The following is a 57,671-nucleotide window of genomic DNA, read 5'->3' as shown; positions in this document are numbered from 1 at the left end:
TTTTATGATCCATTTGTCAATTTCCTCTTGGTTGTTAATGAAATATCCGGGGAATTCCATCTCATCTAGCGCCATGTTACTCTAGGCTTATTCCTGGTTGGAATCCGATGATATGTGTTCGATGGATAACCGATCATTAAAGCGCCAAACGTCTGATGACCCGCAGGCAGCGCAAGGGCCTGCTTCATGGGGTCAAAGAAATTGGCGGCAGCGTTGAAATATCCGGCCCAGCATGTCCCAAGTCCTTTTGAAGCGGCATAGAGTTCCATGTATGTAAGCGCTATCACGCAGGCTGTCTGCGTAGGCGGTAAGCTGGAAAGACCGTGGGCGACTATCATGTGAGGAGCGTCCCTCAAGACCCTGTCTTTACCAAGTCCCCAGGCTGAGATTACGTGATCAAAGCTCATCATCTTCGCAAACTCCGGTTGAGCTTTTACAACGAATTTCATCCAATCTATTACGATAGCGGCCAACGACCTCATATCTTCCTTGTTTTCAATGACAAGCCAATGAACCGGCTGGGAGTTGTGACCAGACGGCGCATGATTGGCGACTTGTATCAAATCCGTTAAAGTCGATCTATCAACCGGTTTCTGCTTATATCTCCGGATAGAACGTCTTGATTTCATCAGGTATGCGGTTTCTTCGGGGGATGGGACAAAATCTTTTGATACGGGCTCGCATTGGTCCGGTTTTAAAAAGTTGAGCGAGATAGCGGCGTGGGGGCACACGGCCACGCAATGCCCGCATTTTATGCAAAACTCGTCCGCCCCATCGATTGGCGCTGGGAAAGATTCCTTGGTTTTCATCTCAATGATCTGAGCAGGGCAGTCAGAAACACAAAAACCATCACGTTGGCATTTTGTTTGATCAATTTCAAAAAGGTTCATAAAGGTTCTCCACAATTTCTTAAAATCTGGGATGTTCTGATGACAAATATCTTGTGGCTTCATTCTATATCAAGAAAATGCGTCAATGCAATTTTCTAAAGGGTCTTGGACCAAAATCCCTTATATTCCTGAAAAATCAGGCTCGTTAAAGCGCAAACAGTTCGGGCCGAATTTCTTGCAGTCTCCCAGGAGTTTGGTATAGTATGGGCCAATTCTGACAGAAATCATTGGTCAACCTAATAGCTGGATTACTTAAGTAGCTCAATACTGGTTGAAACTCGGTTTATGTTAAGTCCTTGAAGAGGAGTCCTAGGTTTCAACAAAGTAACAAATGGATAGTCAGGAGGCCGAGATGATGAACAGGTTCAAGCTGATTGCGCTTTGTGGACTGTTGGCATTGTTTGCGGGTTTCGCTCTGTTTGGCGCAACTCCCACCTACGCCAAAACCGTGGAACTTAATTATTCCATTTTCTTCCCCGCTACTCATGGGCACACGCTTTTGGCCACTGAGTGGGCGAAAGAAGTCGAAAAAAGAACCAACGGCGCAGTTAAAATCAACATATTTCCCGGAGCTACTCTCACACCGGCCGATCAGACTTATGACGGAGTCGTTAAAGGCATATCCGACATAGGCATGTCAGTTTTGAGCTACACAAAAGGAAGATTTCCTCTGTCGGAAGTCATAGACTTACCGCTTGGTTATACGAGCGGCCTTCAGGCTACCAGACTGGCCAACGCTTATTACAAAAAGTTTAATCCCAAAGAACTATCTGATGTGAAGGTTCTTTATCTGCACGCTCACGGACCAGGGATTTTTCATACGGAAACCCCTGTTAAGGTGATGGAAGAATTAAAAGGGATGAAGATTCGATGCTCGGGAACCAGCGCAAAAGTAGTCGCCGCCTTAGGGGCTACTCCCGTCGCGATGCCTCAAAATGAAACTTATGACGCTCTTCAAAAAGGTGTGGTTGATGGTGTCGTGTCCCCGATAGAAACTCTAAAGGGATGGAAATTCGCGGAAGTCATCAAATCAACCACCGAGAACTTTGGCTCCGCTTACACCCTCGGATTCTTTGTAGTCATGAACAAGAAGAAATGGGAGTCATTGCCAAAGGAAACTCAGGAAATAATTGAGAAAGTAAGCCAGGAATGGATTGATAAGACCGGGAAGGCCTGGGATGAATTCGACAAAATTGGAAAGGAATACACCCTATCCAAGGGAAATAAGGTCATTCCCCTGTCAAAGGAAGAAGACGCCCGATGGGCTAAGGCGGTTCGCCCAGTTATGAACGGATATGTCGAGGAGATGAAAGCCAAGGGATTACCCGGCGACGAAGCTCTCAAGTTTTCTCTCGATTGGCTCAGCAAAAATCCATGAAATATAAATAGACGAAACGACCCAAATTCTTCTTAAGAGGATTTGGGTCGTCGTCCTTTGGAGGGACTCTGTGAAGACAATTTTTTTCTTGTCTCGGGGTTTATCCCAAATCATGTTTGCAATCGCGGGAGTTGCGTTGACGGCCACAATGTTGCTTACGGTAGCGGATGTTCTCTTGCGCGCATTTCGAAAACCAATAGTTGGAACCTATGAGTTGGTAGGGTTAATGGGGGCGATAGTTGTCGGATTTGCGATACCTGAGACATCAAGAGCAAACGGCCACGTTATAATGGACATATTGCCAGGGATGCTGTCAGGAGGATGGCGTCGGCTACTGACCGTGACTACACGACTTATAGGGATTGCGCTATTCATTATTATTGCGGTTAATCTTTGGTCAATGGGCCACGATTTTCGCGTAAACGGCGAAGTGACTCCTACTCTGCATCTGCCTTTGTATCCAGTGGCTTGGGGACTTGCAATCTGTAGCCTGGTGGAGTGTTTGACTCTTTTTGTAGAGATCTTACAAACAAAGGAGCCTGAAATATGAGTGTCGCGATGATAGGTGTGTTGGTGATATTGCTGCTTTTCGGGCTTTTCTTCATAGGGCTGGAAATTGGATTTGCCATGGCAATTGCCGGTTTTATAGGATTTGCTTCAATAATTAACGTTGACGCCGCTTTTAGCCTTGTAGCCAAGGATATTTTCAGTGTCTTTTCATCTTATGGTTTTACCGTAATTCCGATGTTTGTTTTGATGGGACAAGTCGGCGCCAGTGGAGGAGTCGCCAGAAGCCTCTATGATTCGGCCTACAAGTTTATAGGGCACATTCCCGGCGGTCTTGCCATAGGCACAGTCGTGGCGGCTACGGCTTTCAAAGCCATTTGCGGGTCCTCTCCAGCCACCGCAGCGACATTCGCCACAATAGCGGTCCCGGAAATGGATCGGTATGGATATGACAAGAGATTGTCGTGCGGCACCGTGGCCACGGTAGGCACGTTAGGTATACTGATCCCTCCAAGTGTTGTGCTCATAGTGTATGGCATCCTGACTGAGACATCCATAGGCAAGCTGTTCCTTGCGGGAATAATTCCAGGGCTCATGTTAGCTTTTTCTTTTATTCTGACGCTCGTAGGATGGAGCATGATCAACCCCAAACTGGGTCCCAAAGGAGAGAAATCGACATGGGCCGAAAGAATAGCTTCTCTGCCCGCCGTACTTGTCGTTGGCGCCATTTTCTTCATCGTTGTGGGTGGGCTTATGGAGGGTTTTTTCACCCCCACTGAGGCTGGAAGTGTGGGAACACTGGCGGTGCTGATACTGACTCTCGCCAAGAAAGATATGGATTTTAAAAAGTTCATCAAAAGCTTGAAAGAGACTCTGCGAATCGCCTGCATGGTATTGATGCTAATAGCGGGCGCCACAATCCTGGGGCATTTTTTCGCCGTGACAAGGACCCCATTTATGGTAGCCTCGTGGTTGGAAGGTCTCCAACTTGATCGAAACATCATCATGCTGATAATTATTGCGGTATATCTAATAGGAGGATCCTTCATAGAGGACCTAGCCTTCCTGATCCTGGCGACGCCAATTTTTCTGCCTGTTGTGCTCAAAATGGGGTACGACCCCATCTGGTTCGGCGTTATTGTTTGTGTAATCACCATGATAGGTATTATTTTGCCTCCTGTAGCCATAAACGCGTTTGTGGTTTCCGGGGTCACCAAGGTGCCTGTAGGAACTGTTTATAAAGGTATTTACCCTTATTTGATAGGTATGGTCATATGCCTTTTTATTCTACTGTTTTTCCCGGAGATCTCTCTGTGGGCGCCCAGGACATTCATGAAATGACGTCCACTTGAAACTGGTCCGGAATTTAAGCACGTTGTTGAATATGAGAAAATTTCAATGAACAAATCAGCGCCATACTGGAATCCATATCTTGAAACATTACCTCGAGAAAATCTCGAAAAGCTTCAGTTGAAGAAATTCCGGAGAATCCTCAACTGGGCGTATGAAAACTCAAAATTCCATCGATCTCTATACAATGAAATAGGACTCAATCCGCAGGACATAAGAACTCTTGACGACGTGAAACTGGTTCCAAAGGTTGAGAAATCCATGATGCGTGACGTCCAGCGTAAGGACCCATTCCCGTATGGCGACGCATTGTGCGTTCCGCTGGACGAAGTTACCGCATTCAGGCAAACAAGCGGTACGACAGGTCAACCGGTTTACCAGGCTGACTCCTGGCGAGACTGGGATTGGTGGTCGGAGTGTTGGGCGACGCTGCTCTGGGCTCAGGGTTACCGGCCGCATGACAGGGTTTTTCTTCCGTTTGGATACAACATCTTTGTAGCGTTTTGGGCAGCCCATTACGCTAGTGAAAAAATCGGATGTGAAACAGTTCCCGGAGGAGTCCTGGATACTCAATCGAGGATTCTGAAGATGGCTGAAATCAGGGCGACGGCCATGATGGCAACACCAACATACGTGCTTGGCATGGCGGATGTGGCTCGGACAAAGATGGGGATTGATCCTGCGAAAGAACTTGGAATCCGAAAGATTACCTGCGCAGGTGAACCGGGGGCTCTTGTTCCCGGTACAAAGAAGAAGATAGAAGAGGCCTGGGGGGCAAAGGTCTTCGATCACGCCGGCGCGACAGAGATAGGCGCATGGGGTTTTGAGTGCGCCTGTCAGCCAGGGGCGCTGCATATTAATGAGGCCATGTTCCTTGTCCAGGTCGAGGATTTGGAATCAGGAGAGATTTTAACTCATCCCGGAAGTTCCGGGAAGCTTGTAATAACAGCTCTGGACAGGTTGGCTCAACCATGTGTGCGCTTTGATTCCAAGGATGTAGTGGAACTCAGCGACCAAGTTTGTGAATGTGGCCGAACCTACCGTCTACTTCCAGGTGGAGTTATTGGTAGGGCGGATGATATTACCAAAGTCAAAGGCGTGCTTTTAGCCCCTTCGTCAATTGAGGATGTCGTCAGATCTTTTCCTGGCTTGGGTAGTGAGTATGAAGTTGTCGTTCAAAAGCGCGGAGACATGGATTACATTACTCTCAAGGTGGAAGTTGAAGAACCGTCGATGTCTGATTCAAAAGCGCTTCTGAATGGACTCAAGACTGAACTTCGGGTTAAGACAAACCTTGGATATAATATTGAATTATTCGAGCCCGGCGCTCTGCCGCGTTATGAGGTCAAGGCAAAACGATTCAAGGATTTGAGAAAGGAGCAAACATGAGTTTGGTCGAATCTTCGGACAACATCATTCTCTTCAGAAACACGGCCAAGACCATTCATGAATTGGCTCAATGGCTTTACGACGAGTCCAACGACTTCCCTGCCGTCAACAGAAACGCCAAACGTGTCCTGGCGTCCATCGAATTGATTCAAATAAATCTGGAAGAATTTGACCAATAGGTCATGTCTCATCTGTCCAAGAGAAATGTTGTAGTTATTTTTGTGGCCGTCTTCGGCGTCTCAATTATGATCTGGTCTGGTCTTGTCTACTGGGAAGGACCAGACTTTAGAGCGTCTTTCGAAAACGAAAAGAATAAACCGGCCAGATTTGTGACTGACAGGAATGGAGAAATCCTACGATTTCTTCCGGACCATAACGGATGTTTCAACATTTGGAGAAGCGTTGATAATGTTCCGGAAGTCATGGTTGAATCCATCGTCAGCGCTGAAGACAAGCGATTTTTTCATCACCCTGGATTTGATCCTATTGCAATTGGTCGAGCAGCGTACACTAATCTGAAATATGGGCGGACGATTTCGGGGGCTTCAACAATTTCCCAGCAGACGGTTCGATTACTCAATCCAAGACCCAGAACCTTTTATTCAAAAATAATAGAGTTTCTTGAGAGTGTTAAGCTGGAGCGATCTCTTTCAAAAAGAGAAATTCTGGAATTGTACCTAAACCTTGTACCCATGGGTGGGAGGCTCAAAGGAATAGCAATAGCAAGCCTGATTTATTTCCACAAAGATTTGAGTCTAATAAACGCCAATGAGTCGGTGTGCCTAGCCGTCATTCCACGCGCTCCAACACGTCTTGATCCTAACAACATGACTGGACGGGAGTCTTTAATCGCGAGGGCCGAGACTTTGACGCGTAACATGCCTCATACGGGGATGATTGCGCCGGAATCCGGGCCAAAAACACACTCGCCGTTCAAAGTGCAATTTTACCACCGATATTTTCCAAATGACGCTCCTCATTTTGTTGACCTGATATTGGCCGGAGCCCCTTTCAGGGATCCGGAGATAAGAACAACACTGGATTTAAATATCCAGAAGGCTGTTGAAAAAATTCTTGAATCTCACTCTGATAGGTTGCGAAGATTGGGCATAAGTCAGGCGGCGATAATGATAGCGGGGACCGAGGACCGTGAAGTCTTGGCCATGATTGGCTCCAGGAAATACTCAGAAGATCAACTGGGCTACAACAATGGCTCAATTTGTTTTCGGTCCGCTGGTTCGACCCTGAAGCCTTTTTTGTATGCCTTGGCTTTATCAAAGGGATACGCTGATGGATCAGAAATTCCCGACACTTTCCGGTCGTACAAAACTGAACAAGGTGATTACATGCCGTTTAACGCCAACAAGGTTTCTTACGGACCTGTCAGTTTGCGTTCGGCTTTAGGGAATTCCCTCAATGTTCCGGCGATAAAGATGGCTGAAGCTGTAAGTTTGGAGGAGTTTTCCTCTATTCTGAAACGCTTGGGACTGATTTCAGGAAGTCGAGGCGCATTGGAAAACTATGGCTTGGGTTTGTCTGTTGGAGCTTTTGAAATTAGACTTTACGACTTGGTTCAAGCCTATGCGTGCTTGGCTTCGGGCGGGCTGTTTCAGTCTCTGCGAACAATACCTAATGAAAAGGGACAAAGTGAGCAAATTTTCTCGGACGCCGTGTCGGATCAAATAACCGATATTTTAAGTGACCCGCTTGCAAGAATTCTTACGTTTGGAAACCCGACATATTTTGAATACGGATTCCCGGTGGCCCTTAAAACCGGAACAAGCTCCAAATATCGTGATAACTGGGCTGTAGCTTACACGACGAAAAGCGTTATAGGTATTTGGGCGGGAAACTTTGACGGTTCTCCAACTAAGGACTCCCTGGGAGCTTCATCCTGTGGCCCGCTACTTAAAGACATAGTTGACGCGATGGGCTCTATTGCTCCTGCATATTTGCGGAACAAGCGTTCAGCGCAGGCCATGAGATCTCTAGACTCAGGAGGCGTTGAAAACAAAGTCGGCGACTTGGGACTAGACAAGAAGAGAGCATATCAGGAAACGGACGAGGATCATGTTTATCTGGGTCCCGCATACGCCAGGTGGGTCTACAAGAGAGAAAAGGAAATCGGATTAAGCAGATTCAAACTTCAAAAACCGGCCACGAAATTTGATTCTAATATCCTTGCCGGAAAAACCCCTGGAACGGGAATGAACGCTGCAGCAGGCTGGGACAGGGAAACTGCTATTGAGATTATAAGTCCCCATGAAGGGGATCGACTCGTTTGCTCTGGAAATTCTGCCTCAACGATCCCTTTTCGGGCTTTACCTCGCGTGGTAGTGGAATATGTAGTATGGCTTGTTGACGGGAAGGAAGTAGGTCGAACTCCGCCTCCGTATGAGTTTTTTTGGACCCCGTCACGCGGGCGGCACGCGATACATGCTGTAATCCCGTCACAAGACGCCGCGTCGATCTCCATTGAGGTAGAATAAATATCGACCCGGAATTTTCAGGAAAAGACCATGAGGAAAGTTGCTAATGGATTACGCTGAATATGTTAAGAAGTTCTCATTTCGATTCATAAAACCAGAAATGAGGTTGCCTTTTTCGAACTCTTATTTTGAAGGCCGTTTATCTGACATATTGACCCGAGGAGGCATGGGGTTTCCTGAGAAATTTGGGGCCATGTTTGACTTGCTCAACACAGAGTACCCTGAAGACAACATGGAAACGAGGACGAAAATGAAACAGTTGGGCTCTGTACCTCGCATGTCTACTACAGCGCTTGGGGCAATTATCAATAAAGGTGTAGCGGAGATGAAGCCGGACGAAGCGTTCGTAAACATCGGTGTCTGGTTTGGTTTTACTTTTTTTTCAGGTCTTCTGGGAAATGGATCGAAACGTTGTGTGGGGATTGATAACTTTTCCCAATTTGGTGGCCCCAAACAGCGGTTCATGGAAAAATTCGAAGCGTTTGGAACTGGAAATCATCATTTCTACGATGTTGATTATGCTGAGTATATTCAACAAATCCATTCAGGTCCTATTGGCTATTACATCTATGACGGGCCTCATGATTATGAAAATCAGTTGAAGGGGCTCCGCCTTGCTGAACCTTTTTTCTCGCCGAAATGTGTCATCATGGTTGATGACACTAACTGGCGTGAACCCCGAGAGGCCACATACGATTTCATATCATCAAGCAAGATAAAATATGAAGTGTTGCTCGATGCTGTAACTGTCCAGAACTGCCATCCAACTTACTGGAATGGCGTCATACTATTTAGAGTCAATGGGTCTGACTGACCAGATCAATCCTGAAGAAACAAGACAAAAGCACCCCAGGTAACCAAAAACCAGGGAATAATTCCCGGACGTGTAATCAAGCGCATAGCCGCTCAGCGCAGCGCCAAGCGGACCGGCCAAAAATCCGTATCCCGTGAAAATGAGCCCAAAAATGGCGCCAAAGTTGTTTATTCCAAAACAGTCGGTAACCAGTGGAGCCGAAACTGCGAAAAGAGTCCCGAAAGCGAAGCCTATGATGATGGCCAAAAGGCAAAGTATTGGCAATGAGTCAACCAGATTGAGCATGAAATAGGCCATTGCGGATGAGAAGAAAAAGAAGCTCATTGTAAAATTTCTTCCTATCCTGTCAGACAGGTAACCACTGATCAGGCGGCTTAATCCGCTAGCCAGATTGAACGAGGTAAGGATGATCACTGCCGATTCCAGCGTATAGCCTTTTGATATCCCGAGGCTTGTAGACAACGTGATCATAGATATCCCCGCAGCCCCCTGAAGGGCCCATACCAACCAGAGAAACCGGAAACTACGAATCCGGACTGCTTGACCCACTGTAATTGGTTTGAATTGATGGGCGTCGATAGTCGTCTTAGGCGCTGTTGGAATGTTTCCGGATGACGGTCCAAGTGGAGCTTCCGTGAATTGAGCGGCTACCAACCCTGTCAGCAGACAGATCGGTCCCAATATTTCCACGATGCCGATGTAGCCAAACGATTGAAAGATCATTCCAAACAAGGGAGCCATGATGGCTGCCGATAACCCGAACATCAGATTAACTATCCCGGAAACCAACCCGCGTTGTTCGGGAAACCATCTTTGAACCGTAGTCAAACCAGGAATATAGACGAAACAGGAAGCCATTCCATTGATAAAAGCCCAAAGATAAATCCAGAATATGTTATTGGCCAGGAGCAGCGTAAAAACATTGGCTCCACATAACAAGACGCCTACGGTCATAAGTTTTCTGATACCCAGTTTCTCTTGCCATTTCCCAACAAAAAACATGAAAATCCCGATCGCAGCGAGAACAAAAAACATGATCGCTCCAATTGCGCCCTTTCCCACGCCGAAGGACTGGCTCCAATAACTCGCCATCACACCGGGGAACCCAAAAATAAAGGCGCCCGGCCAAAAAATCGCCACTGAAGCGCCTAAGAGAGCCCCAAGACCCTTGCGACCAGTAGACATTTGTTGATACTCCCAAGGCCAATAAAACGTAGAAAAGCCGGATCTCCCCTGTGCTCGATGACTGATTGCGATGAAGCGACCGCTGAAACGAATATGGACAATTATTTGTTTAGCCAATATACTACGAGAAATCAAAGGAATTGGAGAAGCGGGACTTGAATAAATTGATCGAACAGATCGCTCTGGATGAGGGTGTTTCCCCTGACAGGCTCAAGCGTCATTTGGATAACGGCAAGGTAGTCATATTCAAGGCGGCTGGTTCCGGTAGAGCAGTCGCTGTGGGAGAAGATTTAAAGGTAAAGGTCAACGCTAATATAGGAACATCTCCTGATTTGGTGGATGAAGATCTTGAATTACAGAAGCTTGAAGCTGCGGTGAGAGCCGGCGCAGACGCTGTAATGGATTTGTCCACCGGAGGCGATCTAAGGTCAATACGCAAGAAAATAGTTAATGAATCAAGTATTCCTGTTGGATCAGTTCCAATTTATGAAGCAATAGTAAAATCTGTTAGAACTCTCGGCGCCTCGGAAAAAATGACCGGCGACGAGATGTTGGAAGCTATCAGGTTGCATGGCGAAGACGGCATAAGTTTTGTTACAGTCCACTGCGGAGTAACCAGAAGCGCCCTGGATCATTTGGCAAAGAAGCCTAGAGTTTGCGGCATTGTGAGTCGAGGAGGAAGTTTTCTTGCAAGATGGATGAGGGCCAACAAGAAAGAAAACCCTCTGTATGAGCGCTATGATGAGGTATTAGATATATGTAAGCGTTACAACATGGCGCTGAGCCTGGGGGATGGATTGAGACCGGGCGCGATAGCTGACTCGATGGACGCTGCGCAGGTCGAAGAACTCATTACCTTGGGAGACTTGAACAGGAGAGCCAGACAGCAAGGGGTTCAGGCTATAATAGAGGGGCCTGGTCATGTGCCCTTGAACCAGATTGCGGCGCAGATGATGATGCAGAAGCAACTTTGTGATAGCGCGCCATTTTACGTGCTTGGGCCACTTGTAACAGACGTAGCCCCAGGAATGGATCACGTGACATCGGCGATCGGAGGCGCTATAGCAGCGGCTAATGGCGCTGATTTTCTATGTTATGTAACACCTTCGGAACATTTGGGGCTTCCGAATGTTGAAGATGTGCGCATTGGAGTACTCTCGGCGAAAATAGCCGGTCACGCTGCGGACATCGCTCGTGGCAGGCAGGACGCCTGGGATTGGGACTATAAAATGAGCCGGGCCAGAAAAGACAGGGATTGGCCTGAACAAATCAGATTGGCTATGTCTCCTGAGCTTGCCAGGAGTATTAGAGCGCGGACTTGCTCAGAGGACCATGAGACATGCACTATGTGTGGCGAATTGTGCGCTTACAAAGCTGATTCATGAACAACCGGGGATCCCAATGAAACAATTAGGTAGATTTACGGAAATTTCAGGTCGCTTTCTTCGAGAAGCTTGAAAATTTCATCGGAGGTCTCGGCCTGTCTCAAGTGGTTGGTCAGGATAGGGTCTTTGAAGAGTCTGGAAATTCTGGCCAAAGCTTTCAAATGATCTCCTGCGCAATTCAGTGGAGCTATCAGCATGAAAAAAAGATAGGCCGGTTTGTTGTCCATGGAGGCGAAATCAATGCCTTTTGGACTTCGTCCGAAACTAGCCGCCAACTTGTTCAACCCCTCAAATTTTCCATGAGGGATGGCGACACCATTTCCTAATCCAGTGCTCCCAAGTTTTTCTCTATCTAAAATCGTCTGAAACACAAGTTTTTTGTCGAGGCTGGGATTGACGACCAGTATTGGTTCCAACAATTCGGCCAGCGCATCGTCTTTTGAAGTTGCGGTCATAGATCCAATTACACAATCATTCCGGAGGAAATCCAAAATCCTCATTGCAAAACTCTTTCATCCTTATGGCGCAAGGGCCATTTAAATAATTTTAAGGGTGTAGGTTTCCTACACCCTTAATGATTTGTCAAATTTTACGAATGTCGCCCTCTAATAGAGGTCGTTATCTGTCCTACGTTCAAAGTTCTTTTAGGCGCTTTGGGGAACGATCAAACCGTAATTTCCGTCTTTTCTTCTGTAAACGACATTGATAGTCTGGGTAGAAGCGTTATTGAAGACAAGAAAATCCTGATGGGAAAGGTCCATCTGCATGGCGGCTTCATCCACAGACATTGGTTTTATGAAATAGTTCTCAGTCTTGACGATAACCGGTTCTCCATCGTCTTCAAAGCTCTCAGGCTCATAAATATCCCGGCGCCATCTGAGTTCTTTGCCTTGAGATGGTTTGTGTTTCCTAATTTTTTGCCGGTACTTTTTTACCTGTCTTTCAATCTTGTCCATGACGAGATCAATAGCCGCATACATGTCTTCATGAGTCTCTTGACCGGATATACGCAAGCCGTCTACGTTGATCACCACGTCAGCCATTTGGCGAAACTTTTGCACTGACAAAGTGACCTGACTATCCAAAGGCCTGTCTATGTACTTGGTCAGTTTTGTAGTCCTGTCCTGAACATAGCTCTTCAGGGCCTCTGAAGGTTCCATATGTCTAAAAGTTACGGAAACTTGCATTTCACTACCTCCTTAAGCAGAATCACGGTGTGACTCTGTTTGTCAAAACTTCTTCTTTCTTTTGCTCGACGGAGCGATGCCAAGCATCTCTCTATATTTTGCCACTGTTCGTCGGGCTATGGTTATATCCGATTTGGCCAACTCCTCGACAATCTGCTTGTCGCTAACTGGTTTTTTCGGATTTTCCGCTCTCACAATATGCAGAATGTGGTTTTTCACAGACTCGGAGGCTATTTCATCAGCCCCATGCCTTATTCCGGAATTGAAAAAGTATTTTAGTTCAAAGATGCCTCTTGGGGTATGTATATATTTGTTCGATGTTACCCTGCTCACGGTGGATTCATGCATTTCAATATCATCCGCCACGTCTTTAAGAACTAGTGGTCTCAAATAATCAATGCCTTTATCGAAAAATTCCCTCTGAAATTTTAGTATGGACTGAGTCGTTTTATAAATGGTCCTTTGACGCTGATGAATACTCTTGATTAACCACACTGCGCTACGCATCTTCTCCTGAAGATAATCCTTGGTGGCTGAAGGAGAAGAACCACCATGAAGTTCTTTCTGAAAAAGAGAGTTAATTCTAAGTCGAGGTAGCCCATCATCATTTAGGACAATAGAATAATCATTGCCAACCTTGAAAACAAAAATGTCCGGCGCTACATAGATGGTTTCAGAACCCCCAAAAATGCGTCCAGGTTTTGGGTCAAAACTTGAAATTAAATGGACAGCGGAATGAACCTCATCGATCGATACTTTCATCCGTTTGACCAGATTTTCAATTTTACCGGATTGAAGGATGTCGAAAGCTTCGTTCAGAATTCTAATTACCAGTTGATTAGGGGGTTCCTGTAACTTCGCCTGAATGAGCAAACATTCCCTCAGATCACGCGCTGCGACGCCGACTGGCTCAAATTCCTGAACTTTTGTTAAAATCCCCTCAATTCTATCTACTGAAGTGTTCAGATTTATCGCCAGGTCTTCAACAGATATATCGAGATAACCGTCGTCATTGAGATTTCCAATGATTTCAAGCGCTATACGCCGGTCTTCGTCTTCGATTCGACTCAACCTTAGCTGTTCAAGTAAATATCTAAAAAGGTTGCTTTTATATGAAATGAGGTTTTCAAAGGAAGGGCGATCAGAGTAGTCCTTGTTGGGTGAAGAGTAGTCCCCTCCATAGTTTTCCAGATAATTGTCCCAATCAGCCGCTAAGGAGTCAGCCGCAGGATTTGCAGACTCGGTGGTCGAGTCCTCCAAAGATTTTAGGTCGTCTCTTCCCGGGGTATCCTGATCTGTGAACGGTTCGTCAAAACTGGCTGATTCTAAGGCGGGATTCTCCTTTAGCTCTTGCTCCACAGCGTTAAGCATTTCCAAATGGTTGTACTGAAGGAGTTTGATCGCCTGTTGTAACTGTGGCGTCATTACCAGTTGCTGGATTTGACGCAGTTGTTGTCTGATTTGCAGGACCATGTTTACACGGTTGAACTACATGCTAAACTTGTTACCCAAATAAACCGCTTTGGCCAGTTCGCTGCCCGCGATCATTTCAGGGGATCCCTCTTCGAGGATATGACCTTTATCCAAAAGATACACTGTATCACAAACGCCCAGAATTTCTCTAGTATTATGATCAGTTATTACTATGCCTATCCCGCTCTCTTTAAGCTTGAAAATTATTTTTTGAATCTCCAGTACGACAATAGGATCGAGGCCTGCAAAAGGCTCGTCCAAGAGCATAAAGTTTGGTTTGGTCACTAAAGCTCTCGTAATTTCCAACCTTCTCTTTTGACCACCCGAAAGACTTTCGGCACGTTGATTTCTTAATCCCGAAATGTCTAACTCGGCCAATAGTTCTTCCAATCGCTCTTGTCTCCGGATCTTGTCCGATTCTATGGTTTCCAGTATGGCCATGACATTTTGAGCCACAGTAAGTTTACGAAAAACAGAAGTTTCCTGAGGCAGGTAACTGATTCCCAGTCTCGCCCTCAGATATACCGGCAATTCGGAAATATCCTCATCATCTAGGAAGACCGCTCCTTGATCAGGTTTGATCAATCCGGTGATTATATAGAAGGTCGTAGTCTTGCCTGCCCCATTGGGGCCTAACAAGCCTACTACCCGTCCAGAAGCTATCCGTATGCTGACCTGATCAACTACTCGACGGCCTCCGTATTCTTTTACCAAACCCCGAACTCGAAGCTCTCTCCCGGTCGTGACTATTTCTCCTTGTCTTTCTTGGCTTTTGGAGGATTAATGATGGCTGTAATTAGGGAGTCATCTCCACCAAGCAATTCAGAACGATTTTCGTCAAGATAAATTATGATGGTTTGAGCAGCCAGGACATCAGGGCCCTGCCAGAGTCGGGGAGGCCCTTCCGTAAGGGTAATGGTACGCTTGATATTGTCAAAAACAGCCTTGCCTGCAACCGCCATCCGATCATTTTGGGTTATCTTTACGTTACCTGACGCAGTAATTGATTTTATGCCGCTTGATGTATGTAGTTCTTTGGTTAACTGTTTTTTCTGGGTCCCATTATGGCTGGAACCAGCTATCTTTTCATCATACAAGATGACAAGTCTGTCACAGGTTAGCGTCAAATCACTCTGCTGGACTTTTACCGACCCCTCAAATGTGACTTCTTTACCGCCTGGAATGTTCTTGGCTGAAAAGCGTTTCGAAGTAATGTTTATGGGCTGGTCGGAAGCTGCCCCCAGAGCGGCGTAATTATCCTGGCAAACGCCGAGATTCGGCGTTGGAAGGAGAAAACAAAAAATTAACGCTACAACTGAAATTCGGAACATTCGTAGACGCTCTGACTCACATGGGAAGCTTTCGTCCGGGATCTATCAACTTCACATTAAACAGACTGGCTTTTATCTCTTGTTCTATCTGTATTTCTTCCTTTTCAACCGACAGCTTCAAGCCTTTGCCCGTGAGCTTGAGATTGTCCCCGTTGAGAGACACAGGAGCCGACGTCGCTGCCTGCAGTGAACCTTCCGAATAATTAACATTACTGGACGTAAATTCATAATCCTTGTAGTTAATCTTTACTGCGCCTTTGGCGGAGACGAAGCCTGTTTTTTTATCCAGATGGCCTGATTGCGCCGCCAAGTATATGGTTCCACCAGAACCGCCATAATAAACAACTCGCGGAGATGTCAACTTAACACTGTCAAGATTGTCCGTGATCTGCGCGTCTGACGCTTTGAGGTCCCATCGATGATATCCCGGAGCTGAATAGGTAAAATTTTCAACCCTGCTTCCTTCATTGGTTACGGCTGAGGGTTTAAAGTCCTCGCTTTTGTCTCGAACCAGCCGAGACGCCGCAAGTCCAGATACAAGGAGCAATACCGCGCCCAGCACAAATATCTGGGAAGCTCGTTTTAAATTTTTCAGTCTGTAGTGACGTTCTATATGTTTGTGGTCCATTCGAAAAACCTGAACTCACATGCGCTAATTATTTTGTCGATCCAATACAGCGATATCCAGTAAATCTGTGACACTGAGTTTTTATTCGCCCATCATAACCGAAATTAACCTAAAGAGTCCTCAAGCCTTACTTACCGAATCCTTTATTGTTGCTCGACTACAATCGGAAGCATTATATCAAATAATATTCGGTTCAACCAGTTGTTCATTTATTCATAATATCTTGCCATGACCAGTCGCCATTTGTCCTGGGCCTTTAATATCATTTCGATCAATTCTCTGGCGGCCCCATAGCCACCAGCATGGGATGTTACATAATGGGCTTCTTTTCTAACCTCGACGGGCGCCTCCGGGGTAGTAGCGGCCAAACCGGCCAAACGCATCATCGGTATATCTACGACGTCGTCTCCGATAACTGCAACTTCTTCACTCTTAAGGTTCAACTCACTAACCAGTTGCTTGAACACCGGCCGTTTGTCCCAAATTCCCTGAAAAACTCTCTCAATGCCTAAATCATCAGCTCTACGTCGTACCACATCTGATTTTCTGCCCGTCACAAGGGCCACATCAAGACCGCTTCTCATCGCAAGTTTTATCCCATGCCCATCCCGGACGTGAAATGACTTTATTTCAAGATCATTACCCGCGAATACTATCTTTCCGTCGGTCAAAACACCGTCAACATCAAAGATTATCAACTTTATCAATTTGAAACGGTCCTGCAAGTCAGGGGCAAGGACCGGCCCAAGAGCCTGATTCTGTAACCCGAAGCTGGAAGAACCCGGCTCTGATCGAGGGATCAACTTGTGGATTTCCACGAGGTTAAGGACCAGTGATTCCAAATCACTCAGAGCCAGAGAATTGGGTCCATCGCACAAGGCCCGGTCCGGGTCCGGATGGGTTTCGATGAAAACCCCGTTGGCTCCTGCTCCGACTGCGGCTCGACTAAGGGACGGCGCCAAGGTTCGGTCGCCTCCGGATTTTCCGGATCCTGCCCCAGGGAATTGTGAAGAATGGGTAGCGTCGAACACAATAGGGAATCCGAAGGATTTCATCCAGCTTATAGAACGCATGTCGGCTACGAGGTCCCGATATCCGAAGCTTGTTCCCCGTTCCGTAAGTAGAATCTTTGCGTTTCCCGTCGACATAACTTTTTTTACAGCATGTTCCATGTCCTGAGGGGCCTGAAATTGTCCCTTTTTTATGTTGACGGCTTTTTTCGTCCTGCCGGCCGCCACCAGAAGATCTGTCTGGCGGCTTAGGAAGGCTGGAATCTGTAAAACATCCAATACTTCGGACGCCTGTTCGGCCTGTTCGGGAGAATGGACATCGGAAACTATCGGCAGACCTGTGGCAGATCTAACTTCCGACAATATCTCAAGGCCTTTTTCAATGCCCGGACCACGAAATGAATCAACGGATGTGCGGTTGGCTTTATCAAAAGAGGATTTAAAAATCATGGGAATCCCATGTGTCCGGCTTATCCGGGCAACCTCGTTAGCCACCTGAAACGTGATCTCCCATGTCTCTATCACACAAGGCCCGACAATAAAAAAGAGAGATTCCCTGTCAGAGAGATCAAATCCCCCTATGGGCTCTTCCCGAAAACTACTCAAAAACGTCATTTTACTGAAACCCCGTCAAACGACCCAGTTTTGCCGCCAAAAAAGGCCCTGACTCTCTATTTTAACCCGCCTTGGATCCTTGTGTTTTCTCCGAAGCAATTTTGTAATCCAGACAAGCTCTTATGTAAGAAGCAAACAATGGATGTGAATCCATTGGTTTGGATTTAAATTCCGGGTGAAACTGACACCCTACAAACCATGGGTGCTCGCCGTATTCCACCATTTCCACAAGTTTTCCATCCGGAGACACTCCGCCGGCTTTGAGACCCTTCTCTTCCAGGATTGACCTGAACTCAGGGTTGAACTCATACCTGTGCCTATGGCGCTCACTGATCCCTGTAGCTCCATAAATCCGGTGACATTCGGAGCCTTCGGGGATGACACATTCGTAAGCTCCTAAACGCATTGTTCCACCCTTGTCCATTACTGAACGCTGTTCATCCATTAAATGAATTACAGGATAAGGTGTTTCAGGATTGAACTCCGTAGAATTGGCCTCTTTGAGGCCACATACATTTCTTGAAAATTCCACAACGGCCATCTGCATACCCAGGCATATACCGAAGAAAGGTATTTTGTTTTGTCTCGCAAATCCAACCGCCCGGATTTTCCCCTCAATTCCCCTCGATCCAAATCCACCGGGTACCAATATTCCATCAACATCCGCAAATTCCCGCTCAATGGTTTGCTCCGAAAGAAGCTCTGAATCTATAAATTTGAGATTGACTCTTGTCCTGTTTTTAACACCGCCGGCAAAAAGAGCCTCATTGAGACTTTTGTAAGATTCCTGCAAGTTGACGTATTTCCCAACAATTCCAATGGTTATAGAAAGCTCCAAAGAATTGACCGCTTCTACGAAAGCTCTCCACTCATCCAGCTTTGGGGCTCTTGTCCAGATGTTAAGAAGCTCCACCACTTTCTGGTCGAGTCCTTCCTCGTTAAACTTTAGCGGCAACTCGTAGATACAACTGACATCTTCAGCGGCAATGACCTCTTCAGGCCTGACGTTACAAAACAGGGCTATTTTTTCTTTTATATCTCTGGTTATTTTCTTTTCTGTTCGGCAAATTAATATGTCGGGTTGAATACCGACCTCTCTCAAGGCTTTCACACTGTGCTGGGTAGGTTTTGTCTTCACTTCCCCCGAAGCTTTTACAAAGGGGAGCAAAGTCAGATGGACGTACAGAACGTTTTGCGGGCCTAAATCTACTCTCAATTGTCGAATAGCTTCAAGGAAAGGAAGGCTTTCAATATCTCCAACAGTCCCGCCGACTTCTACTATCGCTACGTCTACTCCATTTCCTAATCCTCTGATTTTGTCCTTTATCTCGTCAGTTATGTGGGGGATTACCTGCACGGTTTCACCAAGATATTCGCCCCGTCGCTCTTTCTGGATCACTGCGTCATAAATCTGACCGGTAGTAAAGTTGTTTTTCTGGCGCAAGATAGCGTGTGTGAATCTTTCATAATGACCAAGATCAAGGTCCGTTTCCGCTCCATCGTCCGTCACGAAGACTTCGCCGTGCTGAAATGGATTCATAGTCCCGGGATCTACATTAATGTAGGGATCCATTTTGAGAAAAGTCACAGTCAGTCCGCGACATTCCATCAAAGCTCCTGTACTGGCCGCCGACAGCCCCTTGCCAAGGGACGACAATACTCCACCCGTAACAAATATGAATTTGGTGCTTTTATACATGGGTCCTCCAAAAACAACCGAATAAAAGCTCTTAACCAGCGTTAATTGTCCTGGACTCAAGTCTCCGGACCGGGATGCAATTACATCAAGCCGTTTCGTTCATGCATCAAATGCTGGATCCTGAAAGGATCCTGTAAATATTCAAATATTTTTCTGATGTGTTCAAAATTACTTCCTGAGGAAGTGATGGAGCAGGCGGCTTCTTGTTCCAATTCAGGCCTTCCAAATAATCCCTGACATACTGTTTGTCCAAAGAAGGAGGCGACACACCCACCTGGTAGTGGTCCATAGGCCAAAATCGCGAGGAATCGGGAGTAAGAATTTCATCGACCAATGATAGATTATCATCGATTACACCAAACTCAAATTTAGTGTCAGCGATTATAATTCCGCGTTGTTCAGCCCAAGACGCCCCAAACGCATATATTTGCAACGTCTTTTCACGTAACCATGACGCTGTCTCTTTTCCCAGCAGATCCACTATCTTTTCAAAAGATATGTTCTGATCGTGTTCGCCGATCTTTGCCTTTGTGGATGGTGTGAATATTGGCTCCGGAAGCTTTTCCGCCATTCTCAATCCTTTTGGTAGGCGGATTCCGCTGATGGAGCCCGTAGATTTGTACTCCGCCCAACCGCTCCCAATTATGTATCCTCGCGCTATGCATTCCACAGGAAAGACAGAGGCCTTCCTGACAAGCATGCTTCTACCGCTAAGCTGATCTGAATATTTTGCCAGGCCAGGGGGGTATTCGTTGACATTGGCCGTTATAAGATGGTTAGGCGCAATATGACGAGTCTTTTCCATCCAGAAAACACTAAGTTGATTCAGCACATGTCCTTTGTGAGGGATCGGATCGGGTAGAACAACATCAAATGCGGAAAGACGGTCAGTGGAAACGACAATCAATTTGTCTTCAATTTGATAAATGTCACGGACCTTCCCCCGGCCTATTAATGAAAGCGTGTCCATACTCGTTTGGATCATGGTCGTATCGCCCATCAGCCTTTTCCTCTCTCCATCGGGCTATTGATTCAATCAAATTGACTTGCTTGAAGGCGGTTGTAAATTATCACTGGAGGTTGGATCATGCAATCAAGTTTAATACAAAATGGAACTTTGAAAAAAAATCAGTGCAAAGACTGCAAAGTTTGTCAAACATGCTCTGAAAGTCGCTGTAAACTTTGTCGCAACGCAAAATGCGGAACAAAAAGTCGAAAACTTTCATTTGCTGAGCAGGTAGAACTCTATAATAGGCTCAACTCGGGCTTAAGCGGCATTCCTGATTGAGCAGGCTGTCTTTAAGAACTAAATTTAAATCTCTTCATATTGATGTAGTCTCGTTTCCCAACCAGGATCAGCGGCTTTCAAACATTCTTCAAAAATCCGGAGAGAGTCTTTCCTGAGAGATTCAAGCACGAGCTACCTCCTCAAGACCTGATGGATTCGTGATATATCATATTTTGTTAAGAGTCTTAACGCTTGTTCGGCTAGGAGCAGACAATGAGAATTGCTTCGAAAATATTGTTAGATCCATTGACGGCTCTGGAAATAGATTCTTCCACCCGATGTTTGTCACTGGTTGGAGCAGGCGGAAAGACATCACTCATGTACGCTCTTGCGAAAAACCTTGTCCACAGTGGGAAAACTGTTATTTGCACTACGTCGACTAAAATCTATCCGCCGGACAAAAAACAGCCTTCCAAAGTGTTTTTGTTTGAAGACAATTTTCCAGATTTGGAACGTCTGGCGATTGAAATTAAAAAGGCGAGAAGTTGTGTCATAGGGACGAAAATTGACCCTATGACGGGAAAATTAATAGGTATTTCCAATGAACTGATAAGAGTCCTTTTGGGGCTGGCTGATCACATAATAATCGAGGCGGATGGGGCGGCGGGCAGACCAATAAAGGCCCCTGCTTCTTATGAACCGGTTGTCCCTGATTTTACCGACCTTGCAGTTCCGGTCATTGGCCTGGACGCTGTTTTGGCTGAAGTGAATGGAAAAAATGTATTTCGGCTGGAGAATTTCTTGAGGGTCACGGGCTTGAAGCCTGGGGATAAAATAAGTCCTCAAGATATAGGAACATTGTTTGAGCACACCGATGGTAGCCTGAAGAACATCCCCTCCGGGTCTTTGGTAAGAGTTTTTCTGAACAAACTCGATATGCTGAAAGATTCAAGAATCGTCTCTGAGTTGGCGACTGAGATACTCAAAACGCGAGACGGCCGTATTCGAAGCGTGGTGATAGGGAGTTTGCAGACTAAAGAAGCTGGTTATTCGGTTTTTACCCAGTTAGCTTAAGAACCCGAAACAACGACAATAGCGTCATTTTGAGCGTCATCGAGCTTGGTTTCGAGAAAAGGGTTAAGAACTTCAGCGGAGTCTTCATAGGAAGCGAACCGGAAGGAGGGGATTTTAATCTCCTTGTACAATTGTTTCTTCTGAACCGTCTGAAAGCCATCTGTTTTAGTCAACATGTTCCCCGCCTTATCAACGGCTTCCAGATAGCACTCTGAGTTCATGGGAACATTTGACAATCTGAACGAGCCATCCTCATCAGTCGTGGCGGCCCCTATAAAATTATCACTTCTGCAAACGCATTTGATTTGAATATCAGCGACCGGCATAGCGCCATTTTCATCAAAAGCGCGACCCTGTATCAAACATCCTTGCGACACTAGATTTACAATCAGTCCTTCAAATTTACCTGTCTCGACAGGTATGGGTATGGGTTCGACGTCTCGAATGGCATACCCTCGTTTGTAAACATGGAGGAAATAGGACCCTGTTTCATGAACAAGAACTTTGAAGGAGCCATTTTCTCCATTGCTCCGGCAGGACTGCCCGATTTTGGTCCCTTCTTGATCAGCCAGATAAACTACAGCGGATTCCACGGGTTTACCATCAGGACCAAGAATGAAACCGGAAACCACTAGTCGTTCTTTCTCTCTGCGTTCTATTTCTTCCTGGGAAGGCACGTCTACAGCCGAAGAAAAGCGGAATTCTTTCGACGCTTGAACATTAGTTCCAGTGGTACGGGTTTCGCCCAGAGGCGCCTCTGAAAGCTCCGTTTCTTTGGCAGAGCCGAATTTAGGTAAAGGATGATTAGCTCCATCCAATGGAGTAGGAGTAAACAGATTGGACGCGTCCGCGTCATTATCTAAAGCCCGGACCGCAACTATCCCGTCGTCCAATGGTTCCTGGAGCTTTTTGTATGTCGTCAGACCTTGGGTTCTACGGCTCCCGGCGGGTTTTTCAATATGGTTGATCGTTCTGGTGACAATGCCGCGAGGATTATCAGCGCGACGGAACCTCAAAGCCCAACCCCAAATCCCGACAGGCTTGAATTGCAAAACAAAATTCACCACGGACAAGCAAAAGATCAGAAATAAAATTCCGTAAACAAACAGAGGAAGATGAGTAATCGCATAAAAAATTCCTGACCGCTCTTCACCTGGCATAGGAAGACTAGCTGCAAGGGATTGTGGAAATGAATACAACACCAGCGTCAAGCTTAAAACTAAAGCAAGCCAAACTCTGGGAAAAAATGTGAATAGATTCAACCTGGGCATCTTTGACCAAGAGAACAATTGTACGAGGTAATTATCTTTGAATAGGCTCCTCAGCGACAACGGACGAAATCTCCTAATTTTCGGTCCGCCCTTTGACTGGAGGCCTGGGGCGATGGATCCATACTTTGCTTGGGCTCTCTATCATCTGATTGGCATAAAGTAAATCAAAAAAGTTGATAATAGTTCCATGATGCAAAAAAAATCTGAAGTGGAAACTGCCGCTGAATGGGGAGGCGCAATTGGCGGCGCCTATCAACGCGCTGCTCAGTCTTTATATGTGAGCATAAAAAGTATTAAATATAAGGCTAGTGTGTAAATTAATTAATGTGAAGGCCTGAGTTAGGAGTGCATTTGAATAAATTGATAACAACATAAAAGGCTTAGTAACCAGCAAAGATAAGGCTATATACAATAAATAACATAATATATTAGATATAATACCTTTAAATAACGGATGAAATTATCTTGATTTTTATTTGAAATGTGGTATGACCTCTTACGACCTAGGCCGCAGTCCGGTCTCGTATATCTTCTCGAGGAGTTGCCGCATGAAAAAGACAGCAATAATTTTAATCGCCGCGTCAGTTCTTTTAATTAACTTTGGCGCCAATGTGTTCGCTGAGGACCTGATGTCTCAAATCGGCGCACTTCAGCAAAAGGCTGAACGTGTTCAGGCGCAGATAAATCAGGCTAAGCAGCAGTCTGAAAGCACGATGGATCAGCAGGTCAAATCTTTGATGAACCAGGCCGACAATCTGATCAAGCAGCGAGTTCAGCTCGATTCTCAGATTTCCAAGCTTGATTCCCAGATCGATGAGATCAAGAATTCTACAAAATCTACTTTGACCAGACAGGTCAAAGGCTATGATCAGGAACTTATTCTTCTCAAGCAGCAGATATCTTCTTTGAACGCAAAAAAATGGGCCGAGGAAGCGCAGAAGATGAAAGATGAAGAAGCCAAGAATCAAGTGGCCCCCAATGCCTCAGCTCAGGCTCCTGTAGCTCCGGTTCCCGGCGCGCCCGTCCAGAAATAACAGCCTCATTTGCTCCGGTTTATGCATGGAATAAGGCCGAGACCAATCGATTGTTTCGGCCTTTCCGTCTTTCATCCAAACGATCAACATGAAAAATTGAATCTGAACCCCCCGCGCTGAAAAGAATTCTCCGCGATAAATAAACTTATATATGATAAAATATTAATAACAGTTCAATATTATAGAATAAAATAGTTGACTTTTAAATAAGTTTAGCTAAAATAGCTGTCATGTCGAAATGTTAAATGACTAACTTAAACATGAAGAAACTCGCATCCTGCTGGTCAATAATTCTCTCAATATGGGTTCTATCCGGTTGTTCCGCCAACCTGGCTTCCATGAGATCGTCCATTTCCGAGGTTTCTAACAAGAAAACAGCGGTCCAAAAAATCGAAAAAAACAAAGCTGTTTCAGATGAGGAAGGGGCCTTTCATGTGGTTGGGAAAGATGAAACGCTAGCGCACATTTGCGATGTTTATGGTCTGGATCTCAAAGCCGTAGCAAAACTAAACAAGTTGGAATCCCCTTACAAAATAAGTCGCGGAGAAACTATTTTTTTGCCCGCGTCCGCTCTGTTGCCGGAGACCGATCTGAAAAGATCTCCTAATCCTCCTAAACCCATGATCGGCGCGAATGACTCTCAGACCAGATATTTTGTAGCAAGCGCGATTAGAGGATTGAGGCATCCAAATGTGCCGCAACTCAGGTTCCCAGTGCCTCACGGAGTGTTGACGTCTCCATTTGGATTTCGTTGGGGTAGTTTTCATAAAGGGTTGGATATAGCGGCGCCGGTAGGGAATTCGGTATTATCCTGCGCTGACGGAAGAATTGTTTTTACCGGCAGTCAGAAAAGATTCAGGAGATATGGAAATACTGTTTTAATTGATCACGGGAAGGGCGCTTATACCTATTACGCTCACTTGTCCGGAATAGTGGTAAAGCCCGGACAGCTAATTCGGAGAGGCCAGAAAATAGGAATGGTGGGAAATACAGGACGTTCCACCGGGCCACATTTGCATTTGGAGGTTCGAGTCGCTAATCAAATGTACAATCCTTTAGCATACTTTTCATCTAAAGAAATGGCCGGAATGCGTGTGGCCAAAAGATTCGCAAATTCTCCAATGGGGCCTGTCCTTGCTCACTGGAAAATCCCGGATCTATTATCGGCTAACCTGCCTTAAAACCAGAACCGCTTGCATTTGTTTACAACCTGTCAAAAAATTTGACATTGTTACCAGCCCAGAAATTTAACGATTTGGGTTTCTGTCCCAGCGAAACCGCCTCAATCGCGTAATTTAGCTCGGCGCCCCGGTTTTCACTAATGTGGCATGCGGTTTGCCTGATTATTCAAAGCAGCGGGAAAAGAAGTCTTTGGGGTAAACGGCCAAAAAGTTCCTGGAGGCTTAACGGTTTTAAATTTCATGCTTTTTCCTTGACAAGGAGGCCACTCACAATTAAACTTACTTGTCATTTCAGTTTTTACCACAACTTCGAAAAGACACTCCTGATCATTAGATTCAGAGTCTTACAGACTTTTGGGACTGTGCTCGGGACGTGCTTTTACCAAGGCATAAAGTTCAAGGAGGACTACAGATGTCGAAAGCCAAGCTGGTGAGACCTCACGGTGGTGGGGAATTAAAACCTTTGATGCTAAAAGGCGCAGCGCTAGCAGAAGAGAAGAAAAAAGCCGAAACTCTTAAGAAAATCAACATCACATCGAGAGAAACGGGCGATCTCCTTATGATGGGTTGTGGCGCTTTTACACCGCTTGAAGGTTTCATGACCAAAGCTGATTGGAAAGGCGTATGTGACGAATACAAGATGGCCAGTGGTCTGTTCTGGCCTATTCCGATCACTGTTTCAACTGACGACGAAAGTGTCAAAGTGGGAGATGAAATAGCTCTATTTGACACGGACAATAAAGAAGTCGTCGCCACTATGAAAGTCACCGAAAAATACACGATCGACAAAAATTACGAGTGCAAAAAGGTTTTTACCACTGATGACATGGAACATCCCGGTGTCCAGAAAGTCATGGCTCAGGGTAAATACAACCTGGCGGGCCCCGTCAAAGTGTTAACCGAGGGCGGGTTCCCTGAAGAATATGGTGATCTTTATGGCACACCGGCTGAAACCAGGGCCATATTTGAAGCAAAAGGCTGGAAGCGTATTGCGGCTTTGCAGTTGCGTAACCCGATGCACAGGTCCCATGAATTCCTGGCCAAAATCGCTGTAGAGGTCATGGACGGTATAATCATCCATCAACTCCTTGGAAAATTGAAAGCCGGTGACATTCCTGCGGATGTTCGTGTAGATGCTATTAACGCTCTTGTAGACAACTATTTTGTCAAAGACACCGTTGTAACCAAAGGCTATCCGATGGAAATGAGATACGCCGGTCCGAGAGAAGCTCTTCTTCATGGTGTATTCCGCCAAAACTACGGCTGTAGCCATCTTATCGTAGGTCGTGACCACGCTGGTGTTGGCGATTACTATGGACCGTTTGACGCTCAAAAAATTTTTGATGTCATACCCGAAGGGTCGCTGGAACTACAGCCCCTCAACATCGACTGGACTTTCCACTGCTTTAAATGCGGTGGTATGGCTTCAATGAGAACCTGCCCGCATGGCAAAGCTGATCGTCTGCTTCTTTCCGGAACCATGGTCCGTAAAACTCTGTCTGAGGGTGGCGAATTACCTCCTGAATTCTCGAGACCTGAAGTTGTGGACATTCTGAAAAAATACTATCAAGGACTGGAAGAAAAAGTCGAAGTCAAGCTGCATGGCGCGGCTACCGGCGATGTGAAGAAATAATTCTTAGTTATAAAACAAAAACCCAAACTGATACCCGATCACCGGCTCTATGTCGGTGATCGGTTTTTTTGTTTCAGGTCTTGTCTTCATTGGGGCTTGATACATACACTTGACGTGATCGATGGATCACGCTTAAAATAAGCTCCGTTTCCAACTGGAATGCTTAATCCTAAGAGGATAAACCTGGGGACGAAACTCTTTCGTAGGTCCTGAACCTCTCTTGAAAGCGCTGGAACATGAAAGATATTTTCGAAAAGTGTTATTCGTTCAATCGTGAAAAAGAGATAGTTGAGCTGGGAATTTACCCTTACTTCAAGGCGATTTCGACCTTAAATGGGCCACATGTCACGGTCGATGGTCGGGATATGATCATGGTCGGCTCAAACAATTATCTGGGATTGACGACTCACCCCAGAGTTAAAGAAGCCGCAATGAGGGCGTTGGAGATAAATGGGACTAGTTGTTCCGGCTCCAGGTTTCTAAATGGCACGCTAGAGATGCACGAACAATTGGAAGTCTCCCTCGCCGAATTTGTGGGCAAGGAATCCGCACAGGTTTTTACTACAGGTTTTCTCACCAACCAAGGGGCTATAGCGCCGTTACTGGCTAGAAATGACACAGTTATAGTAGATAGACTCGTACATGCCAGCATTCTTGAGGGGGTAAGACTTTCCTTCGGCAAAGTCAGACGGTTTCGTCACAATGACCCGGAGTCTCTCAGGCGAAATCTTGAAGCCAGCAGTGACTCAAATGGGGTTCTGGTAATAGTCGACGGGGTCTACAGTATGGAAGGCGATATTGCTCCATTACCAGAGATTGTTTCAGTCGCCAAGGAATATGGGGCTCGCATAATGTTGGATGACGCCCACGGCATAGGTGTATTGGGGAAAACCGGCAGGGGAACACTCGAACATTTCGATTTGACGGGTCAAGTAGATCTGGTTATGGGAACTTTCAGCAAGTCTTTGGCCTCACTTGGAGGGTTCATCGCAGGTGACGCTGCAGTAATAAATTACATTCGCCATAATTCCAGGGCCCTAATATTCTCAGCTTCGATGCCACCCTCGGCAATCGCGGCTACTCAAGCCGCTCTTGATGTCATCAAGACTGAGCCTGAAATTCGTGAACAGCTCTGGACCAATACCAGATTTTTACTGAAACGAATTGTTGATCTGGGATTTGACACAGGCCCAACGGAGACTCCAATTGTACCTATGATCGTTGGGGATGACGCCCGTGCATGTATATTCTGGCGCCTTCTGTTCGATCAGGGAATTTTCACCAACTGTGTCGTCTCTCCGGCTGTTCCGCCTGGAGGCCAAAGGATCCGGATGTGTCTAATGGCGACACATTCACTTGATGATCTTGAAAAGGTCGTTGAGATTTGTGGACGCGTAGGGCGTCAGATAGGTCTGATAAGTTAAGGGAGGATTCAGGAATGCTTTTTGAAAATCCTGTTCTGGGTGTATCTAAAAAACTGAAGATTGTTGCCAATTCAAGATGGCGTGTTCTGATCCTGTCTTTAGTATTATTTTTCCTCGTAATAGGTTTCAGCTCTGAAACAGGCGCCGCAGTAGCCGATAGCGGCGCTGTGAATCAAATTCAGGAAGGCGCCGTTCAGAATCAGAGTTTGACTCCGTCTTCCATCGAGAACAGATTTGAAACCATAGAAAAAACGCTGGAAAAAATAAAGATAACGGGAGAAAAGGCGGAAGACAGGAGTTATTTCAACAAGATGGCCAGCACAGAGGTCATCCAATATTTAAAGGCCATGGTTCTGCTATTGGTTTTGATTGCCTTGGGTTTTCCTCTGGCAATATGGATAATAAATAGAAGCGGGTTATCAGGCTACTCCAGCAAGTCTCAGGAACTTGCGGAAACCTTGCTTACAATAGAAGAACGGCAAGCCAAACTTGCCAATATTCTTAAAGAGTTACAGGGAGAAATAGACTATCTTCATACCATGTCCGCTCCTGATCTGAAGAATTTGATTCAGCAGGCTGAGAGTTACCTTAAAATGAATCAGAACGATATTGATAAGGCGGGCTCAAAGTCTGATTCCGGGACTAAATGAAGTTATGATGGTGTAATTGTGGGAAGTAAAAGGGGAGGGACTCATTTTGACAATTCATCAATTGTGGCCAGAAGGTTCCTCGTGTTATCAGTTTGGGGCCCTCTATTTTCGTATAAAACATCCTGAACTGAAACATCCTTTCCTTGGAAGACTTCATTAGCCTGTGTGTCGGGTTGGATGACTCCACCACTAAGGGAAACACCGAGAAACAACCCCTTGCCCTTGGCATAGGACAGAATCTGAGATTCGAGCCTCAAACTCGTGTCCATTGATTTTTCCCGACCGACTGGACCAGCGTTCACAGAGGCGTCCACACCCAGAATAAACTTTTCTTCCAGCAACCTCTGAATTGAAACCTCATCCATAAAAAATAGAATCAGATCTAGCGACTGAGCCCCAAGCTGAAACCCCACGCTTCCGCTCCGGAAAATAAAAAAGGCGGGATTTGACCACTCCAGTGTTTTTTGATCCCGCCTCAGAATAATTCCTCTCCCCGATTCGAACCCCACCAGAACACCAACGTTGATTACTCCGGGGAATATGGCCATACCTCTGGCTTTCTGGAATAGACCCTTTGGAATATGCTTGCCCGGAATTGCGGAAATTTCTTTAAGCGCTTTGTCACAGCGGCCTATCTCATTGTCCGCATCCGAAAAGGACACATCGGCATGCGCAGGTAAAGCCAGCATTACGATCAATATCACAACAATGTTTAGGCTATGTTTCATGTACTTCCGAACGCCTAATGTTTAAAAGCTCTTTGTCCTGTAAACATCATGGCAACCTGTGGGTTAGCCTCATTACAGGCCATAATACTCTCAAAATCCCGATCCGAACCACCTGGTTGAACTATTGCGGATATGCCCGCCCTGATACCAACGTCAACCCCGTCCCTGAAAGGAAAGAAGGCGTCCGATACCATAACGGAATTAAACAGGCCTGCGCCTCCAGTGCGTGTCTCTTCATCAAGCTCGCATTTAATATCTTCGTCAATGATTTCATTGTACGGCTTCTTGTAACGTTCAAAGCAGAGCCTGTCCCTGTACTTAACCTGCGCCTTTATTAGCGCGAGTTCGGCTACGCCGACCCGGTCCTGTTCTCCTGTTCCGATTCCAACCGTACAACCGTCCTTGACGTACAACACGGAGTTTGAGGTTACTCCCTGTTCGACAGCCCATCCAAAAATCATGTCTTCCAGTTCCCTATCAGAAGGGAACCTCCCCACAAAGTATCTGGTTCCCTTGTAGGTAGTTTCCGCCGGCTGTAGGTCAGAAGCTGACCTGACCGTGTTAATCGAAGACTGCTGGACAATAATCCCACCATCGATCAATGATTTGAAGTCAACGAATTTGTAGTCACAATAATCTTCCAACCTGTCCAGACGAGGCAAAGACAAGATCCTCAAGTTTTTTCTTTTTGCAAGAATATCGATTACCCCGGCTTCAAAATCGGGAGCGGCCACAACTTCCAAATAATTATCACTGATCAATTGAGCCGTGGTAATGTCAATCGGTCTATTGAAGACAGCGGCTCCTCCGAAAGCGGCAATCCTGTCCGCCATATTAGCCCTGTGATATGAGTCTGCGACAGAGGATGATGTCGCGACAGCAGAGGGATTGTTGTGTTTCATGATCGCGCAGGCGGGTTTATCCATAAGAAATTTGATGATGTTGAGCGCATTATCTACATCAGTAAGATTGATTTTCCCCGGATGTTTTCCGGCCTGGATCATATTGTCCTCGGAGATGCCGCTGACAAGACTATGACCGGGTTGTATAAACTTGCAGCCCCCCAATTCCAGATTACCGGTTTTCAACTCATAAAGAGCCGCCTCTTGTCCCGGGTTTTCACCGTAGCGAAGCCCCTTTTCGACCAGCGCGCCGCCAGAGTCTTTGATCTGCCAGGATTTCTTTCTATATTTAAGGGATTGTGATCCAAACGTGATAGTCAATTCATCAGGAAAGTGGTCATCCATCACTTTTTTATATTGCTGCTTCAAATCCGTCATATTTGTCCTCCCGGAGTTCCGACCAAAAACTAGTAGTAATTGACCGATAAGCTTTGAAAACTCGGCGTGCAGTGCGAATAAACGCTGATATAAGTTTCCAGAACATGACGATGTGACCTTGACATGTTCAACCTGTTCTATCAGTAATCAACGATGATGATCGAAGATTATCCTAGGTTAGGATCTTGGTCTACTAATTTGACCATACAATTCTGAATAATTTTCCGAGGGAGTCAAGCTGTGAAAAACAAAGGATCTCTGATTGGCTTTTTTCTTGTTTTCATTGCCGGCCTACTAACCGGTATCGGAATCTCAGCGTGGAAACTGGGTCCGGGCGAACCGAACGTAGGCGGCATGAAACAGGCCCCGGAGGCCGCTGCCAAGGAAGACGTAAAGTCTCGCATAACGGCCGTAGAACGCATGCTGTCTTCAAACCCCGATAATGTACAGGCCTTGATCCAATTGGGGAACGACTATTTTGATCTAGGACAATACGACAAGTCCATAGAAGCGTACAACAAGGCGATCAAAATTGACCCCCAGAATGCGGAAGTTACAACCGATAAGGCTGTCGCCTATCGGAGACTCGGCAAGACTGACGAATCAGTAAAGCTGTTCCGTAAAGCACTGGAAATAGACCCAAACCAGTCATTAGCCATGTTCAATCTGGGCATAGTCCTCCGGGATGACATGAAGGATCCCCAAGGCGCTCTGAAAGTGTGGAAAGAGTTTTTACAAAAAGCTCCGGACAGTCCACACGCAGTAATGATTCGCCCATGGGTTAAACAACTTGAGGAAAAGTTGGCGCAGAAAAATGGCGAGGGAGAAAAGAAATAGTCTCTATAGATGTGATTAAAATGTGAAAGAGAATTCGGCTAGAACAGGGGCTGTGTGGCTATTTTGAAAATCCGGCCCCGTGGCTATTCCTCAGCCAGCTTGTGAATCAGAAAATCGGTAAGCGCCGTGAGAGCGTGAACCGGCATGTAGTTGCTCGCGGACACATCATAAAGAATTTTACTGTAAGCAGGGAATTCTTCGTCTTCATTCCAATGAATAAAGGCCACGGGCAATCGCGGGAAAAAATAAAAAGTGAAGCCTCTGTCTCCCAACTCATTTTGTCTTCCTCCCCATTTGAGGGCTCTAGCGATTACTCTTTTTTTGCTGGCTTCAAAGAAGGAGCCAAGAGTTTCCATGGTAGATTTGGCGAAGTGCGCGCCCAAGACCGCTCCATGCTGCAAAGATCTCGGGTCTATCCACTGGTTCATGACCTGAACATTCGAACCCAGATTTTCTGCTGAGGTTATAAGATACTGGAGCACGATTACCTTCATGGTAAGGGTATCAAATTCAGGGTGTTCGGCTCTTAACCGATATGGAATAAGATCCAGTGTAAACCAGGTTGTGAGGAAAGGGATAATCAACCTTGGTATTCCATCGCCACCCCTGTATGAGACATCGGCCGTCTGCGCGATAGTGATTGGGTCAATCCGCTGAACCTTATTTATCAATTCCTGATAGAATTCGGTCAGTCTTTCATGGTTTTTCCCCATCTTTTCCCGTTGGGTCCACACGGAAAACTCATCCAGAGCGCTCATGACAGAGTCCCTTCCTGCTATGAAAGATCCATTTCACTAATAGAGCAAAAAAGAAAGGCCCTCCGCGGATTGGAGAGCCTTCATTGCCTCAGATTAACCCTAAACCGTTACAAAACAGGCATGGGTCAAATAAGTCGTCATTAAAATGGTGAATTGAAATCCAGCGTTACCAGCCCACCGAGTGTCCATGATGAACGGTTTAAAGAGAAATTATAAGTATCCTGGAGATTGAGATTCGTAATCCGGCCACTTCCGGATGTAGTGGCTCTGGCTGTATTCCAGCGAGCAAACACACCAGCTTGGGAAGCGCCAAAGAATTTCCTGGTGTACTCTCCAAAAATCTCGTAGAAATGACCACCGTTATAATTAGAGTTATCGAATTCGAACCTGTTCCCATTAATTGTTGTCAGAGCAACCTGTCCTGTACCTACTATTGTGGGGATTCCCAGAATTCTGACTTTCATGCTCTGAACCGCGTCAGTATACGCGGTTTGAAAGCCAACAAACGGGATCCAGCCATTAGATGTGACATCGCCACGTTCCTGTCCGGCGAATAGATCGTTAGAATTGGGATCACTTATGGAAACTGTGTAATAATCATACCTCAGCCCCAGCAGAAGAGAAAACCCTGAGCTGCCAGCGGCTCCGCCACAACTGGATCCGCCAAATGTGTATGCGAACGCTCCATCTACGAACCACCAGTTAAATGTAGGAGTCCAATTGTTACGAAGATATTGCCTAGGATCGAGACCATAATCTTCATTTGAATCAGCGCCGGGCGTCCCTGGGAACAAATACCAGCCAGTCGCTACGAATGACAAATTGTCGCCCAAGCTGACTGGAAGAGCCGCGCCCAACCAAAAACCATTTGTAGGAAGTTTAATAGTTATTTCTCTAACATTGGCCACACCATTGTTTTGCGCTGTGAGGGACACACTGGTGTTGCGGTCTTGAGGAACTCCCCAGCCAAAATAAACAGCAGGCGCAAAAGCAGGGCAGGCGCGCTCGCCGCACTTACCGGAACCGCCAAACATAGACGGCATGCTCGGCAATCCGGACAATCCAAAAGCCCCAGAGTACTGCGCGCTAACCATCGCCGGGGCCAAAGCCAGTGCCAGGATGCCGACGAACAGGATGAATCCACGTCTCATAGCCATATCCTCCTAATCCTAAAGCAGCGGGAGAACACTCCTCTCGCCAGACTAAAAAAGTTAAAAACAACTTTTAACGGCAAAATTTACGGAATATACAATGCGTATAATAAAAGGCAGGTTTTGTCAAGAAGTTTTTGGGTTTTCGCGCGAAGGTTCAACCGCTTATCTGAATTGCTATGCTTCAGGTATTTTAACATGTCCTCTCCAAAATAGAAAATATCCTGTACGTGGATTCAATTCCAACCGTTGAATTCGTGAATTATAAATTGACAGCGCCCGTAGTATCGCGCGAAAGGATCTGTGGTTATTTCCCGGAGCTGTTGAATGAGTTATTTTCCAGATCCTGCCCCAGGCAGCTACAGACGTTGGGCGATTTTTGTCGTGGGGTCCATAAATTTCATAATGTCAATGTTCTATCGGGTTTCTTTGGCGGTGATATCGCCATCACTGATTAGCGATCTAAGATTTGACGCCTCTCAACTAAGCGATTTGTCGGCCGCCTTTTTCTACGGCTTCGCCCTTTGCCAACTACCCCTTGGTCTGGCGATAGACCACATTGGAGCCCGTGGAGGCTTAATTCTTCTGGGAGCGCCCGCTATTGCAGGCGGATTTATCTTTGCCTTTGGGCAATCCTATGAACACCTACTTCTGGGAAGATTTCTGCTGGGTATTGGCATGGGCGGCAATTTAATGCTTGTACTGGCTTTGCTTGCTGTCTGGTTTCCACCCGACAGGTTCGCTTCTTTAGGCAGTTCACTTGTCGCTATTGGTGTGATCGGTAACCTTTTCGCCGCAACACCTCTGGCCCTGATGAACGGTTGGTTAGGATGGCGATCGTGTTTTCTAGTTTTCACACTAGTGAACGCCCTTATAATAATCTCTTTCATCCTGATAATAAAAAATTATCCACCCGGTTACGTCAAGCGGACGCCAAAAAGTAGAAATCTTCTGCAAGGCTTCAATGCCATAGCTCGTATGTACGGGTATTGGGCCATCAGCCTCGGGAATTTTGTCAGGTACGGGTATTTCGTAGCGATTCAAGGTTTGTGGGCGACTCCCTTCCTAATATACGGTGTGGGGATGAATCAAATCGCCGCAGCGGATACGCTCCTCTTTCTCGGATTTGGATACATGATCGGTTTGCCTTTCTTTGGGTTTTTGAGTGACAGAATTTTTCGGTCCAGGAAGAAAGTGGTTGTTGCAACTTTTTCTCTATCTGTCGCTCTTACGCTGTCTGTATTCTTCTGGCCGGACCATGTCGATTCCTGGATCATAAAAACCACATTCTTCTTTATGGGTTTGCTCGCGGCGCCCGGGCAGATTTCATACGCTCATATAAAGGAACTCGTCCCTTCCTCTATTACCGCGCAGGCTATGACAGCGGTGAATCTTTTCACGATCCTGGGAGCGGCTCTAATGACTCAGGTTTTGGGGCTGTTTGTGCAGGGGGATATGAATCAGCTCAGCGGCGTCAAAGACTTCAGGCTCATCTGGTTTGCCGGCGCTGTGTTGCTGGCGATCGTCACTGTAATGTACTCATTTGTGCCTGAAAGCCCTGTTTTTGGTCGGGCCGCTACAAAATAGTAACCAAAATGGGTAATCATCACGTCGAAGCGGCGATATAAAGAGCTGAATTAATATTTAGAAGACGGTAGATGTTCAGTCAATCAGCAACCACATTGGGTTCAGCCTTTGATGACTCCCATCGGCTTGATTCGGGCGACCCTTTTCGCCAAACCCGCTATTTGCACGACTTCTACCACAGCGCTCACATCCTTGTACGCCTCAGGAAATTCCTCACGCATTGTTTTTCTGCCTGCAGAACGAGCGTAAATTTCCTTTTCCTCGAGTTCTCTCTCTATGGAGCGCCCTTTTGTCCTTCTGAGAGCTTCATTTCTGGAAAGTACCCTTCCTGCGCCATGGCAAGCGGAGCCAAAAGTCTGTTTCATGGATCCCTCGGCTCCCACAAGCACATAAGACGCTCGGCCCATATCGCCCGGTATTAAAACCGGTTGACCGGTATGTCTAAAAATTGGAGGAAGTAGATGATGCGATGGGGGTAAGGCTCTGGTAGCTCCCTTTCGATGGACTAGTAGTCTCGATGTTCGACCGTCTACAGTATGAGTTTCAAATTTGGCTATGTTGTGACAAACGTCATATAATAATTTGAGCCCAAGTTCACGTGGAGCAAGTCCCATGGAACGCTGCCAGGAGTCTTGCGCTAAACTCATCAGAATTTGACGGTTGGCGAAAGCGAAGTTAGCCGCCGCGGCCATGGAGGATAGATATTCACGAGCAAGTGGCGTGTTTAAACGCGCGCAGGCAAGTTGCTTGTCGGGCAGATCAATCTTGTCCTTTGCGACCATTTTGACCATTCTCGCAAGGAATTCATCGCAAACCTGGTAACCGAATCCTCTGGAACCACTGTGAACCATAAGAGTTATCTGCCCCACGGTTAGGCCCCAGGACTCAGCTATATCGGGTTCAAAGATGTCGGAGATAAACCCGATCTCCAAAAAATGGTTTCCTGACCCTAAAGTTCCGAGCTGGTCCTTTCCTCTTTCAAACGAGCGATCACTTATAGAGGCTGATTCAGCTCCCTCAATCGCCCCATGATCCTCGATGCGGTCAAGATCGGATTCGTCGCCCATTCCCTGTTTGATCGCCCAGCTAGCTCCTGATCGGGTAACCTCGGACATAGCCTTCTTATTGAGGACAATTGCTCCTCTTGAGCCCAGCCCACAAGGAATATTAGAGTAGAGAGAGTCTATAAGGTCCTTCAACCCTGGCAGGACATCAGCTTTGGAGAGTTTTGTTGTGGCCAGTCTAACGCCACAATTAATGTCGTATCCGACTCCTCCGGGCGAGACGACCCCTTCATCCATGTCAAAAGCCGCAACTCCGCCTATGGGGAAACCGTAACCCCAGTGTATGTCCGGCAATGCAATGGACCGTGAAACTATCCCTGGCAGATGAGCGACATTATAGACCTGATCACAACTGTTATCCTTTTCAACATCAGGAAAGAGCCTGGAATCGGAATATATTAGTCCGGGAACTCTCATGCCCCCAACCCTGGGTATTTCCCATCGGACTTCGTCGATACGTCTGACCCTATAAGGCTTTTCTCTGGTTAAGCCCGTAGTTCTCATAAGCCACGCTCTTTTCGCTCAAAACGTCAGATATCAAAAATCACTTGCGCTACAAAACCTTCCAAAACTTCCTCCAGAAGCAAGCCATGATAGGTGACACCCTTTATTTCGAGGCCATCCTCGAGTTGAAGGTATGGGTCCAGGATAGAACCAAACAAAGTAGACTCCAGTGAAATACCTTCAGAAATTTTCAGAGACGCTTTACGCAAAATAAATCGTTCTGAATTGAAAAGAAAAAGGATCTCTCTAAGCCAATCGACCAGGAGATTATCAAATGAATCGGATTCCAGAGCTAATATCTTTTCAATTTGTGAGTCTGAAACTTTGATTGAGCCGGTCAACAACTTGCTTAACCCGTCAGCCGCGTTGAGGAACAACTCTTCGAGCGCTTTCCCGTAAATCTCAATTCTAATGTCAGCGGGATGATCCAAAAGTTTCCATTTAGGGTGACGCTGTTTCATGGCCGGTGCAGATAACTCTATCAGGGCGCGTTCGGCGGAAGATTTTTCAGATATTCAATGACACCCTTGGCAAGTTTTGAAGAGACCGAGTTTGAAAAAACCTGTCTTGCGGCTCTGTCTTTTTGAGCCAGATTGTTGACAAAACCACATTCTACCAGGATTGCCGGCATGGTAGCGCCTATCAGGACGTAAAACGGGGCCTGTTTGACCCCACGGTCTTTGATCCGGGCGCCTTGAGTGGCGTCAGAGACCACCAGAGAATCATGGACGACCTGCGCCAGCCTAGTTGATTCAGTCTTTTTAGAATTGGTTAACAAATCAATCAATGTGGCTTCGAGATCTGACATCTTGCTCAACGAAACCCCATTTTCCCTTGCCGCCGCCCTCATTGCGCCACGAGAACTCGATTTGCTCAGATAAAAGATCTCAGGACCCGATGCGGATTTGAAGTCCGACCCATTACAATGAACGGAAATGAAAACCTCCGCGTCCAGAGAATTGGCTATTTTCGCCCTTTCCTTAAGGCTAAGAAATGTGTCTTCATCTCGAGTCAAATGTACCGAAACATGGGGGTATGCCTTTTCGACTCTCTTTTTGAGGAGCTTCGAGATCTCAAGAGTGACATCTTTCTCAGCAACTTTTTTGTCCGTGGAAACAGCGCCGGGATCCTTGCCGCCGTGACCGGGATCAATTACGATGACCGGGCCTTTTCTATGATGAACGGGCTCAGGAAGAGCCTTTGCAGGCTCAGCGTCGGAGATAGAGGGAGGGGCTATCGAAGCGCTCTTGAGATTAATCGCTCCAGGATGAGGTTCGACGATGTTTGGGTCAGGACGGAAGAATGGGTTGCCCACTTGATTCAAAGGGGGACGATCGCAAAGATTTTCTGAATCACCGTTCTGCGGTCCCATTGGAGAGACCTTGGGGCCTGGATTCCCAACATCTTGACTATCGATCAAGGATCCGGACGAATTGGGAGGACTACTCCTTTTCTGATTGTCGAGATCAGTTTTTAATGGAGACTTGGTTAAAGATACTTTGGGGACCTTAGAAGACTTGTCTCTCCTCTTGAGCAGGTATGCTTCTTTTAACTCAAAAAGGGCTTCCTTATAATGTTCTGAATTGTGCCGGGATTTTTTGTATTGATTTAAATGGATTATACAATGATTGAGGCTCTCCCTATTCTTGGAGACCTTGTAGAGGCTGAGGAAGGCTTTGCCGGCGAAGAACTGGCAGGAAGATTTGATGGAACCCTTTTCGGATTTTTGTAAGTCAACAAATTTTAGCGCTAATTTCTTGATGGCTTCCTGGTGCGGACTAGAGGATCCAAGAAGTCGTTGTAGCTCATTACAGGACGAATGAAATGTTTTGGAATCTGATGAACTCTGAGAGGCCGGCGCCGGCAATGGACATAGAAAAACCAGTATGATGGAAGTCAGCGCACAAACAACAAATGAACATATGTTATGGCCGAATACGGATCTTCTCAGTGATCGTAAAGACTCCCAACCTTGCTCTGTTTTTCTGAAAACCATCATGCAATCTATTGAAGTGACTGACGAGGGCTTAGTGAGCCACGAAACAGCACGCGAAATCACGGCTGACTGTTTTAGACTCATCTTTATGTTTGGAGCTATGCCTGACAGGTCGTACATCCAGTATTCGACTGTCAGTTTCATTGATAGCGGCGCAAGACATTCTTATTCTAGAGTGGAGTTCCGCAGAAACTAGAAAACTGGGCTTTGGCGCTGTCTTGAACATCACGACCTCCATTAGTATTAATATAGATTATATAAAAATAAATCATATAGTTCAATTAATTTTAAATAATTAACATTAACTATAATGTCTTCACGGCGCTGTATTTTCTCGGGCGGTGATGCTAACATCCAATTCGGTATCGGCTCAGGAATCTGAACCTCGAATGGAACAGGAAAGGCGCTGTCCAGATGCATCCAGACATTGAATACCTGAAAAAAATTGTGAAAAAACTCGCTTGCAACCAGGGAGTCCATTTTGTAGACGCGTTCTTTGAAGAGAAAACAGGTTCAACGATAGTTTTCGAAAACGGCAGGGTGGACCGGGTAAGGCAGGGAATTGATTCAGGGCTCGGCATAAGAGTAATCAGGAATCACGCCACTTACTATGGTTTTTCGACAAGAGTCGACATGGAAGCGGTGGACGATCTGGCAAGGGTTATTCACGAAGCTTCGATGCTGAGTCCCAAGGATAATGATGTTGTTTTTTCAGTTAACAGTAGAAAGCCTGTTTCAGACATTCAGGTTGATCCCGCTGCTGCAGGCATTGCTGAGAAGATTGGCCTGCTTAAACAGGCTGATGAAGTAGCCAGGTCACATGGCCCTGAAGTTATTCAGGTCAGGTGTGTTTTTTCTGATGAAAACAGGAGAGTGGTACAGGTAAATTCGGATGGCGCAGTAATCGATTACCCCAGGAAGGGCCTTGTGTTCATAACCCATGTTACGGCGCGTTCAGGGGATATTCTCCAGACGGGATACGAGTCGGCCGGTGGTCAAGTCGGGATGGAACTCTTTGTTGATGACATGATCGCAAAAATTGCGAATATTTCCGCTGGAAGAGCGCTAACTATGTTACATGCGCGGGAAGCTCCTTCAGGACGGATGCCGGTGGTTCTGGAGAGTGAGGCCGGGGGAACGATGATACACGAGGCGGTGGGCCATGGCCTCGAAGCTGATTTGGTCGGTGAGAACATGAGTGTTTACGCCGGCTCTATGGGTAGAAAAATAGCCTCTGATTTCGTCAGCGTGATTGACGACCCAACCATGCCCAACAGAAGAGGCTCATACCCGTTTGATGATGAGGGTGTTGAATCACGTCCCAACCTATTGATCGAAAATGGCTATTTGAAGGGATTTATGTATGACAGATTAAGCGCCTTCAAACAGAACGCCGCGCCGACCGGAAACGGGAGAAGGGAATCATACCGACACAAGCCCATCCCCAGGATGTCGAATACATATATAGCTCCTTCAAACACGAATCCGGGAGAAATCCTAGGATCCACACCGGTTGGTCTCCTGGTAAGGAAAATGGGTGGAGGAGAGGTAAACACAGTCAATGGCGATTTCGTTTTTGAAGTGGCAGAGGGATACCTGATTGAAAATGGCCGTCAGGGAGATCCGGTACGTGGAGCTACCCTGGTAGGAAACGGTCCTAGAGCGTTGATGGACATTGACATGGTCGGCAATGATCTCGGATTTTCCATAGGCACATGCGGAAAAGACGGGCAAGGAGCCCCGGTATCGGACGCGCAACCAACTTTAAGAATAGGGACGCCGGACAAACCTGAAACATGGTTGACCATCGGTGGAACCGCCTGATCACCCCAGAGAGAAACCTGATATGTCTGAGGAAAAAAAGAAAACAGGAATTTTTGGTCGCTTATTCAAACGTAACCGTTTTGAAGAGAACAAAGCGGAAGAAGTCGTCATCGAAGACGCGATACTAAAAGAACCGGAAACAGAACCTAAAGAAATAGAAGCATTTGATTCTCTTGAAGATTCTAAGGAAGAAGTTCCTGAAGAACTTTCAAAGGAAGAGGAAGAAGCCAAAGAATTCGTTCGTTTAAAGACCGGTTTAACCAAGACCAGGAAGGGTTTTTTAAAAAATCTGGATGAAATCTTCCTCGGTAAAAGAGAACTTGACGAGAAAACGCTGAACAGCCTTGAAGAGGCGCTGGTCAGAGCCGATATAGGCGTGCAGACTTCCTACGAACTGTTGGATAAAGTCACGGAAAGGGTCAAGAGACGAGAGATTGACGATCCTCAAAAGGTTATCAGGCACATAAAGGAAATGATAAGGGAATCTCTCGAAGAAGTGGAGGCCCCCCTGAGAGTCGGTTACGGGACCGAGCCTTTTGTCGTAATGGTAATTGGTGTAAATGGCTCTGGAAAGACAACCACCATAGCCAAAATGGCCGCAAGACATAAAGCGGCTAACCGGAAAGTGATGATGGTAGCTGGTGATACATTTCGAGCCGCCGCAGTGGAACAATTACAGATATGGGGAGACAGAATCGGCTGCGAAGTCGTTAAAGGAAAGCCGCAAGCCGACCCGTCATCAGTAGCCTTTGAGGCCATAGAACGCGCAATTAAAGAGGATTTTGAGCTTGTTCTGGTCGATACCGCCGGCCGTCTTCACACCAGGGTTCCACTAATGGAGGAATTGAAAAAGGTACGCAGGATCCTGGGCAAGAAGATACCAAGCTCACCCCACGAAACTCTTTTGGTCATAGACTCATCCATGGGCCAGAACGCGATTCTTCAGGCCAGAACTTTCAATGAAGCCATACCTGTAACAGGGGTGGCATTGACCAAACTGGATGGCACCTCAAAAGGTGGTGTAGTAGTGGGGATATCGAAAGAGTTGAAGATTCCAATCAGATTCATAGGCATCGGCGAAAAAATGGATGATCTTCGGGATTTCAACGCAAGACAGTTTGCTGAAGCGCTATTTTTCTCGGATGAATCAACAGAAAGCGACTGAATATGGATACAATTACTGTCAAGACATCATCACGCATACAGTTTGTAGATATTACTTCGGATATCAGGCGAATCGTAGAGAAAAGAGGCCTAACAGACGGAATAGCCATGGTGTATGTGCCTCACACTACGGCTGGGATCACCATTAATGAAGCCGCGGACCCTGATGTGGTTTCTGATCTCAACAACAAATTGTCCCAATTGATCCCTTGTGAAACAATGTACCGGCATGCGGAAGGAAATTCGGACGCTCATATAAAAGCTTCTTTGATGGGTTCTTCAGTCCAGATCATTATTTCCGATTCAAAGCTTGTTTTGGGTGTATGGCAGGGAGTATTTTTCTGTGAGTTCGATGGGCCTCGAACCAGAAAAGTTCATGTAAAATTGATCTCATGTTAGGAACCCAAAAGGAGCCGAGTGTGGGGGATTCCTCTTCAAACTCAATTGTGGAGATTTTCACCGATGGAGCGTGCAAAGGCAATCCCGGCCCAGGTGGATGGGCCGCTATTTTACGCTTCGGAGAGCACGAGAAGATTTTATCAGGAGCGGATCCTGATACCACTAATAACCGGATGGAGTTGACAGCGGCCATTAAAGCTCTGGAAGCCCTGAAAAGGCCGTGCTCGATAAGATTGGCCACAGATTCAAAATACCTTATGCTGGGAATCACTGAATGGCTAAAGAGCTGGAAAGTCCGAAACTGGAAGACTTCTCAAAATGCCCCGGTGAAAAATGACGATCTGTGGAAAAAGCTGGATCACCTGAACTCGAGACATAAGGTTCAGTGGTCGTGGGTACGAGGCCACATTGGTCATCCGGAAAACGAACTCGCGGACCAGCTAGCGAGAAAGGCTCTCAAGGACTTATTGTCTGAAAACAACAATCATAAGCCTTAAGGCTGTCAGATATACCCCAAAGCCATTGTCTCCGGGACCCCTTGGAAGTTTTGTATAGAGGCCCCTGAAATCCTCACTAATCAGCCGGTTTCTTGGCGGAATTATGCGCCACCTGTTCGATGGCTCTGTTTCGCATTCGGGTTTAACTGCAAATATTCTTTCAAGTGTTTCTGCTGGTGCACTTTTTCACATTTCAGACACGTGTGAACAAGATCGGTGTTTAAATCACCGACCGCCGCAGAATCAAAAAGCTTCCTCGCCAAGACATAAGGTCTGTTGTTGCGAATTTTTTTTATGTCATCGGTAGCGATATTAGCGAAATCATCTTCCTTAAAATAAAGGTAATAGCAGGGTGTGATTCCGCCATCTGCGTTCAACACGATCAAATGCCACAATTGATGGCAATGTTTGACGTCGGACAAAATGTACTTAGGGTCATCACGCGCGCCTACAAGCGCCTCTTCTGGTCCTGAGCCGTCCATAATTCTGAACGCTGTTACACCCAAATCCTGGGCAATTTTCCTGGCTGCCTGAACTTCATGCTGATTGTGTTTGAACAAAATGTAATGCAATTCGACCATGGGTAACCAGGTTCCGGTTCGTTTCTTGAAATCGGCCAGAAATTTAAGACCAGCAGTGATCCTATCCAACTGTCCACCACGATGATACGTCTCATAGACTTCTTGAGACGCCCCGCTGCAGCTCACTACCATGTGATCCAGGCCTGCCTTGCAAACCCTTTCCAGAACGTCCAAATCCTTAATGTTGAGATTGGTTGAAAGAGATGTAAATACATTTCGTTCGTGACAAATGCGCACCAGCGTTTCTATTTTGGGGTGCAACAGCGGCTCTCCCCAATTGTAAAAATTCGCGCTTAGAAGATATGGAGCCAGTTTGTCTATGAATGACTCTGCGAGAGAGACATCGAGCATGGTTTTTTTTCTTCCGCTATCCCTCCCGGCTCCTGTCGGACAATATGGACATTGCAGATTACATATATTGGTAGGCTCTATCACGGCGGAATAGGGCATGGATTTTGGTCTTGCTACACGGAAAAAACATTCTGTCTCACATCGAAGAAAATTGAAAACCTTCCTGAAAGTCAAATAAGGCATGCCGGCCCGAGAAAGGGGAATGAGCCTGCCCCATTTACCAAACGTAACCATAAGAAACCTCCCACATTTCAAATCCGATACACAACATTGATGAGGTCAACGTGTTTGTAGATTACAACATTTTGAATCTATTCTCAAAAAATCCAAAATAAATCCCTGATCATTGTTGCAATAAATACTTATATCGACTCAACGACGAACGGCCATCAGTCCTGGATTCCCCGCAAGTGACCATTTGTTCCAGGAGCGCAACCAGCCCATCATTTCCTGCATTGTGACGATTGGTTATGTTTAACGTGAATTCGTTGATTCCGGACTCAAAGGCTTCAAAAAGATATTTGGAAAAATTTAATGAGGTCGAAAATTGTCCAAAACCATATTGTGCCACAAAATATGCGTTTAAGAATTGTTCATACGCGTCCGCGATAGGAAATGACAGCACTGGTTTCCCGAAATGAAGCGCTTCGCAGATGACGTTGTGCCCCCCGTTGACAATTACATAGCGTGAGCTTGCCAGGTCTTCCACAAAACCATCCGCTGAATAAGCTTTAAAAAACAGATTCTTGTCAGGAGGCTTTGCTCCAAAACCGTAAATCAGAAACGGAGTATCTATCTCTTTTAGGACCGGAAAGAGCTTATGGAAGGTTGGGGAAGTCTGATAAACGAGGACATGCTCCCCATCCCTGGAAATTGTTTTTTTAACGGCGCTGCGAACAATTGGGGCGAAGACAGCAGTCGTTTCGGGATTAACAGGGGGCAGATCAAAGAATGAAACTATCAGGAATTTGGAACAGTTACTATAGAGATACCTCACGGAAGAGCGCGTCATGAATCGATTGAGCCTTTCCCGGGAAGGTGGATCATATATGCAGTGCGTGAGAACATGCTGATGATCGAGGCTGACGCATGATCGATTCATGCTCAAAGCCGCTATAGGTGTGAAATACTCATAATTTGTAAGGATTAGGTCCGGATCATAGTCTTCAATAATATCCTTTACTCTTTGACGAATCCTTCGACTGGCAAGAATGGTTCTCACAGCGTTACTTGCCGTGGCTATAATATCTACCTTATTATTTCTATAAAAAGTGGATAACATGGGCAAAGGCTCCACGCAATAACCGCTCTCTCGAAGACTCGTAACTTTTCCCCCTCCCAGGAAAAGGAATTCGTGTTGAGGCATTTGTGTGGCTAAAGTCAGGGCTTCCATGACATGTCCGCCCGCGTCGCCCATGACTCCATACAATATCCGTCCCATTATAAAACCTTGCGTTTATCTTGCTGTCTGATGTGAGATAAAGATCATGTTTGACTGAAATTAACTCTGAACAAAAATTCGGGTAACCCGAGGCGAAATCTTGCATACGATTTCATAATTAATAGTGCCACCGTTGGCGGCTATCTCGTCAGGCAGGATCTCCTCGTTTTCCTGACGACCTATAAGCACAACTTCATCTCCCACCGACGCTTCGGGTATGTTTGTGACATCCAGCATCAGTGTATCCATGCAGACAGTGCCGACAACAGGAACGCGTTGGCCTCTGACCAAAACCTGGCCACGATTTGATTGGAACCGGGGATAACCATCGTTGTATCCAACCTGAATCGTCGCAATACGGGAGCCCTGACAGGTAACAAAGCGACGATTGTATGAAATGCATCTGCCGGCCGGGTGGAGTTTGATCTGCGCGATCTTGGTTGAGAATGTAATGACCTGGTCCAGATCTATGATCCTGCTAACACATTCGGACGGATACATCCCGTAAATGGCCAAACCTGGTCTCACCATATTATAGCGTGTCTGGGGGAATCTTACCAAAGCCGAGGTATTGGCCGCGTGAACATATCTGAAAGAGTAACCCGCTGTATGAGCCTGGTTCAGAACTTCATCGAAAGCGGATACTTGCGTCATGGTGTAACAATCCGAATCAGGGTCGTCAGCGCTCGAGAAGTGGGTCATGATTCCTTCAACCATAAGGTTTTCCATCTCAAAAACCTTTTGAATAAAGGGCAAAGCTTCTTCGTGCCAAACCCCGGAACGCCCCATACCAGTGTCAATCTTCAAGTGAACCGGTACCTTGGAACGTCCTTTGGCGGCCGTGTTTAGGGCCTCGGCGAGTTCTAGCGACGGAATAACTGAACTCAGCCGGTAACGCATTATCTTGTCGGCTTCCTCGGGCAAAACGTTGAACACAAGGATTGGAGCGTCTATCCTGTTTTCCCGCAAAGTGGCCCCCTCATCCGGGAAAGCCACAGCCAGGTAAGTCACGCCATTTTCAAGAGCGATCTTTGAGGTTCTAATTGAATCATTTCCATACCCAAAACTCTTGACTACCGACATTATTTCTACAAAATCGCCCACAATGGCCCGTATCTTTTTAATGTTAGAAGCTATGGCGTCCAGGTTCACAACTAGACGTGTCGGTCCTATTGACCCTACAAGTTCGCGGGCAAGACGTTCCAGCCGAAACCATCGTGATCCTTTAAACAGGACCACATCCCCACGATTCATGACCTTTTCAAGCTCCCGCGCCGCCTCGCTGTGTGTTCGGGCATGCGATATATTCGCCGGGTTAAAACCTTCACTCGAAGCGGCCCGCCCGATAAGCTTCGCATTTTCGCCCACTGTTATGAGGTGGTCTATGCCGGCTCTCGCCACATCCGCTCCTACAGCGATATGCTCCTCCCTGCTATGAAGGCCCAGATCCAACATTTCACTGAGTATCGCTATCTTGCGTCTTCCCTGACCGACCTTGGTCAAAGCGTCAATAGCGCCTTTCATGGAGGCCGGGTCCGAATTGTACGTGTCATTGATTAGAGTGATGCCGGTAACCGTAGTATGAATTTCCAGCCTCATCGGAGATGGTCGAAAATCTTCCAAACCCTTCTTTATATTCGTCACCGAAGCGCCCAGCATTTTCCCGGCGGCCGCGGCGGCGAGGGCGTTGACAATATTAAATTGCCCAGCCACTGGCAGAGATATGTCAACTACGCGATCAAAGATTTTCATCTTGAAATAATGCCCCTTTTCAGGGGCAGGGATAGCGTCTATGGCTCTGACATCCGCGTTTTCGGCAAAACCAAACGTTACGATCCTGGCTTTTGATCGATTCATGTAGGTCATGCTAAGGGGGTCATCGGAATTTAGGATCAGGAAAGAATCGCTTGTCAGGTTCTTGAACAGTTGTATTTTTTGTTCCAGTGTGTTTTCAAGGCTGCCCAATCCACCTATATGAGCTTTGCTGATCACTGTCAGCAACCCATGATCAGGCTTTATCATACGCTCCAGCTTTTCCATTTCACCTGGAAGACTGATTCCCGCTTCAATTATGGCGACTTCATGTTCCGGTCTGATTCCTAAAAGAGCTAGAGCCGCTCCTATCTGGGTGTTATAGGACAGTGGAGATCGGTAGGTCTTACGGTCCAAACAGAGTATCGCTGCAAGCATTTCTTTAACCAGCGTTTTGCCGTTGCTGCCTGTAATCCCTATAACAGGGATGTCAAACTGCGCGCGATGAAACGCCGCCAACTTCTGAAGAGCCTCCAGAGTATCCGTGACTTCTATAAGAGTAGAATTTCGTGGTATTTCTTTTTCGAAAAGGTCCGGTCGATCCACAACCGCAGCTTTGACTCCTGATTTTAGAGCGTCAAGAGCGAAGTCAACGCCGCTAAAATGGGGCCCTTTTATCGCCCAGAATATATGATTCGCGCCCATTGGCTTGCGGGTATCGATGGAGACTCCTGAAATTGGTCCGAATCCGGCGCCTTTTACGCGGAGGGGCTCTATAATTTCGATGACTTGACTTAGATCCATAAAATTCATGTTATCGATACCGGGATTTTCCACCAGGTTCGAGCTTACACAATTTGAGGCCATCTACTTCCCCCAGTCTGCTCGATATGAAACGTCGGTCATTTTTTGCGCCTCTCCAGGAAACAATTTTTCGATTATTTTTCCTCTGTTCGTCAACGCTCTAACACTTTAATAAGCTATTTTCAACATCGAGAGGGCGAGGCCTTTGAATGAATCGTCGAAAATTGCTTGACACAGCCGGATATAATAATATGCTTCAACCGATCGACAGAGAGAGGTTGTTTCGTCAAATGATTCGTCATGGGCTAAGATTAGTTTGATCGAAATATACCTTGATTCCTATTGGTTAGTTAGAATAGACCGACCGGCGAGAACAGATTTCTGAGCGTCGAGTCGCCTTTGCAGATTGAATTTTTCGGGTCATCTTGATATAATAAGATTGATCATTTATAAATTGTGTTTAATTGAGGGAACATTCTTTTAGTAATTAATCCGAAGGGAGTGAAATGGTGGGTAATCGTTTGTTTATGTTTCTGAAACCAACATTTCTCGTGGTGATGTTTTGTATTCTTGGGGCTTCGTTAGTTTCCGCTAACGAATCACCAGTTTCTACCGAAGACGTGGCTGATAACCACCTACAAGAAAACGACAAGAATCTGGAAAAAGCGCTATTTGAGTACGCGCCGCTACCAGACTGGCTGGAAGCGGTCCTCAACGGTGTTCCGGAACAAAAAGAAAATAAACTTAACGCCAGGCTGGACGATCAGGATTTCAGCAATGAAGTAGAACAGAGTTTTACCAGTCCGATGAGGGAGGAACTGCAACTTGCCGGCATGGGGATCAAAACCCTTGAAAATATTCCTCCTTTGTACACTTCACCCAAGATTGACGGAGAAGGTGTTTGGTTAAGCGCCGACACACCTGCCGGGTCAGACGGAAAGCCTTTAATTTACAAGACGGTATATCGCCCGAGTATCGAGTTCCCCAATGCGGTGGTTTACATGGCGGTCTTCGATATTAGCCGTCTCAAAACCAGGCTCTTTATAGGGCAAACAGAGCCCGGCATATATCAGGTTTCAGATACTGCGCCACGGGAGTCTCTATCAAGAATAGTCGCAATCACAAACGCAATGTGGATGCAACAACATGCCAGAGGCGCGGGGGCCATATTTAGGGGCCGTGTCGTATACCCGATGGTGCCGGGAATGGCCACACTTGTCGTGTATAATGATGACTCAGTAGACGTGCTCGAATGGACCAATGACATTCCTGTTTCTATTGTTAAGGACGCCCGCCAGTTGCGACACCTGATCGTTAAAGACGGCAATGTCGTCAATCAGGTAGTTAAAAACGGTAAGCCGACTGATTCAGAAATAGGCCTTGGTGGATTTCTGATTGACAATGACGGCGGCAGTACGATGAACAAGGAGTTTTGGTTTCTGGCGAATAGAACGGCTTTCGGCATAAGAGACGACGGGAATCTTGTGTTTGCCATGGGGCACCATATCAGCACGAAAGACATGGCCAAGGCCCTTGTCCTTGCAGGATGCAAAAGGGCTATTCATGGTGACGCAAATATTCACAACATAGTGTGCAATTTTTATTTCAGAGATGAAAACAACAAAATAGTTAAACGAGACAGACTCTCGCCGGAACAGCTTCAATACACCATGAAGCGCTATGATCAAGGGTACGCCAAGGATTTCTTCGCTTTTTACGAAAAATAGGATGTCTATAAGGGCCCGGGTGTTCTGTTTTCATGAGCCCGACAGTTTATGCCCGTAAATTACTATATTAACGGCCTGATAATAGGTTTCTCTCTTGCTATTCCCGTCGGCCCGATCGGACTGTTGCTCATCAGGAGGACTTTGACCCGAGGCAGGATGGTCGGTTTGGTCTCGGGACTGGGAGCAGCGACCGCCGACGCTATCTATGGAGCTATTGCCGGTTTCGGAATAACACTTTTATCCAATTTTCTTGTTAGACATTCAATTGTTCTTCGATTGATGGGAGGGGCTTTCCTTTGCTATCTGGGGGGCAGGATCTTTTTCTCAAAACCAAGGGAAAGAGCTACCAAAGGCGCCGAAGAGAACATACTTCACGACTATCTATCAACTCTCTTCCTGACGCTGACCAACCCACTAACTATTCTGTCCTTTGCCGCCATTTTCGCCGCGGCGGGTGTTGTCGTCATTCCTGGGGAATACTATTCGACTGCGACGTTGGTATTGGGAGTTTTCAGCGGATCATGCCTGTGGTGGGTCATATTGAGTGGCATGGTAAGCTTTTGCCATGGCAAACTTGACACGACCGGCATCCTCGTGCTCAACAAGATATCAGGCGCAATTATAGCCGCGTTCGGTGTGATGATTTTTGTCAGCGTTCAAATGTGGCCACAATAAAAACGAATCGTAAAATCCCAGAGATTCCGGGCCTGGGCCGCTAAAGACCCGCAAGTTGTTTTGCGTATACCATTAGATCGCGACCTGAGAATGATACGAAAACAGCTCGTTCGATCTCAGGGAAGCGTTTCAGTTGGTCCATGGATGTTTGCAGAGCGATTTCACAAGCCTCATTTATTGGATAGCTATAAACCCCTGTGCTTATAGAAGGGAAAGCCAGAGAGTGGAGGCCATTTTGCGCCGCCACCTCAAAACATCTCCGGTAACAGCTCCTCAGCTTTTCGGCTTCTCCTGACCCCCCTCCACGATAGATGGGCCCGACAGTGTGAATCACATGACGGGCTGGTAAATTATAACCCCTGGTGATTTTTGCGTCCCCGGTTTCGCAACCTCCCAAAGTCCTGCACTCATCGACCAATTGGGGGCCCAAAGCCCGATGTATAGCTCCGTCTACTCCCCCTCCGCCCAAAAGACTATTGTTTGCAGCGTTCACAATCGCGTCGACCGAAAACCTGGTCAAATCACCAAGAGCCAAATGGATTCTTTCCTTCATGGGTATCTCCGAATTGGCGAAAGACGGGTTGTTGGAACCCAGTCAAGAACATTAATTCTAGTAATAGATCTCTCTAACATTTTCCTTATGATCAACCATGTACAGCATTTTAGCTTTCTGTTTCAATTCTTCGGTAAGGCTACCAAGTTTTTCACGGTCAATGTTAAACGCCCGTATGTAGACTTGGCGATAGCCTTCCGGGGCCATGTCGTATGAACTCAGAATGCTTACCAGTCGGGCGTTGTAACTTCGAATCACATCAGTAACTTCCTTGATCGATCCAGGTTTATCTTCCAAAATAAATCCGAAAAGAACGCCTCTGTGTGCGAGACCGCTCAAAGACATCAAGGCCCTAAACATGTCACTCTTGGTAATTATTCCTTTAAGTTCACCAGTTGCGTCCACAACGGGAGCCCCGGAAATTTTGTGATTGAGTAATATCTCCGCCGCCTCTTCCATGGTCAGGTCCATGGATAAGGTCACGGGATGCCTGCTCATGATGGCGCCCACTTCGAGTTTTGACAACAGATACAGGATCCTCTGAATATCGAGCATGACAGCGTCGGAAGGCGACGCCCGCTTGATATCGCGATCCGTAACAATACCGACCAGTTTGCCATCTTCAAGAACCGGCATCATGCTGACATCATGTTCCATCAATAAATTTATAGCTTGCTGCATTGAATCGTTCGCATTTATAGTTACCACTTTTGTACTCATCCAGTCTTTGACCAGCATATTTTACCTCCCTGCCAGGAAAGAAATCACCGGGGACGCCCGGAACCAGAATACGAAGTCAGCGTTATTACCTCTATTCATTTCTCCGATAGCCCCCTTATTTGATTAGCAATTGGTATGCCAAAAAACACCAAATGTTTTTGATTCCGATTTTGAATAAATGATAGACTTTAATTTCTTACCAGTAAACAAGTTTTTGGACATGCGACGAATCTCAGCGCGACCATGTATGAACGACCATTTCACCAGCATGACGTCGCTTTAGTCACTCTATCATAGAATAAAAAGTCTTTTCGTGTATATTTGGAATCAATTCTAATTTATTGAAACTCGTCCGGTCTCAATCTGGGGTTTTTGTGAGAAAAACTCTTCATCTCTTTAGAGCGCTCATCACTTCATCGCTTCTGTGTGTTCCCAGTTTGTGCCTGGCCTGGGAATTCAACATTGAGTCAGCCCTGTTGAGTTTTCGCTATGTCTACGCTTCTCAGGCCGGTTCTAATGGATTCTTCGGCGCTTTCAATATAGATAATAGTTTCAGGAAAGGGGACCTGGCGCCACTCAACGGATGGTTTCAGAGGAAAATGATATCAGGAACCACTGCCGAAACTTCTTTCAGTCGTTTTTCCATATTTCCTGTGTTGAAACTCAACAAGGCGGTAGAGATCCGCGGCACGTACAGGATAGCTTCCGATATCACAAACAACCTGGCGGCCATACAGGATCCCGATCTGGAGAATGTTATTTCCTACGGGCGTTGGACCAGGCTGTGGGCTACAGTTGATACCCCGCTTGGGAAACTCTATTACGGCAGGCGAGGCTTCCAGCAAGGGCTCGGGCTACAATTCAGCAGCGCTGAAACGGCCGAAGAGATTTTTGAAAGTGGACGCAGGACAGTGGAAATATTTCAGTTGGAAAGTTATTGGGGGCCTTTCACAATTGGGGCGGGTTTTTACCCATGGCGACTGGGTGGTAAGGATTACTGGAATATCGAGGATCAAAACGCCGCACGATCGACTCATGTGTTGGGGTATTTAAGGTATGCGGCGGGGACCATTGACACTGGCCTGGGCGGTTTCTATTTCGCTTTTCATGAAGGTCCCGAATCGAAACAGTCAGTTTCAGCGCGAAAGTCCTATTCGCCACGTAACACGAGCGCTACAGAAGGCTGGTTGTATTTGAAATTCAACAACGGAAGGCTTTTCTTTAACACGGAAGCTGATTGGTATTATCGAACGATAAAATACCAAAACGCGGAGGATGGGAGTTTTCCCGGGCCTGATTATGACATGGATCCTCTTTTGAATGATTTACCTCCCTATATCGAATCGTGGCGATACATGGCGGAATTCGGCGCTTATTCAGGTCCGGCAAAGGCGAGTTTTCTGTTTGCCCACATGCCTGGCCCTGACAGAAGACACGGTATTCTCATAGATAAACAACCATTCATCCAGGACCCCGAGAGGAGCGCTTATGCGGTATTCTATCCGTATAGTGTGCTCATGGGTAAATACTATATGGCGGGCGTCAATTCGTACAGGGACATGTCCGCTTCAGATGTGGCCGCAGTCAGACTCGACTACATGGTCGCAAGCAACCTGGATGTAATGGCGAGTGTCATGAAGGCGTATCGTTCCTCTTACGGATATGGTTTGGGCTACGTCAAGCCTGATTCTACCTATGACAATACTCTCTCTGTTTATACTCGATTCGGTTACGTGGCCTTCAATCAACCAGGTAGTTATGATTATCCAGCGCCTGCCATTCCAGACAGGGATCTTGGTTGGGAATTCAATGCGGGCATCGTCTGGAAGCTACTTGAAAATTGGCGCCTTTATGCTCGCGGGGCATATTGGCAGCCCGGGAAGTGGTTCAATTACGCCTGCGTGGACAAGTCTGTCTCAAACTGGGACAATCCATCTTCGACCAACAATTTTGGAACCAACCCGAACAGGACCATCGCCCCCATATTTGGATTCGAATTGTATCTCGACGCCCGTCTATGACATTCCCGACGTTGGCCAAATATACCGATGGCGCCAATGAAAACAGGAACAAGTAGGGGCCGGTTTGAAAGAGCCGGCCCATGACAGTATTTATTTCATAGTCCAGGAAAGCTTCCCGAGCGCTCCCCAGTCTCCCTCATATTTACCCGGCTTTCCGGGAATCATGTTTCCCATGGCCCCGGTAATCAAAACCTGTCCCGGTTCTATGGACCAACCGTGGGCAGTCGCTTCATTAACAAGCCAGAGCAACGCTTTCCATTGGTCGCCCATGACGTCCGCAGCCTTTCCTTCGTTCACGACTTTCCCGTCCATCATCAGCGATACCTTCACCTTATCCACCGAAACCTTGTCCACTGGCAGCGGCTTACCAACGATATACTTGGAGGAAGAAACAGCGTCGACTATCAAATCTACGCCTTTCAAATCTTTCATCTCCGCAAACCTGATATCGGGTAATTCGATAGCTGGGAAAACCGCTTTGATCATTTTTTTGAGGGAATCTACGTCCTTGACCGGCCGATCGATTTTTTCCCCTGCGACATAACCTATTTCAGTCTCTATAAACGGTCTGGTAAAACTTTTGATATCCACAACCGCGTCGGGGCCAAGTTCCCCACTTTTGAACATCGGGCCGAAAACAGGCGATGAAAGGCCGAAACGTTGCTGAAGGGCGCTTGAGGTCAAGCCGGCTTTATAACCACCTATTTTGTCGCCTTTGCTCAGAACTTTGTCAGCCATCTGCTTCTGTAAAGCATAGGCTTTTTGCTCAGTTAGATTTCCCAATACTGATGATGGCAGGGGAATGGTCTTTACCGCTTCATGAGCCGAGACGATATCAGCTATCAATTGCTGTTCAGAGGCCTGTGAAAGACCGGCTAGAGATAGCAAGATGATCAAAAAAGAGAACAGAAAGCAGATGTTTCTTTTCATTGTCGCCCTCCTTCGGTGATTTAAGAGTTTAGTCCAGTAGCGCCGTTTATAACGACCAACGTCTGGGTCAATTTAATCTATAATTATTGATCGGTCTTGTTATTTTTTTTGGGAGTCTTCATTGAATCTAGTTCAGTATGGTTCTTGGGCGAGCGAAAAGAAATTCGCAGGGCGGCAGCACATCTTTAAACTGCCGCCCAATCATAATGTTCATATATTTTTATGTTTCCTCTTGTCCTAGTGTATCCACAATAGTGAATCCAGGTTAAAAAGAAGTTGATTGATCGTAACATCGCCATTTGTATCCATTCCAAACACATGTCTGGTTTCCATTCTGATATGTTCCGGAATCATCAGGGGCAACGTAATAGCCCGGCGATCCCCAACCCCCATAGAATCCACGACCATGGCCATAAAAACCTTTATGAAAACCGTAACCTCCCCCATGCCCACCACCATGGCCGCCGCCATGGAAAACAGGCAGAACTGATCCTCCTAAGGGACCAAGAGTGGATACCAGTGAGTCCGGCGCAGCGAGAGCAATGTTCGGAACAATCATTCCCAGTACTACAACAACGGCTATGCCTGCCGTAAATATTGGATCTATAGTTCTCATTTCCATTTTCTCCTTACCTCAACCACTTGCTATCATTGGCTGAAGGAACCGCTAAGCACATGCGGATATTAGATTTTTGCTTTATGACTCTGGTTCTCTCTTTTAATCATTTGCAAATTAAACCAGACTAATCTCATACATTCAAAGCGCCACGCTTATCCGCCGACATGAATTCTAAATCGCTCTCACGGCGAACAAGCATAGATTTTGAAAAATAGGACGCGAAAAAGAACAAAAGGATTCAAACTGGAATTGATACGTTATCCAGTTCATCCCTGTAAACTCGCCAAAGAGGCATAAAATGGTCCATATAGGCTTTAAAGCGGTCGTTGTGACGCCGCTCAATTAGATGCGTCAATTCATGTACGATAATAAATTCCAGGCAATCCATGGGTCTTTTAGCCAATTCAAGATTAAGCCAAATACGTCTGGCTTTTCGATTACAAGTGCCCCACCGGGTTTTCATTTTCTTTATCCGCCAGTTGTCCGCCGAAACCCCTGTCACGCTTTGCCATTTTTCAATTAAGGGGGGGATGCTCTCTTGTAGTTTCAAACGGTACCATTTTGTCATTACCTTTTCGCGTTGCTCCAGTGTACTCCCAGGTCTAACATGGAGATAAATACAGGTATCGCCATGCAATTCGGCTCGTGGGGCCGCGTTCCGGGTAAAGACTGTCAATAAATGTCGCTTTCCAAAAAAATAATGCCCTTCTCCCGATACAAACTCACTCCTGGATTGGTCTTCCCGACCATCACGCTTTAATTGCTGTTTCTTGATCCAGCCAAGTTTTGAAATGCAAAACGATCTGATCGTATCGTCGTTGATTTTCAAGGGAGCGGCAATTCGGACTTTGCCGGTGGGATGGTAAAATCTTAGGCGAAGATTCTTGATGTCCTTTTTGATGACATCTATGGTGATATCGCCGACGATAATTTGATCGTTCTCAATCTTCATTAGCGCCTTAAGAAACCTGGCTACCTGGACAAGAATCGGTAAAAAAACAATTTCTTTACGAGGATTGTCCGAAACAATACAATGAGTCGAGACTCCGGACAAGCTAAACTCGATAATGTTTCCCCCCGTAAGTGTTTGGAAAGAGCCGCCTGTCTTGCTGTGGGAACAACAATAAGGATATAGTCCATGACAGCTCAGGAAACTACTGAAGAGAACCTTCTGCACAAGACATCAACGGAAACGCAGCAGGGGAGCGAAGAAGAATACCGCCTGATAACAGAAAACATGAAGGATGTTGTCTGGCAGACTACCCCAAACCTGGTCCTCACGTTCGTCACTACTTCCATCAAAAGACTTCTTGGCTATGAACCTCAGGAGCTTCTGGGGCGCTCTGTGAAGGATTTATTGTCCCCAGCGTCGCAGGAACTTGTTCGCGACCGGTATTCGGCAATAATGCCAAAACTGGCGCAACTCAAGGAAATAGACAGAGAAGTATTCGTAGTAGAACACATCCGGAAAGACGGAATAACTGTATGGACTGAAGTAGTAGTGGACCCGACTTTCGACAGCGCTGGACAATTCATGGGTTTTCAGGGGGTAACCCGGGATATCTCAGAAAGAAAAAAATCAGAAGATGCTCTTCGTGAGAGTGAACGGTTTCTGCGCCAATCTGAGAAAATAGCTCGCACAGGGGGATGGAGAGCCAATCCATTCTCTGATAGCCTCCACTGGTCACAGGGCGTGTTTGATATCATCGAAGCTCCAACTGAGTACCAGCCAGGTTTGGATGAAGGGCTGGAGTTTTATACCCCACCTTATAGACCCATCCTCAAGGATGCTATAACCAAAACCATAGAACGGGGTGAACCATTCACAGTAGAAGCAGAAGTCATAACCATTGGCGGCAAACACCTTTGGACAGAAGTTCGCGGGTTGATGCGAGTGGAAGAGGGAGAAGAACCACAAGTCGTTGGTTCCTTCCAGGACATCACGGAGCATAAACTTGCCAAGGAGGAATTAAAGAGGGCTCGGGATGAACTTGAACTTAGAGTGGAAGAGCGCACAAACAAACTGCTGAAGGCGAATGAAGAGCTTGAGATGGAAATTGCCGAGCGCGAACGGGCGGAACGGGAGTTACAGATGAGTAACCGTAAGCTGGAACTTGCCCTGGCCGTAGCGTCCCAGCTTCGGGTTCAGGCGGAGGCCGCAAGCGCAGCCAAGACTGAGTTTCTCACGAACATGAGTCATGAATTGCGGACGCCATTGACAGCGGTTATTGGTTTCTCCGATCTTCTCGGGGACCAGTTGTTCGGCAAACTCAACGAAAAGCAGTTGGGATATGTCATAGAGATTGCGGCTGCGGGACGTCATCTACTGAGACTCATCAACGACATACTGGATCTTGCCAAGGTCGAATCCGGGAAAATGGAAATTAGAATGTCCCCTGTTGACTTGAGCGCATTGCTGGGACACTGCCTGATCATGATCAGGGAAACAGCCGTGAAAAGAGGGTTGAACGTTGATCTGAAAGTGTCTGAGCAGCTTTATGAAGGACAGATTCAGGCTGATGATGTGCGACTCAAGCAGATCGTAATGAACCTGCTATCCAATGCGGCAAAGTTCACCCCATCAGGGGGGACAATTCAACTGGAAGCCAAAATACTGGGGAAAGAGATTCTGATTAGCGTTTCGGATACAGGCGTCGGAGTGAAACCGGATGATCAAAAGCGAATATTTCAGGCGTTCGAGCAGTTGGACTCATCCTTTTCACGACAGGAACAGGGCTCCGGTCTTGGATTAGCCCTGGTTCGCAAACTCGTTGAGCTTCACGGCGGCCGCATCTGGGTTGAGAGCGAGGGCGAGGGGATGGGCTCCACGTTCAAATTCATCTTTCCGTTTATCCAGGCTCAAACAGATATAGACGCTCGACT

52 protein-coding genes (1 of these 52 running past the window's edge) are annotated in these 57,671 nt (G+C 46.5%); 24 read left to right on the top strand and 28 right to left on the bottom strand.

The features are described from left to right. Window positions 1–13, bottom strand: the 5' portion of a protein-coding gene (locus WC647_13055; GenBank protein MFA6223236.1) for an alanine--glyoxylate aminotransferase family protein. 1,142 nt of this gene lie to the left of the window's left edge; 13 of the gene's 1,155 nt are visible here — the first part of the coding sequence; its start codon is at window positions 11–13; its stop codon lies beyond the left edge, outside the window. Between the two features lie 52 nt (window positions 14–65). Next, window positions 66–890, bottom strand: coding sequence for a nitroreductase family protein (locus WC647_13050; protein MFA6223235.1), 825 nt, complete (start codon window positions 888–890; stop codon window positions 66–68). A gap of 352 nt (window positions 891–1,242) precedes the next feature. Here WC647_13050 and WC647_13045 point away from each other — a divergent pair, with 352 nt between their 5' ends. The 7 genes from WC647_13045 to WC647_13015 all read left to right on the top strand — a co-directional run bounded on the left by WC647_13045 (window position 1,243) and on the right by WC647_13015 (window position 8,817). Next, entirely contained in the window at window positions 1,243–2,268 is a 1,026-nt protein-coding gene (locus WC647_13045; protein MFA6223234.1) for a TRAP transporter substrate-binding protein, read from the top strand. A 70-nt stretch (window positions 2,269–2,338) separates the two neighbouring features. Continuing rightward, complete coding sequence (locus tag WC647_13040) at window positions 2,339–2,818, top strand: TRAP transporter small permease (GenBank protein ID MFA6223233.1); 480 nt, start codon at window positions 2,339–2,341, stop codon at window positions 2,816–2,818. Beyond that, window positions 2,815–4,116, top strand: coding sequence for a TRAP transporter large permease (locus WC647_13035; GenBank protein ID MFA6223232.1), 1,302 nt, complete (start codon window positions 2,815–2,817; stop codon window positions 4,114–4,116). The genes WC647_13040 and WC647_13035 overlap by 4 nt, the downstream gene beginning before the upstream one ends. A gap of 57 nt (window positions 4,117–4,173) precedes the next feature. Then, window positions 4,174–5,514 (top strand): phenylacetate--CoA ligase family protein, encoded by a 1,341-nt coding sequence (locus WC647_13030; protein MFA6223231.1) that lies wholly within the window; start codon window positions 4,174–4,176, stop codon window positions 5,512–5,514. Continuing rightward, entirely contained in the window at window positions 5,511–5,693 is a 183-nt protein-coding gene (locus WC647_13025; protein ID MFA6223230.1) for a hypothetical protein, read from the top strand. The genes WC647_13030 and WC647_13025 overlap by 4 nt, the downstream gene beginning before the upstream one ends. Window positions 5,694–5,696: 3 nt before the next feature. Then, complete coding sequence (pbpC, locus tag WC647_13020) at window positions 5,697–8,003, top strand: penicillin-binding protein 1C (protein ID MFA6223229.1); 2,307 nt, start codon at window positions 5,697–5,699, stop codon at window positions 8,001–8,003. Window positions 8,004–8,049: 46 nt separating this feature from the next. Continuing rightward, complete coding sequence (locus WC647_13015) at window positions 8,050–8,817, top strand: class I SAM-dependent methyltransferase (GenBank protein ID MFA6223228.1); 768 nt, start codon at window positions 8,050–8,052, stop codon at window positions 8,815–8,817. On the opposite strand, the gene WC647_13010 is transcribed toward WC647_13015, so the two are convergent. Then, window positions 8,791–10,002: an MFS transporter gene (locus tag WC647_13010; protein ID MFA6223227.1), complete on the bottom strand. Its 1,212-nt coding sequence runs from the start codon at window positions 10,000–10,002 to the stop codon at window positions 8,791–8,793. The two genes, WC647_13015 and WC647_13010, sit on opposite strands and share 27 nt — an antisense overlap. A 155-nt stretch (window positions 10,003–10,157) precedes the next feature. Here WC647_13010 and thiC point away from each other — a divergent pair, with 155 nt between their 5' ends. Then, window positions 10,158–11,387 carry a phosphomethylpyrimidine synthase ThiC gene (gene thiC, locus WC647_13005; protein ID MFA6223226.1) on the top strand — a complete coding sequence of 410 codons (1,230 nt, stop codon included), beginning with the start codon at window positions 10,158–10,160 and terminating at the stop codon, window positions 11,385–11,387. 35 nt (window positions 11,388–11,422) lie between these two features. Here thiC and WC647_13000 read toward each other — a convergent pair whose 3' ends face one another. The 9 genes from WC647_13000 to WC647_12960 form a co-directional block, all read right to left on the bottom strand. Next, the gene (locus WC647_13000; GenBank protein ID MFA6223225.1) at window positions 11,423–11,887 is read right to left on the bottom strand and encodes a PTS sugar transporter subunit IIA; all 465 of its coding nucleotides are present in this window, start codon (window positions 11,885–11,887) and stop codon (window positions 11,423–11,425) included. 144 nt (window positions 11,888–12,031) lie between these two features. After that, the gene (gene raiA, locus WC647_12995) at window positions 12,032–12,574 is read right to left on the bottom strand and encodes a ribosome-associated translation inhibitor RaiA (GenBank protein ID MFA6223224.1); all 543 of its coding nucleotides are present in this window, start codon (window positions 12,572–12,574) and stop codon (window positions 12,032–12,034) included. A gap of 42 nt (window positions 12,575–12,616) precedes the next feature. After that, complete coding sequence (gene rpoN, locus WC647_12990) at window positions 12,617–14,047, bottom strand: RNA polymerase factor sigma-54 (protein ID MFA6223223.1); 1,431 nt, start codon at window positions 14,045–14,047, stop codon at window positions 12,617–12,619. Window positions 14,048–14,062: 15 nt separating this feature from the next. Then, window positions 14,063–14,797 carry an LPS export ABC transporter ATP-binding protein gene (lptB, locus tag WC647_12985; GenBank protein MFA6223222.1) on the bottom strand — a complete coding sequence of 245 codons (735 nt, stop codon included), beginning with the start codon at window positions 14,795–14,797 and terminating at the stop codon, window positions 14,063–14,065. Next, a complete protein-coding gene (locus tag WC647_12980) occupies window positions 14,794–15,378 on the bottom strand; it encodes an LptA/OstA family protein (GenBank protein ID MFA6223221.1) in 585 nt (194 codons plus the stop codon). The genes lptB and WC647_12980 overlap by 4 nt, the downstream gene beginning before the upstream one ends. 16 nt (window positions 15,379–15,394) lie before the next feature. Further along, complete coding sequence (gene lptC, locus WC647_12975; GenBank protein ID MFA6223220.1) at window positions 15,395–16,006, bottom strand: LPS export ABC transporter periplasmic protein LptC; 612 nt, start codon at window positions 16,004–16,006, stop codon at window positions 15,395–15,397. 209 nt (window positions 16,007–16,215) lie between these two features. Then, window positions 16,216–17,631 carry a 3-deoxy-8-phosphooctulonate synthase gene (gene kdsA, locus WC647_12970; protein MFA6223219.1) on the bottom strand — a complete coding sequence of 472 codons (1,416 nt, stop codon included), beginning with the start codon at window positions 17,629–17,631 and terminating at the stop codon, window positions 16,216–16,218. 61 nt (window positions 17,632–17,692) lie between these two features. Next, window positions 17,693–19,330: a CTP synthase gene (locus tag WC647_12965; GenBank protein ID MFA6223218.1), complete on the bottom strand. Its 1,638-nt coding sequence runs from the start codon at window positions 19,328–19,330 to the stop codon at window positions 17,693–17,695. 106 nt (window positions 19,331–19,436) lie between these two features. Beyond that, window positions 19,437–20,330 carry a phosphoribosylaminoimidazolesuccinocarboxamide synthase gene (locus tag WC647_12960; GenBank protein ID MFA6223217.1) on the bottom strand — a complete coding sequence of 298 codons (894 nt, stop codon included), beginning with the start codon at window positions 20,328–20,330 and terminating at the stop codon, window positions 19,437–19,439. 501 nt (window positions 20,331–20,831) lie between these two features. Between WC647_12960 and yqeC the strand changes: the two genes are divergently transcribed. Then, window positions 20,832–21,632: a selenium cofactor biosynthesis protein YqeC gene (yqeC, locus tag WC647_12955; protein ID MFA6223216.1), complete on the top strand. Its 801-nt coding sequence runs from the start codon at window positions 20,832–20,834 to the stop codon at window positions 21,630–21,632. Here yqeC and WC647_12950 read toward each other — a convergent pair. Beyond that, window positions 21,629–22,894: a carboxypeptidase-like regulatory domain-containing protein gene (locus WC647_12950; protein ID MFA6223215.1), complete on the bottom strand. Its 1,266-nt coding sequence runs from the start codon at window positions 22,892–22,894 to the stop codon at window positions 21,629–21,631. The two genes, yqeC and WC647_12950, sit on opposite strands and share 4 nt — an antisense overlap. A gap of 557 nt (window positions 22,895–23,451) precedes the next feature. Between WC647_12950 and WC647_12945 the strand changes: the two genes are divergently transcribed. From WC647_12945 to WC647_12925, 5 genes are all read left to right on the top strand, one after another. Beyond that, entirely contained in the window at window positions 23,452–23,937 is a 486-nt protein-coding gene (locus tag WC647_12945) for a hypothetical protein (GenBank protein MFA6223214.1), read from the top strand. Window positions 23,938–24,182: 245 nt separating this feature from the next. Then, window positions 24,183–25,118 (top strand): LysM peptidoglycan-binding domain-containing M23 family metallopeptidase, encoded by a 936-nt coding sequence (locus tag WC647_12940; GenBank protein MFA6223213.1) that lies wholly within the window; start codon window positions 24,183–24,185, stop codon window positions 25,116–25,118. Between the two features lie 412 nt (window positions 25,119–25,530). Continuing rightward, window positions 25,531–26,751: a sulfate adenylyltransferase gene (gene sat / locus WC647_12935; protein MFA6223212.1), complete on the top strand. Its 1,221-nt coding sequence runs from the start codon at window positions 25,531–25,533 to the stop codon at window positions 26,749–26,751. A gap of 236 nt (window positions 26,752–26,987) precedes the next feature. Then, on the top strand, window positions 26,988–28,175 hold the full coding sequence (locus tag WC647_12930) for an aminotransferase class I/II-fold pyridoxal phosphate-dependent enzyme (protein MFA6223211.1): 1,188 nt from the start codon (window positions 26,988–26,990) through the stop codon (window positions 28,173–28,175). A 14-nt stretch (window positions 28,176–28,189) separates the two neighbouring features. Continuing rightward, window positions 28,190–28,825 (top strand): hypothetical protein, encoded by a 636-nt coding sequence (locus WC647_12925; GenBank protein MFA6223210.1) that lies wholly within the window; start codon window positions 28,190–28,192, stop codon window positions 28,823–28,825. A 41-nt stretch (window positions 28,826–28,866) separates the two neighbouring features. On the opposite strand, the gene WC647_12920 is transcribed toward WC647_12925, so the two are convergent. Continuing rightward, the gene (locus tag WC647_12920; protein MFA6223209.1) at window positions 28,867–29,553 is read right to left on the bottom strand and encodes a lipid-binding SYLF domain-containing protein; all 687 of its coding nucleotides are present in this window, start codon (window positions 29,551–29,553) and stop codon (window positions 28,867–28,869) included. Between the two features lie 14 nt (window positions 29,554–29,567). Then, window positions 29,568–30,833, bottom strand: coding sequence for an IMP cyclohydrolase (locus WC647_12915; GenBank protein ID MFA6223208.1), 1,266 nt, complete (start codon window positions 30,831–30,833; stop codon window positions 29,568–29,570). Between the two features lie 240 nt (window positions 30,834–31,073). Between WC647_12915 and WC647_12910 the strand changes: the two genes are divergently transcribed. Next, entirely contained in the window at window positions 31,074–31,670 is a 597-nt protein-coding gene (locus WC647_12910) for a tetratricopeptide repeat protein (protein ID MFA6223207.1), read from the top strand. Between the two features lie 83 nt (window positions 31,671–31,753). Here the strand turns inward: WC647_12910 and WC647_12905 are convergent, their stop codons facing one another. Both WC647_12905 and WC647_12900 read right to left on the bottom strand, forming a co-directional pair. Beyond that, window positions 31,754–32,428 carry a DUF3786 domain-containing protein gene (locus tag WC647_12905; protein ID MFA6223206.1) on the bottom strand — a complete coding sequence of 225 codons (675 nt, stop codon included), beginning with the start codon at window positions 32,426–32,428 and terminating at the stop codon, window positions 31,754–31,756. A 140-nt stretch (window positions 32,429–32,568) separates the two neighbouring features. Continuing rightward, entirely contained in the window at window positions 32,569–33,579 is a 1,011-nt protein-coding gene (locus WC647_12900) for a hypothetical protein (GenBank protein ID MFA6223205.1), read from the bottom strand. 327 nt (window positions 33,580–33,906) lie between these two features. Here WC647_12900 and WC647_12895 point away from each other — a divergent pair, with 327 nt between their 5' ends. Then, window positions 33,907–35,166, top strand: coding sequence for an MFS transporter (locus WC647_12895; GenBank protein ID MFA6223204.1), 1,260 nt, complete (start codon window positions 33,907–33,909; stop codon window positions 35,164–35,166). Window positions 35,167–35,267: 101 nt separating this feature from the next. On the opposite strand, the gene WC647_12890 is transcribed toward WC647_12895, so the two are convergent. The 3 genes from WC647_12890 to WC647_12880 are packed head-to-tail and all read right to left on the bottom strand — an operon-like array spanning window position 35,268 to window position 38,874. Beyond that, window positions 35,268–36,734 (bottom strand): RtcB family protein, encoded by a 1,467-nt coding sequence (locus WC647_12890; protein MFA6223203.1) that lies wholly within the window; start codon window positions 36,732–36,734, stop codon window positions 35,268–35,270. A gap of 26 nt (window positions 36,735–36,760) precedes the next feature. Further along, window positions 36,761–37,195, bottom strand: a complete 435-nt coding sequence (locus WC647_12885) for an archease (GenBank protein MFA6223202.1) — start codon at window positions 37,193–37,195, stop codon at window positions 36,761–36,763. A gap of 20 nt (window positions 37,196–37,215) precedes the next feature. Further along, window positions 37,216–38,874, bottom strand: a complete 1,659-nt coding sequence (locus WC647_12880) for an N-acetylmuramoyl-L-alanine amidase (protein ID MFA6223201.1) — start codon at window positions 38,872–38,874, stop codon at window positions 37,216–37,218. 270 nt (window positions 38,875–39,144) lie between these two features. On the opposite strand from WC647_12880, the gene WC647_12875 reads away from it, so the two are divergent. Genes WC647_12875 through rnhA form a run of 4 tightly spaced genes read left to right on the top strand, consistent with a single transcriptional unit; the run spans window position 39,145 to window position 42,614 of the window. Beyond that, window positions 39,145–40,554, top strand: a complete 1,410-nt coding sequence (locus WC647_12875; protein ID MFA6223200.1) for a TldD/PmbA family protein — start codon at window positions 39,145–39,147, stop codon at window positions 40,552–40,554. A 22-nt stretch (window positions 40,555–40,576) separates the two neighbouring features. Continuing rightward, window positions 40,577–41,719 carry a signal recognition particle-docking protein FtsY gene (gene ftsY, locus WC647_12870; protein MFA6223199.1) on the top strand — a complete coding sequence of 381 codons (1,143 nt, stop codon included), beginning with the start codon at window positions 40,577–40,579 and terminating at the stop codon, window positions 41,717–41,719. A 2-nt stretch (window positions 41,720–41,721) separates the two neighbouring features. After that, window positions 41,722–42,117: a secondary thiamine-phosphate synthase enzyme YjbQ gene (locus tag WC647_12865; GenBank protein MFA6223198.1), complete on the top strand. Its 396-nt coding sequence runs from the start codon at window positions 41,722–41,724 to the stop codon at window positions 42,115–42,117. Window positions 42,118–42,137: 20 nt separating this feature from the next. Continuing rightward, window positions 42,138–42,614: a ribonuclease HI gene (rnhA, locus tag WC647_12860; protein MFA6223197.1), complete on the top strand. Its 477-nt coding sequence runs from the start codon at window positions 42,138–42,140 to the stop codon at window positions 42,612–42,614. Between the two features lie 101 nt (window positions 42,615–42,715). Here the strand turns inward: rnhA and WC647_12855 are convergent, their stop codons facing one another. The 3 genes from WC647_12855 to alr all read right to left on the bottom strand — a co-directional run bounded on the left by WC647_12855 (window position 42,716) and on the right by alr (window position 47,606). Beyond that, window positions 42,716–43,780 (bottom strand): radical SAM/SPASM domain-containing protein, encoded by a 1,065-nt coding sequence (locus WC647_12855; protein ID MFA6223196.1) that lies wholly within the window; start codon window positions 43,778–43,780, stop codon window positions 42,716–42,718. A gap of 109 nt (window positions 43,781–43,889) precedes the next feature. Next, window positions 43,890–44,987, bottom strand: coding sequence for a glycosyltransferase family protein (locus tag WC647_12850; protein ID MFA6223195.1), 1,098 nt, complete (start codon window positions 44,985–44,987; stop codon window positions 43,890–43,892). Window positions 44,988–45,047: 60 nt separating this feature from the next. Continuing rightward, window positions 45,048–47,606: an alanine racemase gene (gene alr / locus WC647_12845; protein ID MFA6223194.1), complete on the bottom strand. Its 2,559-nt coding sequence runs from the start codon at window positions 47,604–47,606 to the stop codon at window positions 45,048–45,050. 443 nt (window positions 47,607–48,049) lie between these two features. Between alr and WC647_12840 the strand changes: the two genes are divergently transcribed. Beyond that, entirely contained in the window at window positions 48,050–49,270 is a 1,221-nt protein-coding gene (locus WC647_12840; GenBank protein MFA6223193.1) for a phosphodiester glycosidase family protein, read from the top strand. A 48-nt stretch (window positions 49,271–49,318) separates the two neighbouring features. Further along, window positions 49,319–49,945, top strand: coding sequence for a LysE family transporter (locus WC647_12835; GenBank protein ID MFA6223192.1), 627 nt, complete (start codon window positions 49,319–49,321; stop codon window positions 49,943–49,945). A gap of 40 nt (window positions 49,946–49,985) precedes the next feature. Here the strand turns inward: WC647_12835 and WC647_12830 are convergent, their stop codons facing one another. Continuing rightward, window positions 49,986–50,498 (bottom strand): O-acetyl-ADP-ribose deacetylase, encoded by a 513-nt coding sequence (locus WC647_12830; protein MFA6223191.1) that lies wholly within the window; start codon window positions 50,496–50,498, stop codon window positions 49,986–49,988. Between the two features lie 57 nt (window positions 50,499–50,555). Then, window positions 50,556–51,236, bottom strand: coding sequence for a CBS and ACT domain-containing protein (locus WC647_12825; GenBank protein ID MFA6223190.1), 681 nt, complete (start codon window positions 51,234–51,236; stop codon window positions 50,556–50,558). A 356-nt stretch (window positions 51,237–51,592) separates the two neighbouring features. On the opposite strand from WC647_12825, the gene WC647_12820 reads away from it, so the two are divergent. Then, window positions 51,593–53,239: a hypothetical protein gene (locus WC647_12820; protein MFA6223189.1), complete on the top strand. Its 1,647-nt coding sequence runs from the start codon at window positions 51,593–51,595 to the stop codon at window positions 53,237–53,239. Window positions 53,240–53,329: 90 nt separating this feature from the next. Here WC647_12820 and WC647_12815 read toward each other — a convergent pair whose 3' ends face one another. The 3 genes from WC647_12815 to WC647_12805 all read right to left on the bottom strand — a co-directional run bounded on the left by WC647_12815 (window position 53,330) and on the right by WC647_12805 (window position 55,842). Beyond that, on the bottom strand, window positions 53,330–54,169 hold the full coding sequence (locus WC647_12815) for a hypothetical protein (protein ID MFA6223188.1): 840 nt from the start codon (window positions 54,167–54,169) through the stop codon (window positions 53,330–53,332). Between the two features lie 265 nt (window positions 54,170–54,434). Further along, window positions 54,435–54,785, bottom strand: coding sequence for a hypothetical protein (locus WC647_12810; protein MFA6223187.1), 351 nt, complete (start codon window positions 54,783–54,785; stop codon window positions 54,435–54,437). Window positions 54,786–55,026: 241 nt separating this feature from the next. Continuing rightward, a complete protein-coding gene (locus WC647_12805) occupies window positions 55,027–55,842 on the bottom strand; it encodes a SprT family zinc-dependent metalloprotease (GenBank protein MFA6223186.1) in 816 nt (271 codons plus the stop codon). A gap of 84 nt (window positions 55,843–55,926) precedes the next feature. On the opposite strand from WC647_12805, the gene WC647_12800 reads away from it, so the two are divergent. Then, the coding region (locus WC647_12800) for a PAS domain S-box protein (GenBank protein MFA6223185.1) at window positions 55,927–57,671 on the top strand (1,745 nt) is incomplete at its 3' end.

Source organism: Desulfomonilaceae bacterium (genome assembly GCA_041662605.1).
Classification (GTDB): domain Bacteria; phylum Desulfobacterota; class Desulfomonilia; order Desulfomonilales; family Desulfomonilaceae; genus CAJBEZ01.
Note: the sequence above shows the minus strand (reverse complement) of the source record. Positions and strands in the feature narration are given on the sequence as shown.

Excerpts from the sequence above, each read along its gene's own strand:
- WC647_12840 (MFA6223193.1), top strand. The coding sequence starts at position 48,050 with ATGGTGGGTAATCGTTTGTTTATGTTTCTGAAACCAACATTTCTCGTG.
- WC647_12815 (MFA6223188.1), bottom strand. The coding sequence starts at position 54,169 with ATGAAAAGAAACATCTGCTTTCTGTTCTCTTTTTTGATCATCTTGCTA.
- WC647_12930 (MFA6223211.1), top strand. The coding sequence starts at position 26,988 with ATGAAAGATATTTTCGAAAAGTGTTATTCGTTCAATCGTGAAAAAGAG.
- WC647_12830 (MFA6223191.1), bottom strand. The coding sequence starts at position 50,498 with ATGAAGGAAAGAATCCATTTGGCTCTTGGTGATTTGACCAGGTTTTCG.
- WC647_12945 (MFA6223214.1), top strand. The coding sequence starts at position 23,452 with ATGAAAAAGACAGCAATAATTTTAATCGCCGCGTCAGTTCTTTTAATT.
- raiA (MFA6223224.1), bottom strand. The coding sequence starts at position 12,574 with ATGCAAGTTTCCGTAACTTTTAGACATATGGAACCTTCAGAGGCCCTG.
- WC647_12900 (MFA6223205.1), bottom strand. The coding sequence starts at position 33,579 with ATGAGACGTGGATTCATCCTGTTCGTCGGCATCCTGGCACTGGCTTTG.
- WC647_12965 (MFA6223218.1), bottom strand. The coding sequence starts at position 19,330 with ATGTATAAAAGCACCAAATTCATATTTGTTACGGGTGGAGTATTGTCG.
- WC647_13015 (MFA6223228.1), top strand. The coding sequence starts at position 8,050 with ATGGATTACGCTGAATATGTTAAGAAGTTCTCATTTCGATTCATAAAA.
- WC647_12875 (MFA6223200.1), top strand. The coding sequence starts at position 39,145 with ATGCATCCAGACATTGAATACCTGAAAAAAATTGTGAAAAAACTCGCT.
- WC647_13010 (MFA6223227.1), bottom strand. The coding sequence starts at position 10,002 with ATGTCTACTGGTCGCAAGGGTCTTGGGGCTCTCTTAGGCGCTTCAGTG.
- WC647_13025 (MFA6223230.1), top strand. The coding sequence starts at position 5,511 with ATGAGTTTGGTCGAATCTTCGGACAACATCATTCTCTTCAGAAACACG.
- WC647_13045 (MFA6223234.1), top strand. The coding sequence starts at position 1,243 with ATGATGAACAGGTTCAAGCTGATTGCGCTTTGTGGACTGTTGGCATTG.
- sat (MFA6223212.1), top strand. The coding sequence starts at position 25,531 with ATGTCGAAAGCCAAGCTGGTGAGACCTCACGGTGGTGGGGAATTAAAA.
- WC647_12895 (MFA6223204.1), top strand. The coding sequence starts at position 33,907 with ATGAGTTATTTTCCAGATCCTGCCCCAGGCAGCTACAGACGTTGGGCG.
- lptC (MFA6223220.1), bottom strand. The coding sequence starts at position 16,006 with ATGGACCACAAACATATAGAACGTCACTACAGACTGAAAAATTTAAAA.
- WC647_12885 (MFA6223202.1), bottom strand. The coding sequence starts at position 37,195 with ATGAAACAGCGTCACCCTAAATGGAAACTTTTGGATCATCCCGCTGAC.
- WC647_13030 (MFA6223231.1), top strand. The coding sequence starts at position 4,174 with ATGAACAAATCAGCGCCATACTGGAATCCATATCTTGAAACATTACCT.
- WC647_12920 (MFA6223209.1), bottom strand. The coding sequence starts at position 29,553 with ATGAAACATAGCCTAAACATTGTTGTGATATTGATCGTAATGCTGGCT.
- WC647_13050 (MFA6223235.1), bottom strand. The coding sequence starts at position 890 with ATGAACCTTTTTGAAATTGATCAAACAAAATGCCAACGTGATGGTTTT.
- WC647_13035 (MFA6223232.1), top strand. The coding sequence starts at position 2,815 with ATGAGTGTCGCGATGATAGGTGTGTTGGTGATATTGCTGCTTTTCGGG.
- WC647_12890 (MFA6223203.1), bottom strand. The coding sequence starts at position 36,734 with ATGAGAACTACGGGCTTAACCAGAGAAAAGCCTTATAGGGTCAGACGT.
- WC647_13000 (MFA6223225.1), bottom strand. The coding sequence starts at position 11,887 with ATGAGGATTTTGGATTTCCTCCGGAATGATTGTGTAATTGGATCTATG.
- WC647_12810 (MFA6223187.1), bottom strand. The coding sequence starts at position 54,785 with ATGAGAACTATAGATCCAATATTTACGGCAGGCATAGCCGTTGTTGTA.
- WC647_12980 (MFA6223221.1), bottom strand. The coding sequence starts at position 15,378 with ATGTTCCGAATTTCAGTTGTAGCGTTAATTTTTTGTTTTCTCCTTCCA.
- WC647_12880 (MFA6223201.1), bottom strand. The coding sequence starts at position 38,874 with ATGAAACTGACAGTCGAATACTGGATGTACGACCTGTCAGGCATAGCT.
- WC647_12940 (MFA6223213.1), top strand. The coding sequence starts at position 24,183 with ATGACTAACTTAAACATGAAGAAACTCGCATCCTGCTGGTCAATAATT.
- ftsY (MFA6223199.1), top strand. The coding sequence starts at position 40,577 with ATGTCTGAGGAAAAAAAGAAAACAGGAATTTTTGGTCGCTTATTCAAA.
- WC647_12865 (MFA6223198.1), top strand. The coding sequence starts at position 41,722 with ATGGATACAATTACTGTCAAGACATCATCACGCATACAGTTTGTAGAT.
- pbpC (MFA6223229.1), top strand. The coding sequence starts at position 5,697 with ATGTCTCATCTGTCCAAGAGAAATGTTGTAGTTATTTTTGTGGCCGTC.
- WC647_12905 (MFA6223206.1), bottom strand. The coding sequence starts at position 32,428 with ATGAGCGCTCTGGATGAGTTTTCCGTGTGGACCCAACGGGAAAAGATG.
- WC647_12855 (MFA6223196.1), bottom strand. The coding sequence starts at position 43,780 with ATGGTTACGTTTGGTAAATGGGGCAGGCTCATTCCCCTTTCTCGGGCC.
- rpoN (MFA6223223.1), bottom strand. The coding sequence starts at position 14,047 with ATGGTCCTGCAAATCAGACAACAACTGCGTCAAATCCAGCAACTGGTA.
- WC647_12925 (MFA6223210.1), top strand. The coding sequence starts at position 28,190 with ATGCTTTTTGAAAATCCTGTTCTGGGTGTATCTAAAAAACTGAAGATT.
- WC647_12960 (MFA6223217.1), bottom strand. The coding sequence starts at position 20,330 with ATGGGCGATACGACCATGATCCAAACGAGTATGGACACGCTTTCATTA.
- WC647_12915 (MFA6223208.1), bottom strand. The coding sequence starts at position 30,833 with ATGACGGATTTGAAGCAGCAATATAAAAAAGTGATGGATGACCACTTT.
- WC647_12835 (MFA6223192.1), top strand. The coding sequence starts at position 49,319 with ATGCCCGTAAATTACTATATTAACGGCCTGATAATAGGTTTCTCTCTT.
- WC647_12850 (MFA6223195.1), bottom strand. The coding sequence starts at position 44,987 with ATGGGACGGATATTGTATGGAGTCATGGGCGACGCGGGCGGACATGTC.
- WC647_12825 (MFA6223190.1), bottom strand. The coding sequence starts at position 51,236 with ATGCTGGTCAAAGACTGGATGAGTACAAAAGTGGTAACTATAAATGCG.
- kdsA (MFA6223219.1), bottom strand. The coding sequence starts at position 17,631 with ATGACGTTTTTGAGTAGTTTTCGGGAAGAGCCCATAGGGGGATTTGAT.
- yqeC (MFA6223216.1), top strand. The coding sequence starts at position 20,832 with ATGAGAATTGCTTCGAAAATATTGTTAGATCCATTGACGGCTCTGGAA.
- alr (MFA6223194.1), bottom strand. The coding sequence starts at position 47,606 with ATGGCCTCAAATTGTGTAAGCTCGAACCTGGTGGAAAATCCCGGTATC.